This window comes from Rugamonas sp. FW305-51, from assembly GCF_058786935.1.
In genome coordinates this window covers 57672-114025 of the sequence record NZ_JBYSZG010000012.1, presented here as the reverse complement: position 1 = coordinate 114025, position 56354 = coordinate 57672, and the positions used below count along the sequence as shown (strand labels likewise).

48 protein-coding genes and 1 pseudogene (2 of these 49 cut by a window edge) are annotated in these 56354 nt (G+C 66.7%); 27 read left to right on the top strand and 22 right to left on the bottom strand.

The window, feature by feature from the left end:
- From deoA to xapA, 5 genes are all read right to left on the bottom strand, one after another.
- Nucleotides 1-893, bottom strand: partial view of a thymidine phosphorylase gene (gene deoA / locus AC3WOS_RS11125; protein WP_492715999.1) — the 5' portion only. 430 nt of this gene lie to the left of the window's left edge; 893 of the gene's 1323 nt are visible here — the first part of the coding sequence; it begins with the start codon at nucleotides 891-893; its stop codon lies off the left edge, out of view.
- A gap of 221 nt (nucleotides 894-1114) precedes the next feature.
- Entirely contained in the window at nucleotides 1115-3511 is a 2397-nt protein-coding gene (locus AC3WOS_RS11120; RefSeq protein ID WP_492715998.1) for an aldehyde dehydrogenase family protein, read from the bottom strand.
- Between the two features lie 18 nt (nucleotides 3512-3529).
- A complete protein-coding gene (gene deoC, locus AC3WOS_RS11115) occupies nucleotides 3530-4492 on the bottom strand; it encodes a deoxyribose-phosphate aldolase (protein ID WP_492715997.1) in 963 nt (320 codons plus the stop codon).
- The gene (locus tag AC3WOS_RS11110; protein WP_492715996.1) at nucleotides 4489-5682 is read right to left on the bottom strand and encodes a phosphopentomutase; all 1194 of its coding nucleotides are present in this window, start codon (nucleotides 5680-5682) and stop codon (nucleotides 4489-4491) included. Before AC3WOS_RS11110 ends, deoC begins: the two co-directional genes overlap by 4 nt.
- A gap of 83 nt (nucleotides 5683-5765) precedes the next feature.
- Nucleotides 5766-6605, bottom strand: a complete 840-nt coding sequence (xapA, locus tag AC3WOS_RS11105) for a xanthosine phosphorylase (RefSeq protein WP_492715995.1) — start codon at nucleotides 6603-6605, stop codon at nucleotides 5766-5768.
- Nucleotides 6606-6922: 317 nt separating this feature from the next.
- On the opposite strand from xapA, the gene AC3WOS_RS11100 reads away from it, so the two are divergent.
- Genes AC3WOS_RS11100 through AC3WOS_RS11090 form a run of 3 tightly spaced genes read left to right on the top strand, consistent with a single transcriptional unit; the run spans nucleotide 6923 to nucleotide 9945 of the window.
- Entirely contained in the window at nucleotides 6923-8071 is a 1149-nt protein-coding gene (locus tag AC3WOS_RS11100) for a carbohydrate kinase (protein ID WP_492715994.1), read from the top strand.
- A 4-nt stretch (nucleotides 8072-8075) separates the two neighbouring features.
- Entirely contained in the window at nucleotides 8076-9002 is a 927-nt protein-coding gene (locus tag AC3WOS_RS11095; protein WP_492715993.1) for a pseudouridine-5'-phosphate glycosidase, read from the top strand.
- 37 nt (nucleotides 9003-9039) lie between these two features.
- Nucleotides 9040-9945: a LysR family transcriptional regulator gene (locus tag AC3WOS_RS11090; protein ID WP_492716027.1), complete on the top strand. Its 906-nt coding sequence runs from the start codon at nucleotides 9040-9042 to the stop codon at nucleotides 9943-9945.
- Nucleotides 9946-9955: 10 nt separating this feature from the next.
- Here AC3WOS_RS11090 and AC3WOS_RS11085 read toward each other — a convergent pair whose 3' ends face one another.
- The 5 genes from AC3WOS_RS11085 to AC3WOS_RS11065 all read right to left on the bottom strand — a co-directional run bounded on the left by AC3WOS_RS11085 (nucleotide 9956) and on the right by AC3WOS_RS11065 (nucleotide 13903).
- Nucleotides 9956-10840, bottom strand: coding sequence for an RNA polymerase sigma-70 factor (locus AC3WOS_RS11085; RefSeq protein ID WP_492715992.1), 885 nt, complete (start codon nucleotides 10838-10840; stop codon nucleotides 9956-9958).
- A 105-nt stretch (nucleotides 10841-10945) separates the two neighbouring features.
- The gene (locus tag AC3WOS_RS11080) at nucleotides 10946-11413 is read right to left on the bottom strand and encodes a carboxymuconolactone decarboxylase family protein (RefSeq protein WP_492715991.1); all 468 of its coding nucleotides are present in this window, start codon (nucleotides 11411-11413) and stop codon (nucleotides 10946-10948) included.
- A gap of 128 nt (nucleotides 11414-11541) precedes the next feature.
- On the bottom strand, nucleotides 11542-12192 hold the full coding sequence (gene pcp / locus AC3WOS_RS11075; protein ID WP_492715990.1) for a pyroglutamyl-peptidase I: 651 nt from the start codon (nucleotides 12190-12192) through the stop codon (nucleotides 11542-11544).
- A 14-nt stretch (nucleotides 12193-12206) separates the two neighbouring features.
- Complete coding sequence (locus tag AC3WOS_RS11070; protein WP_492715989.1) at nucleotides 12207-13163, bottom strand: DUF979 domain-containing protein; 957 nt, start codon at nucleotides 13161-13163, stop codon at nucleotides 12207-12209.
- A complete protein-coding gene (locus AC3WOS_RS11065; RefSeq protein WP_492715988.1) occupies nucleotides 13160-13903 on the bottom strand; it encodes a DUF969 domain-containing protein in 744 nt (247 codons plus the stop codon). The genes AC3WOS_RS11070 and AC3WOS_RS11065 overlap by 4 nt, the downstream gene beginning before the upstream one ends.
- Before the next feature lie 195 nt (nucleotides 13904-14098).
- On the opposite strand from AC3WOS_RS11065, the gene AC3WOS_RS11060 reads away from it, so the two are divergent.
- The 10 genes from AC3WOS_RS11060 to AC3WOS_RS11015 all read left to right on the top strand — a co-directional run bounded on the left by AC3WOS_RS11060 (nucleotide 14099) and on the right by AC3WOS_RS11015 (nucleotide 23454).
- Complete coding sequence (locus AC3WOS_RS11060; RefSeq protein WP_492715987.1) at nucleotides 14099-14611, top strand: MarR family winged helix-turn-helix transcriptional regulator; 513 nt, start codon at nucleotides 14099-14101, stop codon at nucleotides 14609-14611.
- Between the two features lie 246 nt (nucleotides 14612-14857).
- Nucleotides 14858-16045, top strand: a complete 1188-nt coding sequence (locus tag AC3WOS_RS11055) for an MFS transporter (RefSeq protein WP_492715986.1) — start codon at nucleotides 14858-14860, stop codon at nucleotides 16043-16045.
- 32 nt (nucleotides 16046-16077) lie between these two features.
- Entirely contained in the window at nucleotides 16078-16668 is a 591-nt protein-coding gene (locus AC3WOS_RS11050) for a hypothetical protein (protein WP_492715985.1), read from the top strand.
- 55 nt (nucleotides 16669-16723) lie between these two features.
- A complete protein-coding gene (locus tag AC3WOS_RS11045; RefSeq protein WP_492715984.1) occupies nucleotides 16724-17536 on the top strand; it encodes an AfsA-related hotdog domain-containing protein in 813 nt (270 codons plus the stop codon).
- Nucleotides 17537-17594: 58 nt separating this feature from the next.
- Complete coding sequence (locus tag AC3WOS_RS11040; protein WP_492715983.1) at nucleotides 17595-18278, top strand: HAD family hydrolase; 684 nt, start codon at nucleotides 17595-17597, stop codon at nucleotides 18276-18278.
- Nucleotides 18279-18288: 10 nt separating this feature from the next.
- Complete coding sequence (locus tag AC3WOS_RS11035; protein ID WP_492715982.1) at nucleotides 18289-18810, top strand: DUF2165 family protein; 522 nt, start codon at nucleotides 18289-18291, stop codon at nucleotides 18808-18810.
- A 31-nt stretch (nucleotides 18811-18841) separates the two neighbouring features.
- A complete protein-coding gene (locus AC3WOS_RS11030) occupies nucleotides 18842-20275 on the top strand; it encodes an efflux transporter outer membrane subunit (protein WP_492715981.1) in 1434 nt (477 codons plus the stop codon).
- Between the two features lie 36 nt (nucleotides 20276-20311).
- The gene (locus AC3WOS_RS11025; RefSeq protein WP_492715980.1) at nucleotides 20312-21502 is read left to right on the top strand and encodes an HlyD family secretion protein; all 1191 of its coding nucleotides are present in this window, start codon (nucleotides 20312-20314) and stop codon (nucleotides 21500-21502) included.
- Between the two features lie 14 nt (nucleotides 21503-21516).
- The gene (locus AC3WOS_RS11020; protein WP_492715979.1) at nucleotides 21517-23100 is read left to right on the top strand and encodes a DHA2 family efflux MFS transporter permease subunit; all 1584 of its coding nucleotides are present in this window, start codon (nucleotides 21517-21519) and stop codon (nucleotides 23098-23100) included.
- A 93-nt stretch (nucleotides 23101-23193) separates the two neighbouring features.
- Nucleotides 23194-23454 carry a DUF4148 domain-containing protein gene (locus AC3WOS_RS11015; protein WP_492715978.1) on the top strand — a complete coding sequence of 87 codons (261 nt, stop codon included), beginning with the start codon at nucleotides 23194-23196 and terminating at the stop codon, nucleotides 23452-23454.
- 121 nt (nucleotides 23455-23575) lie between these two features.
- On the opposite strand, the gene AC3WOS_RS11010 is transcribed toward AC3WOS_RS11015, so the two are convergent.
- Together AC3WOS_RS11010 and AC3WOS_RS11005 are read right to left on the bottom strand one after the other, a co-directional pair.
- A complete protein-coding gene (locus AC3WOS_RS11010; RefSeq protein ID WP_492716026.1) occupies nucleotides 23576-23887 on the bottom strand; it encodes a helix-turn-helix domain-containing transcriptional regulator in 312 nt (103 codons plus the stop codon).
- A 314-nt stretch (nucleotides 23888-24201) separates the two neighbouring features.
- Nucleotides 24202-26511: a TonB-dependent receptor gene (locus AC3WOS_RS11005; RefSeq protein ID WP_492715977.1), complete on the bottom strand. Its 2310-nt coding sequence runs from the start codon at nucleotides 26509-26511 to the stop codon at nucleotides 24202-24204.
- 494 nt (nucleotides 26512-27005) lie between these two features.
- Here AC3WOS_RS11005 and tal point away from each other — a divergent pair, with 494 nt between their 5' ends.
- The 6 genes from tal to AC3WOS_RS10975 all read left to right on the top strand — a co-directional run bounded on the left by tal (nucleotide 27006) and on the right by AC3WOS_RS10975 (nucleotide 33305).
- Entirely contained in the window at nucleotides 27006-28124 is a 1119-nt protein-coding gene (tal, locus tag AC3WOS_RS11000; RefSeq protein ID WP_492715976.1) for a transaldolase, read from the top strand.
- 169 nt (nucleotides 28125-28293) lie between these two features.
- Complete coding sequence (locus AC3WOS_RS10995; protein ID WP_492715975.1) at nucleotides 28294-29298, top strand: BMP family lipoprotein; 1005 nt, start codon at nucleotides 28294-28296, stop codon at nucleotides 29296-29298.
- Between the two features lie 70 nt (nucleotides 29299-29368).
- Nucleotides 29369-30898: an ABC transporter ATP-binding protein gene (locus tag AC3WOS_RS10990; RefSeq protein WP_492715974.1), complete on the top strand. Its 1530-nt coding sequence runs from the start codon at nucleotides 29369-29371 to the stop codon at nucleotides 30896-30898.
- Nucleotides 30895-31977, top strand: a complete 1083-nt coding sequence (locus AC3WOS_RS10985; protein WP_492715973.1) for an ABC transporter permease — start codon at nucleotides 30895-30897, stop codon at nucleotides 31975-31977. The genes AC3WOS_RS10990 and AC3WOS_RS10985 overlap by 4 nt, the downstream gene beginning before the upstream one ends.
- 2 nt (nucleotides 31978-31979) lie before the next feature.
- Entirely contained in the window at nucleotides 31980-32951 is a 972-nt protein-coding gene (locus tag AC3WOS_RS10980; RefSeq protein WP_492715972.1) for an ABC transporter permease, read from the top strand.
- A 189-nt stretch (nucleotides 32952-33140) separates the two neighbouring features.
- Complete coding sequence (locus AC3WOS_RS10975; protein ID WP_492715971.1) at nucleotides 33141-33305, top strand: hypothetical protein; 165 nt, start codon at nucleotides 33141-33143, stop codon at nucleotides 33303-33305.
- A gap of 77 nt (nucleotides 33306-33382) precedes the next feature.
- Here AC3WOS_RS10975 and AC3WOS_RS10970 read toward each other — a convergent pair whose 3' ends face one another.
- Together AC3WOS_RS10970 and AC3WOS_RS10965 are read right to left on the bottom strand one after the other, a co-directional pair.
- On the bottom strand, nucleotides 33383-33742 hold the full coding sequence (locus AC3WOS_RS10970; RefSeq protein WP_492715970.1) for a c-type cytochrome: 360 nt from the start codon (nucleotides 33740-33742) through the stop codon (nucleotides 33383-33385).
- 459 nt (nucleotides 33743-34201) lie between these two features.
- Nucleotides 34202-34771: pseudogene (locus AC3WOS_RS10965) on the bottom strand (NUDIX domain-containing protein); the annotation flags it as partial.
- Between the two features lie 89 nt (nucleotides 34772-34860).
- On the opposite strand from AC3WOS_RS10965, the gene AC3WOS_RS10960 reads away from it, so the two are divergent.
- The 5 genes from AC3WOS_RS10960 (at nucleotide 34861) to AC3WOS_RS10940 (ending at nucleotide 38101) form a co-directional block, all read left to right on the top strand.
- A complete protein-coding gene (locus AC3WOS_RS10960) occupies nucleotides 34861-35628 on the top strand; it encodes a DeoR/GlpR family DNA-binding transcription regulator (RefSeq protein WP_492716025.1) in 768 nt (255 codons plus the stop codon).
- A gap of 72 nt (nucleotides 35629-35700) precedes the next feature.
- Nucleotides 35701-36606: a hypothetical protein gene (locus AC3WOS_RS10955; protein ID WP_492715969.1), complete on the top strand. Its 906-nt coding sequence runs from the start codon at nucleotides 35701-35703 to the stop codon at nucleotides 36604-36606.
- Between the two features lie 130 nt (nucleotides 36607-36736).
- The gene (locus AC3WOS_RS10950; protein ID WP_492715968.1) at nucleotides 36737-37372 is read left to right on the top strand and encodes a hypothetical protein; all 636 of its coding nucleotides are present in this window, start codon (nucleotides 36737-36739) and stop codon (nucleotides 37370-37372) included.
- A gap of 151 nt (nucleotides 37373-37523) precedes the next feature.
- A complete protein-coding gene (locus tag AC3WOS_RS10945; protein ID WP_492715967.1) occupies nucleotides 37524-37784 on the top strand; it encodes a type II toxin-antitoxin system CcdA family antitoxin in 261 nt (86 codons plus the stop codon).
- Nucleotides 37784-38101 (top strand): CcdB family protein, encoded by a 318-nt coding sequence (locus tag AC3WOS_RS10940; protein ID WP_492715966.1) that lies wholly within the window; start codon nucleotides 37784-37786, stop codon nucleotides 38099-38101. Before AC3WOS_RS10945 ends, AC3WOS_RS10940 begins: the two co-directional genes overlap by 1 nt.
- A gap of 73 nt (nucleotides 38102-38174) precedes the next feature.
- Here AC3WOS_RS10940 and AC3WOS_RS10935 read toward each other — a convergent pair whose 3' ends face one another.
- The 8 genes from AC3WOS_RS10935 to puuE all read right to left on the bottom strand — a co-directional run bounded on the left by AC3WOS_RS10935 (nucleotide 38175) and on the right by puuE (nucleotide 52660).
- Entirely contained in the window at nucleotides 38175-39251 is a 1077-nt protein-coding gene (locus AC3WOS_RS10935) for a S1/P1 nuclease (RefSeq protein ID WP_492715965.1), read from the bottom strand.
- Nucleotides 39248-40474, bottom strand: a complete 1227-nt coding sequence (locus tag AC3WOS_RS10930) for a phospholipase D-like domain-containing protein (RefSeq protein WP_492716024.1) — start codon at nucleotides 40472-40474, stop codon at nucleotides 39248-39250. The genes AC3WOS_RS10935 and AC3WOS_RS10930 overlap by 4 nt, the downstream gene beginning before the upstream one ends.
- A gap of 8 nt (nucleotides 40475-40482) precedes the next feature.
- Nucleotides 40483-42189 carry a bifunctional metallophosphatase/5'-nucleotidase gene (locus AC3WOS_RS10925; RefSeq protein WP_492715964.1) on the bottom strand — a complete coding sequence of 569 codons (1707 nt, stop codon included), beginning with the start codon at nucleotides 42187-42189 and terminating at the stop codon, nucleotides 40483-40485.
- 142 nt (nucleotides 42190-42331) lie between these two features.
- Entirely contained in the window at nucleotides 42332-45751 is a 3420-nt protein-coding gene (locus AC3WOS_RS10920; RefSeq protein WP_492715963.1) for a TonB-dependent receptor, read from the bottom strand.
- 669 nt (nucleotides 45752-46420) lie between these two features.
- Nucleotides 46421-47896: an adenosine deaminase family protein gene (locus AC3WOS_RS10915; RefSeq protein WP_492715962.1), complete on the bottom strand. Its 1476-nt coding sequence runs from the start codon at nucleotides 47894-47896 to the stop codon at nucleotides 46421-46423.
- A 32-nt stretch (nucleotides 47897-47928) separates the two neighbouring features.
- Nucleotides 47929-49224 (bottom strand): guanine deaminase, encoded by a 1296-nt coding sequence (guaD, locus tag AC3WOS_RS10910; RefSeq protein WP_492715961.1) that lies wholly within the window; start codon nucleotides 49222-49224, stop codon nucleotides 47929-47931.
- 12 nt (nucleotides 49225-49236) lie between these two features.
- A complete protein-coding gene (gene xdhB, locus AC3WOS_RS10905) occupies nucleotides 49237-51564 on the bottom strand; it encodes a xanthine dehydrogenase molybdopterin binding subunit (RefSeq protein WP_492715960.1) in 2328 nt (775 codons plus the stop codon).
- A gap of 142 nt (nucleotides 51565-51706) precedes the next feature.
- Nucleotides 51707-52660, bottom strand: a complete 954-nt coding sequence (puuE, locus tag AC3WOS_RS10900; RefSeq protein WP_492715959.1) for an allantoinase PuuE — start codon at nucleotides 52658-52660, stop codon at nucleotides 51707-51709.
- Between the two features lie 123 nt (nucleotides 52661-52783).
- Here puuE and uraH point away from each other — a divergent pair, with 123 nt between their 5' ends.
- The 3 genes from uraH to AC3WOS_RS10885 form a co-directional block, all read left to right on the top strand.
- On the top strand, nucleotides 52784-53134 hold the full coding sequence (uraH, locus tag AC3WOS_RS10895; RefSeq protein ID WP_492715958.1) for a hydroxyisourate hydrolase: 351 nt from the start codon (nucleotides 52784-52786) through the stop codon (nucleotides 53132-53134).
- A gap of 305 nt (nucleotides 53135-53439) precedes the next feature.
- Nucleotides 53440-54762, top strand: coding sequence for an HD-GYP domain-containing protein (locus AC3WOS_RS10890; protein ID WP_492715957.1), 1323 nt, complete (start codon nucleotides 53440-53442; stop codon nucleotides 54760-54762).
- A protein-coding gene (locus AC3WOS_RS10885; RefSeq protein ID WP_492715956.1) for an ATP-binding protein crosses the window boundary here: on the top strand, nucleotides 54759-56354 show its 5' portion. The gene runs 96 nt beyond the window's last position; 1596 of the gene's 1692 nt are visible here — the first part of the coding sequence; it begins with the start codon at nucleotides 54759-54761; its stop codon lies beyond the right edge, outside the window. Before AC3WOS_RS10890 ends, AC3WOS_RS10885 begins: the two co-directional genes overlap by 4 nt.

The following is a 56354-nucleotide window of genomic DNA, read 5'->3' as shown; positions in this document are numbered from 1 at the left end:
GCGCGCGCGCTCGTTTCACTGTCGGCCAGGCCGCCCAGCACCAGCATCTCGGCGCACAGGGCCATCGTCACTTCATGCAGGCGCGCGGGACGCGAACGGCCCGTCAGGTAGTCCATCGCGCCGCGCACTTCCAGCGCGTTGCCAGCGTAGGGCGCCAGCGATTCGTTCATGTCGGTCAGGATGGCCGAGGTGCGCATGCCGGCGCCGTTGCCGACCGTGGCGATGCTCTGCGCCAGTTCCAGCGATTTTTCGTAGGTGGGCATGAAGGCGCCGCTGCCGACCTTGACGTCCATCACCAACGCGTCCAGCCCGGCCGACAGTTTCTTCGACAGGATGGAACCGGTGATCATGGCCACCGATTCCACCGTGGCCGTCACGTCGCGGATCGAGTAGAAGCGCTTGTCCGACGGCGCCAGCGACGACGTCTGGCCGATGATGGCCACGCCCACGTCCTGCACCACCTTGCGGAACAGGGCGTTGTCGGGCACGGTGCAGTAGCCGGGGATGGCGTCGAACTTGTCGAGCGTGCCGCCGGTGTGACCGAGGCCGCGGCCGGAAATCATCGGCACGTAGCCGCCGCAGGCGGCGATCATGGGCCCCAGCAGCAGCGACACCACGTCGCCCACGCCGCCGGTGGAGTGCTTGTCGAGCACAGGGCCGGGCAGGTTCAGCGAGCGCCATTCCAGCACTTCGCCCGAATCGCGCATGGCCAGCGTGAAGGCCACGCGCTCGTCCATGTTCATGTCGTTGAAGAAGACGGCCATGGCCAGCGCGGCGATCTGCCCTTCGCTGACGCTGCCGTCGGTGATGCCGCGCACGAAGAACTGGATCTCCTCCGCGCTCAGGGCACCGCCGTCACGCTTCTTGCGTATGATCTCTTGGGTTAAAAACATGGTAGCTCCGCTAAAGATGTGAAAGTAATGCGGGCCGGATCCCTGCAACAGAGATCCGGCCCATGCCGTCGTCGCGCCCCGCCGCAACGGCTTGCGGTGCCGGCGGGACCCGGGCTACGCCAACTCAACACTTGGGGCAATTCAGGCAATGCCTGGATTCCCGCCGCCGAAGAAATGACGGCAGTTGGCCGCCCCGCCTGCGCGCAAACGACGGAGCTTGTTTAAACGCCGTACGGTATCCAGATGTTCTTCACCTGCGAGGCGTGCGCCAGCACGGCGCGGCCGCCCGCCTGGGCCGTGCTGTACCAGTCGCGGCCCTTGGCGCCGCCCACCCAGGTGCGCTTGAGCGTGCCGGCCGACAGGCGCTCCACTTCGGCGCAGCCTTCGGCCGAGCCGTCGTGGCGCCATACGGCGTCGATGTCGGCATGGGTGGCCAGCGTGCGCGCCAGTTCGTCGGCGCTACCGGTGACGATGTTGACCACGCCGCCCGGCAGGTCCGACGTATCGAACACCTGGTACAGGTCAGTGGCCGACAGCGGATGCGCTTCCGACGGCACCACCACCACGCGGTTGCCCAGCGCGATGGCCGGCGCCACCAGCGAAATAAAGCCCAGCAGCGGCGCCTCGTTCGGGCACACGATGCCGATCACGCCCACCGGTTCATTCAAGGCCACGGTAATGCCGTGCATCGGCGGCTGGTGCGCCAGGCCGTCGTACTTGTCGGCCCAGGCGGCGTAGTAGAACAGGCGTTCGATCGCGGCCTGCACTTCCTGCTCGGGGTTTTTGGCGCCCGTCATGGCACCGATGCGGGCGGCGAATTCCCCGGCCCGTGCCGCCAGGTTTTCGGCGATGTAGTACAGCACCTGGGCGCGGTTGTGCGAGGTGGCCTTGGTCCAGCCGCCGGCCTTGTGGGCCGCTTCCACGGCGTTGCGGATGTCCTTGCGGTTGCCCTCGCCCACTTCGGCGATGAATTCGCCGCCGGCGCCGTGGATGGCGCGGCTGTAGGCGCCGTCCGGGCGGGCCTGCTTGCCGCCGATGTACAGCTTGGCCGTGCGGTCGATGCCGAACGGGCTGTCGTGCGGCGCCGCTTTTGCTTTAACCTCGGCCTTGGCCTTGGCTTTCGCTTCGACCAGCGGCGCGGCCGGACGGGCGTCTTCCGACAGCGCCGTCAGGTATTCATACATGCCTTCGCGGCCGCCTTCACGGCCGAAGCCGGACTCGCGGTAGCCGCCGAAGCCGCAGGCGGCGTCGAACTGGTTGGCGGTGTTAATCCACACCACGCCGGCCTTGATCTGCGGCGCCACGTCCAGCGCCAGGCTGATGTTCTCGGTCCACACGCAGGAAGCGAGGCCGTACACGGTGTTGTTGGCCAGCTGGACCGCCTCGGGCGGGGTGCGGAAGCTCATCGCCACCAGCACCGGGCCGAAGATCTCGGCCTGGGCCACGGCGGCCGAGGTGGAGGCGCCCGTGATCAGCGTGGGCGGGAACCAGGAGCCGTCGGCCGGCAATTCGCAGGCCGGCTGGTACACGGTGCAGCCTTCGGCGCGGGCCGATTCCACCAGGCCGGCGATGCGCTGGCGCTGCACCGGGTCGACCAGGGCGCCGATGTCGATCGACTTGTCGAGCGGCGAGCCCAGGGTCAGCTTGTCCATGCGGGCGCGCAGCTTGGCCAGGAATTTCTGCTCGACCGATTCCTGCACCAGTAGGCGCGAACCGGCGCAGCACACCTGCCCCTGGTTGAACCAGATCGAATCGACCAGGCCTTCGACGGCCGCATCCAGGTCGGCATCCTCGAACACGATGAAGGGCGACTTGCCGCCCAGTTCCAGCGACAGCTTCTTGCCGCTGCCGGCGGTGGCGCTGCGGATCAGACGCCCCACTTCGGTCGAGCCGGTGAAGGCGATCTTGTCGATGCCGGGATGGTTGACGATGGCTTCGCCCACGCGGCCGTCGCCGGTGACGATGTTGACCACGCCGGCCGGCACGCCGGCCTGCACGCACAGTTCGGCGAACAGCATGGCCGTCAGCGAGGTGAATTCGGCCGGCTTGAAGACGATGGTGTTACCGGCCGCCATGGCGGGCGCGATTTTCCAGGACAGCATCAGCAGCGGGAAATTCCACGGCACGATCTGGCCCACCACGCCCACGGCGCGGTAGTCGGCGAATTCCTCGGCCTGCAGCTGGGCCCAGCCGGCGTGGTAGTAGAAGTGGCGCGCGGCCAGCGGCAGGTCGACGTCGCGCGTTTCGCGGATGGTCTTGCCGTTGTCCAGCGTCTCGAGCACGGCGAACAGGCGCGCATGCTTTTGCAGCAGGCGCGCCAGCGCGTACATCACGCGCGCGCGGCCATGGCCGCCCAGCGCCTGCCAGCCCGGCTGGGCGCGGCGGGCGGCGGCCACGGCGCGCTCCACGTCGGCGCCGGTGGCCTGGGTCAGGTCGGCCAGCTTGCTGGCGTCGGCCGGGTTGGCCGAGGCGAACAGCTCGCCCGGTTCGCTCCAGGCGTTGTCGATGAACAGGCCGAAGGTGCGGCCGCGCTGCTCCAGCCAGGCTTGCGCTTCCTTGGTGCTCTCGGGTGCTGGGCCGTATTCCATGGTGTTGAGAATCTCGTTAATTGTTGGCATGACGAATCCGTAGTGATCTTAAGGTTGCGCGTGGCGGTGGGCGGCCGAGTAGCTGCCCGTGACGTAGTGCTCGAGCTGGCGCTCGATGTCGGTCAGCAGGCTCGATGCGCCGATGCGGAACAGGTGCGGCTCCAGCCACTCGTTGCCCAGTTCTTCCTTCATCAGGGTCAGGTACTGCAGCGCGGCCTTGGCCGTGCTGACGCCGCCGGCTGGCTTGTAGCCGATCTTGAAGCCGGTCTGCTCATGGTATTCGCGGATCGCGCGCACCATCGTCAGCGAGACGGGGATGGTGGCGTTGACCGGCTCCTTGCCGGTCGAGGTCTTGATGAAATCGGCGCCCGCCATCATGCACACCCACGAAGCCTTGGCCACGTTTTCCAGCGTGACCAGTTCACCGGTGGCCAGGATGGCCTTGACGTGCGCTTCGCCGCAGGCCTTGCGGTAGGCCACCATCTCGTCGTACAGCGCTTGCCAGTTGCCCGTCAGGACGTGCTGGCGCGTGATGACGATGTCGATCTCGGAGGCGCCGGCGGCCACCGACAGTTCGATCTCGCGCACCTTGGTTTCCATGCTGGTCAGGCCGGCCGGGAAGCCGGTCGACACGGCGGCGATCGGCAGGCGGCCCTGCAGCACTTGCACCGCCGGCTTGATCATCTCGTGGTAGACGCACACGGCGCCCGTTGTCAGCGCATAGTCCTGCAAGCCCATGGCCTGCACCAGGTCGGCGCGCAGCGGACGCAGGGCCTTGCGGCACAGGCGCTCGACGCGGCCCGGCGTGTCGTCGCCCGACAGCGTGGTCAGGTCGATCAGGCCGATGGCCTTGACCAGCCAGGCGGCCTGGTATTCCTTCTTCACCGAGCGGCGGTTGGCCAGGCTGGCGGCGCGGCGGTCGGCGGCGGCCTTGTTGATGTGGATGTGGTTGATCCAGCCCAGGTCGAGGGGGACCGCTTCGTTGCGCTTGAAGCCGGGAATAATGCTCATAACAGGTTGGTTCCGTTCGAAAGAGGTTTGACGCCAAGGTGATGGGCCAGGGTCTGGCCGATGTCGGAGAAGGTTTCGGAGATGCCCAGCGCGCGCGGCTGCACGCCGGGGCCGAAGAAGATCATCGGAATGTGTTCGCGGGTGTGGTCGGAGCCGGTCCAGGTGGGGTCGCAGCCATGGTCGGCCGTGATGACCACCAGGTCGCCGTCCTGCAGTCTGGCCATGAATTCGGGCAGGCGCGCATCCATCTCGTGCAGCGCGTTCGAATAGCCGGTCACGTCGCGGCGGTGGCCGAAGGCCTGGTCGAAGTCGACGAAGTTGACGAACGTGAGCGAACCGTCGCCCGCCTCGCCCGTCACCTTGAGCAGTGCGTCGAACAGGGCCATGTTGTCGGCCCCCTTGACCACGCGCGACACGCCCTGGGTGGCGAAGATGTCGCTGATCTTGCCCAGCGCGATGACTTCGCCGCCGCCGTCCTTGACGTGGTCCAGCAGCGTGGGCGCGGGCGGCGCCACGGCGTAATCGTGACGGTTGGTGGTGCGGGTGTACTTGCCGTTGGCGCCCACGAACGGGCGGGCGATCACGCGGCCGATGTTGTACGGTTCGACCAGCTTGAAGGCGATCTCGCACAACGCATACAGGCGCTCCAGGCCGAACGATTCCTCGTGCGCGGCGATCTGCAGCACCGAGTCGGCCGAGGTGTAGATGATAGGTTTGCCGGTGGCCACATGCTCGTCGCCGTGCTTGTTGATGATCTCCGTGCCGGAGGCGTGGCAGTCGCCCAGGAAGCCGGGCACGGCGCCCAGTTCCTGCAGGCGCGCCGTCAGCTCGGCCGGGAACGAGGGCACGGTGCGGGGGAAGTAGCCCCAGTCGAATTCCACCGGCACGCCGGCGATTTCCCAGTGGCCGCTCTGGGTATCCTTGCCGGTCGAGCGCTCGCGGGCGGCGCCGTAGGCGGCCGTGAAGCCGTCGCGCAGGGCGAAGCCGTCGGCCCACTGGCCGCAGGCGGCGTGGGCGGCGGCGGCCAGGCCCAGTTTTTCCATGGTCGGCAAACTCATGGGAGTGCCGGCCCTGGCGGCCCAGGCGGCGATGTGGCCGAAGGTGTTGGCGCCGGAATCGTTGTACTTGGGGGCGTCCGGCGTGGCGCCGAGGCCGAAGGAATCCAGCAGGAGGATAAATGCGCGTTTCATGATGTGCTCCGGGACGGGCTGGCCTTACAGTGTAGGCCCTGCGCCCAAAAAACAAAGGGGCGGACCAGGCCGCCCCACAGGGATTATGCTTGCGGCGTTTTCGCCACGTTGGCCAGGAAGCCCAGTATCAGCTCGACCAGCGACTTGGCGCCCACGGCCGCGTATTTCAGCGTCTGCTCGTGCGACAGCGGGAACGGCGACAGGCCCTCGGCCAGGTTGGTGATGACGGACACGCCCACCACCTTCAGGCCGCAATGGCGGGCCGACACCACTTCCGGCACCACCGACATGCCCACCATGTCGGCGCCCAGCGTCTTGAAGGCGCGGATTTCGGCCGGGGTTTCGAAGTTGGGGCCGGCGTAGGCGATGTACACGCCTTCATGCAGGATGACGCTCTTCTCGGCGGCCGCGGCCTGCAGCAGCTGGCGCAGGTCGGCGTCGTAGGCGTTGGCCATGCTGAAGAAGCGGGGACCGAAACGCTCGTCGTTCGGGCCTATCATCGGCGTGCCGGGCAGGTAGTTGATATGGTCGGTCAGCGCCACCAGCGAACCGGCGTCCACTTCCGTGCGCAGCGAACCGGCCGCGTTGGTCACGAACAGCATCTCGCAACCGAGCAGCTTCATGGTGCGCACGGCCGACGTCATCACGCCCAGGCCATAGCCTTCGTACACGTGGCCGCGGCCCTTCATGCACACCACCGACACACCCGACAGGGTGCCGATCACCAGTTCGCCGGCGTGGCCGTGCACGGTGCTGATGGGGAAGCCGGGCAGCTCGTCGTAGCTGATGGTCACCGCGTCCGTCATCTGTTCGGCCAGCACGCCGAGGCCGGAACCGAGGATCAGCGCGATGCGCGGCTTGAAGTCGGCCGGGATGCGGGCGCGGACGATGGCGGCGGCCTGGAATGGGGAATTGTTAGACATGGTTATCCTCGTTTTTATAGGTGAGTATCTGGTATGGCGGTGCCGTGCTGCTGTGCTGTTTCTGCCCTGCGCGCTTGGCGCAGTCCGGCCGGGCGCCGGGCGCCGCTACAACAACTGCTGGTGGTGCGGGGGTGCTGCAGATCAAACTTTCTTTTATTGATCGTCACTATGCCTGATCGCTATATGTATGGCAAATACCATTTTTCTTCGCAATTTATACAAATATCGAATAAATCCACGGTATTATGAGGATGCTCGTTTGACAGGCAGCAAACATATGTCTAGCATTGTAAACAAATGTTTATATGGACGTGGCCGTGACGGAAATCTCCAAGAAGGAACAGCTGTACCAGCTGATCCGCGCCAACCCCTTCATCTCCCAGCAGGACCTGGCCATCGAATTGCGCCTGTCGCGCTCGGCCGTGGCCGGCCACATCGCCGGCCTGATCCGTGAACGCCGGCTGCTGGGCCGGGCCTATGTGCTGCCCGACAAGCGCCCCGTGGTCTGCATAGGCGCGGCCAACCTGGACCGCAAGTTGCGCACGCTGGCGCCGCTGCAGCTGGGCACCTCCAACCCGGCCAGCGCCGAGGAAGTGTTCGGCGGCGTGGCCCGCAACATCGCGGAAAACCTGACCCGGCTGGCCCTTCCGGCCGCCCTGCTGACGGCGCTCGGCACGGATGCGGCCGGGCGCGCCCTGGCCGACCACGCCGAAGCGGCGGGCATCGACATGCGCGGCAGCCTGCACGTGACCGACTGCGCCACCGGCACCTACACGGCGGTGCTGGACGACCGCGGTGAAATGACGGTGGCGCTGGCCGACATGGCGCTGTACGACCGCCTCACGCCCGCCTTCCTGGCCAGCCGCCAGCCGCAGCGCACGGCCGCCGCCATGACGGTGGCCGACCTGAACCTGCCGCGCGACGCCATCTCCCTGCTGCTGGCCGACGCCCGGCGCGAAGCGGTGCCGCTCATTATCGTGGCCGTGTCGCAGCCGAAGATGGCGCGCCTGCCGGCCGACCTGCACGGCCTGCGGCTGCTGATCCTCAACCGCGGCGAACTGGAAACGCGGGTCGGCCATGCCCTGCCCACGGAAGATGACGTGGCCGCCGCCTGCCGCGCAGTGCAGGCCCAGGGCGCGCGCGACGTGATCGTCACCTGCGGCGGCCAGGGCGTGTTCCACACGGGCGCCGGCAAGCTGGCGTGGCTGCCGGCCCAGCAGGTCGAGGTGGTGGACGTGACGGGCGCCGGCGATGCCTTCGCCGCCGCCGTCTGCTGGTCGCTGTACCAGGGCAGCGACGACCTGGGGCTGGCCTGCCGGCGCGGCCTGAAGGTGGCCGCCATGACGCTGGAAAGCCCGGACACCGTTTCGCCCGTACTGGCGGCCGACGTGCTGGACGAAATCAACGATTTCGACCTGGACGCGCCGCCCTTCCCCCTCCATGACCATCCTCCGATTCAGGACTGACACCATGCACCAATTCCTCTCCTTCTCGCCCGAAGTGGCGGCCGCCCGCGCCGCCGGCACACCCATCGTGGCGCTGGAATCGACCATCATCTCGCACGGCATGCCCTATCCGCAGAACGTGCAGATGGCGCGCGAAGTGGAACAGATCATCCGCGACGGCGGCGCAGTTCCGGCCACCATCGCCATCATCGGCGGCAAGATCTGCATCGGCCTGTCGCCCGAGCAGCTGGAACTGCTGGGCACCGCGCCCGACGCCATGAAGGTCAGCCGGCGCGACCTGCCCTACGTGCTGTCGCAGGCCAAACTGGGCGCCACCACCGTGGCCGCCACCATGATCTGCGCCGAACTGGCGGGCATCGAAGTGTTCGTCACGGGCGGCATCGGCGGCGTGCACTGCGGCGCCGAGACCAGTTTCGACATCTCGGCCGACCTGCAGGAACTGGCCCGCACCTCGGTGGCCGTGGTGTGCGCCGGCGTCAAGTCCATCCTCGACATCGGCCTCACGCTGGAATACCTGGAGACGTACGGCGTGCCCGTGGTCAGCGTGGGCCAGCACGGCTTCCCCGCCTTCTTCACGCGCGAGAGCGGCTACGACGCCGACTTCCAGCTCGACACGCCGGCCGAGCAGGCGGCCTTCATCCGCACCAAGTGGCAACTGGGCCTGGACGGCGGCGTGGTGGTCAGCAACCCGGTACCGGAGGCCGACGCCATGCCCAAGGAAGAAATCGACGCCATCACGGAACAGGCCCTGCGCGAGGCGGCCCACCGCGGCATCACGGGCAAGCAGGTCACGCCCTTCCTGCTGGGCCGCATCAAGGACCTGACAGCGGGCCGCAGCCTGGCCACCAACATCGCGCTGGTGAAGAACAACGCCCGCGCCGGCGCCGCGCTGGCGCGCGCCATGCACGCGCACCCCGCCACCGCCAAGTAATCCGGAACACCGCGCCATGCCCAGACCGACCAACGCCATGTCCATCGACCTGAAACAGTTACGCTACTTCCTGGCCGTGGCCGAGGAAAAGAGCTTCAGCCGGGCGGCCGAACGGCTGCACATCTCGCAGCCGCCCTTGAGCCAACAGATCATGAAGCTGGAGGCGGAACTGGGCGTGCGCCTGTTCGCCCGCACCACCCGCACCTTCGAGCTGACGGTGGCGGGCAAGGCGCTGATGCAGGAAGCGTCCGAACTGCTGGCCAGGATGCGCATGACCATCGACACCATCCGCCAGATCGACCGCGGCGAGGTGGGACGGCTGCGGGTGGGCATCGTCGGTTCGGCCATGTGGGGGCCCATCCCCAGCCTGCTGGAGGAATTCCAGACCAAGTACCCGCGCGTGACGTGGACCCTGCACGAGCTGGGCCCCACCGTGCAGTACGAGGCGCTGCGCGCCAAGCAGGTGGACGTGGGCTTCTGGCGCGAGCCGAAACTGGACGAGGACGACCTCAGGCACGACAACCTGCGCCAGGAACTGTGCTACCGCGAGAACGTGTGCGTGGCCATCAACGAGCACCATCCGCTGGCCGCGCGCGGCGAAATCGACCTGATGGACATCGCCCAGGAGCCGATGCTGACGCTGGCGCTCGACAAGTCCTCCTTCCCCCGCTACCTGATCGAATGCTGCGTCAAGGCCGGTTTCCAGCCCACCATCTTCCAGGAGGCGAACGAGCCGCAGACGCTGCTGGCCATGGTGGGCGCGGGCCTGGGCGTGACGCTGCTGCCCGAGACCACCAGCCGCATCGGCTGGCCCGGCGTGGTGTTCCTGCCGCTGCGCGATCCGCCGTCGGCCAACCTGTACATCACTTACCCGGCACTGGACGACGCGCCCGTGGTGCGCGCCTTCCTCAACATCATCAATCCGCCGGCGCGCAGCGAGTAAAGGCCGCGGTTCAGATGAACTGCGGCAGCGCCGCCAGCTTGTCCGGATTGCGGATCACGAACACGGCGGCGATGCGGTCCCCGTCGACGATGAACGACTGGGCCGACTCTATCTTGCCGCCGACGTAGCGCAACAAGCCCGGTTCGCCATTGATGCGCGCCGCCCGGTAGACCACCTGCGCCGGAAACTGGTGTTCCAGCGACCAGTACAGGCCGGCCACGCGGCCGGCGCCGTACAGCACCTTGAGGAAGGCCGTGGCCTTGCCGCCGCCGTCGGACACCAGCTTCACGTCCTCCGCCATCATCGCCTTCATGGCGGCGCGGTCGCCGCTGGCCGCCGCCTGCATGAAACTGGCCAGCAGCGTGCGGTGGGTATCGCGGGGCACGGCAAAGCGCGGGCGCTCCTGCTGCACACGCTCCTGTGCCCGGTGCACCATCTGGCGGCACGACGCTTCCGATTTGCCCAGCATCGCGGCGATGTCCGCGTAGTCATGGTCAAACACCTGGCGCATCAGGAAGGCGGCGCGTTCGTCCGGCGCCAGCCGCTCCAGCACCCACATGAAGGCGACCGATACCTCGCTGGCCAGTTCGGCGGCGCTCTCCGGCGTGTTGTCGTCCAGTTCCACCAGCGGTTCGGGCAACCACCAGCCGATGTAGTTTTCGCGCTCGGCCTTGCGGCTGCGCAGGCGGTCGATGGCCAGCCGGGTGGTGATGGTCACCAGCCAGGCCTCCTCCGACTGCACGCCGTCGCGCGCGCTGCCGTGCCAGCGCAGCCATGCATCCTGCACCACGTCCTCGGCATCGGCCCGTATCCCCGTCATGCGGTAGGCGATGGAAAACAGCCGCGGCCGAAGCGCGGCAAAGGTCTGCTCGTTGGTGGGGGCGGAGGCTGTCATGGCGCGTCGATTCGAATGCTGGAACAAGGTGCGGGCGGTGCCGGTACGGGACATTGTAGTCCGCCCGGGCACCGCCCGCGCGGCGGGAGACGTGGCGTGCGGCGCTCAGAAACCTGGCGGCGGCACTTCCGGGATCGGGTTGCGCAGCGCCAGGTTGAGCATGTTCCAGCCCCGGATGGCGGCCACGGTGAAACTGAGCTCGGCGATCTCGGTCTGGCTGAAGTGCTGCGCCACCTCGGCGAAGGCGGCGTCCGTGTCGTCGCGCTGCGGCAGCGCGTTGACGGCTTCGGCCCAGCCCAGGGCGGCCCGTTCGCGGGGGCTGAAGAACGGCGCCTCGCGCCAGCCGGCGACGGCGTTCAGGTGGCGCGGGTTGACGTCCTGGCCGATCAGGTCGCGCCAGTGCATGTCGATGCACACGCCGCAGCCGTTGATCTGCGAAATGCGCAGCTGCACCAGCTCCACCAGGCGGGCGCCCAGCGAGCTCAGTTTGACGGAAACGGACAGGTTGATCAGCGCCTTCATGTTGGCGGGGGCCAGCGTGAAGAATGGAATACGGGGGGCGGCGTGAGACATGAATGACCTTTCGCGGGGTGGCGGAAGGCGCCCATTGCGCCTTCCATGTCCATAAGACGGGCCGGCCCGGCGTTCTGTGACAGCGCCGCGAAATATTTTTTCGCCGCCGTTGCTTAAATCATAGCCTCTCAGTGCGTCACGCCGCCCGCCTCGCGCATGTCGACGTCGTAGGCCAGCACGGTGCGCACGGCGATGCGCAAGCCTTCGATCATGTCGGCCAGCCGCATGCTGGGCGTGCCAGGATGGCGCGCCGCCTGCTGCGGCAGATAGGGCACGTGGATCAGGCCCGCGCGCATGGTGGTGCCCCATTCGGCCGCCTGGTGCATCAGGCCGTAGAACACGTGGTTGCAGACGAAGGTGCCGGCCGACTGCGACACCGAGGCCGGCAACCCGGCCTCGCGCAGCTGGTGCACGATGGCCTTGATCGGCAGCGTGGAAAAATAGGCCGCCGGGCCGCCCGCCACCACCGGCATATCGACCAGCTGGCGCTTGCGGTTGTCCGGGATGGGCGCGTCGTCGATGTTGATGGCGATGCGCTCGACCGTCATGTCGACCCGGCCGCCGGCCTGGCCCACCATGATCACCACGCTCGGCTGCACCTCCTCGATAATCTGGTGCAGCATCTTGCGGGCCACGCCGAAGGCGCATGGCAGCTGCCGCGCCACCACCGTGAAATCGCCCTCGTGCCAGTCGCCCAGCACCCGCACGGCTTCCCACGACGGGTTGATGTCTTCCTTGTCGAACGGCTCAAAGCCGGTCAGCAATATGATCTTGTTCATGCAATTTGCTCCAGTTACCGGTACATCAAAAAATACAACAGGCCGACATTGGCGGCCAGCAGCGGCAAGGCGGTGGCGATCTGCGCCTTGATCACGCCATGCTTGTCGCGCAGCTCCAGCAGGGCCGCCGGCACGATGTTGAAGTTGGCCGCCATCGGTGTCATCAGGGTGCCGCAGTAGGCGCTGAACATGCCGATGGCCGCCATCACGGCCGGATCGGCATGGTACACCCCCACCAGCACGGGAATGCCGACCCCGCCCGTCATCACGGGAAAGGCGGCAAAGCCGTTGCCCATGACGATGGTAAACAGGGCCATGCCCACGCAATACACGGCCACCGCCGCCAGCCGGGTGTCGAGCGCAATCCACTGCGTGACGACCTGGGACACGGCCTTGCCCACGCCCGCCTCCGTAAACAACAGCCCCAGCACCGCCAGCATGTGCGGCAGCACCACGGCCCAGCCCATGCTGTCGACCAGCCGGCGCGCCTCGCGCAGCGCCTGCAGCGGCGTGGCGCGGGTCAGCCGGCAGGCCGCCGCCACGGCCAGCAACGAGCCGCAGCCCAGGCAAACCAGGGTCAGGTTCTTCGTCTCGAGCAGCAGCTGGCCGCCCACATGTACGTCCTTGAGCAAGGTGGCGCCGACTATGGTGGTGGCCGGGATCAGCAGCGCCGGCAGCAGCAGCCGGTGTCCCAGGCGCTGCGCGCTGGCGCGGCGCTCGCCGGCCGTGCGCTCGCCGTGGCGCGCCGGCAGCACCCCGCCAAAGCCGGCCAGCAGCGCCATGACCACCATCGCCAGCCCCACCGCTTCCGGCGCCAGCCGTTCGCCGGCCAGGTAGACCAGCGCATACAGGGCCCAGAACAGGGCGCCCGCGTGGCGCCGCGGGTGCTGCCGGTCGCGCAGCGTCATGACGGCGATCGCCAGCAGCATGGCGCCGATCACCAGGTAGAAATAGTCGAGCGTGATGGTCATGCGCCATCCCCGGCATCGCCCGCGGCCGGCCCATGGGCCTGCGCCGCCAGCGCCTGCGCGCCCTCGCGCGCGATGCGCGCATCGAGCCGGTGCAGCCGCCAGGCGTGGATCACGAACGCGGTGACGGCGGTCGGCACGCCCCACAGCGCCATGCGCAGCGGATCGACTTCCAGCCCTTCGCCGCGCAGGATGGTCTGCATCAGCACGATGGCGCCGAAGGCGACGAAGATGTCCTCGCCGAAGAACAGGCCGACGTTGTCGGTGGCCGCCGCCATGGCACGGATGCGCTGGCGCAGCGCCTCGCTCAGGCCCGGATAGTGTGCCGCGGCCACCCCTTCGGCCATGGGCGCCACCAGCGGGCGCACCATGGTGGGATGGCCGCCCAGGCTGGTCAGGCCGAAGGCGGCGCTCAGCTCGCGCACCAGCAGATAGACGATCAGCAGCCGGCCCGTGGTGGCCGAGCGGATGCGGGCCACCACGGCCTGGGCATGTTCGCGCAGGCCGTAGCGTTCCAGCAGGCCGATGGCGGCCAGCGGCAGCAGCAGGATCAGGGGCAGGTTGCGGGTCTTGACGAAGGCCGTGCCGAGCGCCGCCAGCAGGTGGGCCGGTGGCATGGCCGCCGCCGCGCCGGTGGCGGCGCAGGCGGCCACCACCACCAGCACCGGGTGCACCCGCAGCGCAAAGCCGGCCACGATGACGGCCACCCCGATCAGCGGCCACAGATTGACGGCTGCATGCATGCTCGCTCCTCCCCCGGAAAATTGCTGGCATGATCTTACCCCAGCCCGCCTCGCGGCGCGCGGCAAAAATGTTCTGAAAAGCAATAAAATGGCTGACGGTCGCCGCCGCGCGACACTGGTTGAAGATTTTCTTTGACAGGCACAATTTAGCACGCTAATATTTACCCAACTACTAATCATTACGAAATCACCATCATGTTGGAACTCAAAGACTTACCCAGCTTCGATACCTTGTCGCAGTTCGCCAAGCTCTATCCGAACCCCGATATCGACGGCGTGCAGACCTGGCTGTTGCTGTCGCGCAGCTGCAGCGACATGATGGCCGAGTTCGAGGTCAACCTGGCCCGCCATGGCTTGTCACAGACCAAGTTCTTCGTGCTGCTGCTGCTCAAGCGCAGCCCGGGCGGACTGGGCGTGGGACGGCTGGCCGAGGGCGTGAGCGTGTCCTCGCCCACCATGACGGGCATCGTCGACCGCCTCGAGCAGGCCAAGCTGTGCCGCCGCGAGCAGGACGTGGGCGACCGCCGGGCCTGGGTGGTGCGGCTGCTGCCGGCCGGCGAGGCGCTGCTGGCCGAAGCCCTGCCCGAACATTACAACTGGGTAGCGCAGCTGATGAGCGTGTTCAGCCCCCAGGAGCGGGAACAGTTGCGCGGCTTGATGCGCAAGCTCAACGCCAGCATGGCCGATATCAAGGCCGTGCCCGCCTAGGGTCACGCCGGTGGCCGGGCGGCTGACGCCGCGTGGCCAGGACCGGCATTTTTTTATAAAAAATAGTTAGCCAGCTATATAGTTAATGGCTACTCTTGTGCTAATATTGAAACCATGCTTGATTAATAACTGATTGAGCCCGGCTGGCAACCCCAGTTTTTTTTGCAGTAAATAGTTAGCTAGCTACATAGTGCCTAACTAAATAGAAGCCACCGTATTAATAGCTGACGAAATGAAAGGATCAACATGAAACACCCCGTTGCCGTCTTGACCCTGCTGGCCCTGTGCGGCCTGGCCGCCGTCTCCCAGCTTTACCTGCCGCTGCCGCTGCTGGGCCAGATCGGCCGCCAGTTCGGGCTCGATGCGGCCGGTGCCGGCGCCGCGCTGGGCGCGTTCAGCCTGGCCTACGCCAGCGGCTTCCTGCTGTTCGGTCCGCTGTCGGACCGCATCGGCCGCAAGCCCGTCATGGTGGGCGGCCTGCTGGCCCTGACGGTGTGCACCCTGCTGCTGAGCCAGGCCAGCACGCCGGCCCAGCTGTATGCGGGCCGCGCCCTGCAAGGCCTGGCCACGGCCGCCTTCCCGCCGGCCGCGCTGGCCTTCCTGGCCGAGTCGCTGCCGGGCCGGCTGCGGCTGTGGGGCCTGGCTTGGCTGAGCACGGCCTTCCTGCTGGCCGGCCTGGTGGGCCAGATCTACGGCGGCCTGGCCGGCGCGGCCTACGGCTTCGGCTGGGCCGTGGCCCTGCCCTGCCCTATCTACCTGGCCACGGCCTGGATGCTGGCCCGCCTGCCGCAGGAACTGCGCACCCCGGTCCGCACGCCACTGCTGGCCAGCTACAGCGGGCTGTTCCGTGTCCTGCGCCAGCCTGCCCTGCGCACCGTGTACGGCGCCGCCCTGCCCCTGATGATGAGCTTCGTGGCCTTTTACCTGGGGCTGGACCGCCACCTGGGCGCCGCCCTGCGGGCCGCCCATCTGAGCCCGCTGGCCGTGCGTGCCGTGGCCATCCCCGGCTTCCTCATGCCGCTGGCCGTGGCCGTGCTGCTGCCCCGCTTCGGCGCCCAGCGCATGGTCAGCGTGGGCCTGGCGACGGCCGCCGCCGGGCTGGCCATGGCCGCCCTGGCCGGTGCAGTAGCCACCACCTTGGCCGCCACCCTGGCCGCCAGCGTGCTGTTCGTGGCCGGCGTGGGCATCAGCGTACCGAGCCTGATTGCCCGCACCAGTGCCCTGGCCGAGGCCAGCTGGCGTGGCCAGGCCGTGTCGCTGTACACCTTCGTGCTGTTCAGCGGCGCCAGCCTGGGCCCATGGCTGGCCGGCGTGGCCGCCCCGCTGCCGGCCGGCCAGTACTTCGGCTGCCTGGCCCTGCTGGTGAGCGGCGCCCTGTTACTGAGTTTGCCAACCGGCCGGCAGGCCGCCGCCGCCGCCGTGGCGGCGCGCTGACCGCCCGCCACCCTACAACGAGGAGAACCGCTATGAACGATCACAACAACATGCCGCTGCCCGTACGCCTCGACACCCGGCTGCGCCCGCCGGCCGGCTTCGAGCACCTGGCCAGCGTGAACCCGGTGGCACTGGACGGCGTGCCCGCCTGGCACCTGCGCTACGAGCGCAACGATGGCCAGAACGGCGGCCTTGGCGGCGAACACTACAGCATGGTGCTGTCGCCGGCCGGCCAGCTGCTGGGCAAGACCTGGTTCAGCGCGGCCCAATGCCAGGGCGAGCAGCCTTCGGCGGCCCAGGCCCAGCGCATCGCCCACTCCTACCTGGAACAGCATGCGCCGGACCTGCTGCCGGGGATGGCGCTGCAGTGGGTGCAGCCGCACGAGGAAACCTTGCGCACCACCGGCGCCGATGGCCAGCGCCGCCGCCACACGCTGACCGGCATGAAGGTCAAGTGCCGCAACGAGGCGGACGGGCGCTACTTCTGGGTCATCGTCGGCGCCGGCGGCGTGGTGCTCACGTTTGAACGCAACATCGTCTGGGACTTCGCACGCAGCCTGCGCCAGACGGAAAAATGGCTGCACGACAGTTGGTTGACAGGGCAGTTGCCAGCCCTGGCCTGAGCATGGTGCTCGGGACCGAAGGCTCTTTTATTCACTTTTTTAAACAGGAGGATTTATGAATCTGCAACTCGTTATCGCTGAGGAATTCAACAAGTTCGTACAAAAACCGGGCGTGCTGGCCTACAACGCCCTGCTGGAGCAACTGCGCCACAACCGGGTCGAGGCCCTGCGCGGCAAGACCCTGGTGGCGGGCCAAGGCCTGAGCAGCATGCAGATCGACCATGCCTACTGCCTGGCCATCAGCCTGGGCCTGAGCCAGGAGTTTGCCTGCTGGAATGAACTGAACCGCCACAGCCGCGCCGGCCATGCCCTGTCGCACAAGCACCAGGACCAGAACGTGCTGATCTCCGTGCCACGCAAGATCGACGACAGCCACTTCGAGGCCGACCTGCTGATCGACGCCCGCGGCGAACTGATGCTCGACCACCTGACGGGCCTGCACGTGCAGGGCATGGTGCTGACGGAGGCTTGCCGCCAGATGTTCATCGCCACCACGGAAGCGCACTGCATGGGCGAAGATGCCCCGGCCAAGCGCTACTTCGTCATCAACGAGATGAACATGCGCTTCCTGCAGTTCGCCTTCCCGCTGCCGGCCACCATCCGCTACCAGCTGATCGACCTGCAACGCCCCCGTCCGGACCGCGTCAGCGTGGTGGCCGACATGGAAGTGTGGCAGAACGGGCGCGCCGTGGCCGGCATGGCCGTCAAGTTCGGGGTGTTCGACGACGCCTACCTGGGCCCGCGCGAGAACCAGCTGGCCGACCAGGCCCTGTCGCACAGCCTGGACCTGGTGATGGCCGACCTAATTTCCCGTGGTCTGGGCCAGCCCGCCGCCACCCCGGCCTCCGCCGTGGCCGTGCCAGTCTGACCGGATCACCGCAACCGGCCGGCGCGCGCTACGGCGTGCCGGTCCTCAGGAGAATTTTATGTCTAGCAAACGATACGCCTTCTTCGACGTCGACGAGACCCTGATCGACCAGAAGAGCATGTTCAGCTTCCGCGCCTTCTACTACCGCGAGCGGCTGGGCGCCTGGCGCGGCGCGGCGGCCGACTGGCTGGCCCAGCGCCACCTGCGCGCCCTGCTGCGCCAGGGTTGCGAACGGTCGGAGGTGAACCGCGCCTACTACCGCGCCTTCCGCGGCCACACCCAGAGCGCGCTGGCGGCCAGCGCCCGGCGCTGGTTCGCCCAGGCCTCGGGCCAGCCCGGCTTCTACATCGCGCCCGTGCTGCGCGCCCTGCAGCGCCACCGGGCCGACGGCATCGAGCCGGTGTTCGTGTCCGGCTCGGCGCTGGAAATCATCGAGCCGCTGGCCGACGCGCTGGGCGTGCAGCACCTGCTGGTGAACCGCATGGCCGTCGAACAGGGCCGCTACACGGGCGAACTGCTGGCGCCGCAGACCATCGGCGCCGGCAAGCGGGTGGCGGTGGACGCCTTCCTGGCCGCGCACGGCGCCGACGGCGCCCAGTGCTACGGCTATGGCGACCACTATTCCGACCTGCCGCTGCTGGAAGCCGTGGGCCACCCCACCGTCGTCGCGCATGAACTGGAGATGCTGGCCCTGGCCAATGAACGCGGCTGGCCGGTACTGATCCCCCACCCCACCATGTAAGGAGAGCACCATGTCTGTCCGCATTTCCGCCCTGAGCCGCCTGGTGCTGCTGACCGGCCTGGCCGCCTGGCTCAGCATCGCCGTCTTCAACAACCTGACCGACCCCGGCACCAACCGCCTGCTGCTGGGCCACATGCTGTCGATGGACTTGCTGCGCAGCGAACCGGTGCTGGGCAGCGGCCTGGCCTGGCACGCCTGGCCCACCGAGCACGTACCGACCCTGCTGTACGCGGTGGCGGCGGTGCAGGTGACGGTGGCCGCGGCCCTGTGGCTGGCGGCCGCCCTGTTCGCCCGCGCCGGCTGGAGCGGCAAGCTGCGCCAGCTGCGCCAGGCCCGCAGCGCCGGCGTGCTGGCCCTGTCCGGCTTCCTGCTGCTGTGGCTGTGGTTCGCCTGCGGCGGCCTGTGGTTCGGCTACTGGATCAAGCAGGGCGCCGTGCAGTCGGTGCACCTGACCATGATCCTGATCGCCCTGGGCGCCCTGCTGTATGTGCAAAGCGCGCCCGTGTCCGAACCGCAGCTGCACAGCGCCTGAACCTGAACATACGCATAAACGGAGAACCAAGATGAAACCGTCCCCTACCCTGGCCCTGCTGCCGGCCCTGCTGGCCACCCTGCTGCTGGCCGGCTGCGCCAGCCCCGGCACGCAGCGCCCGCTGGCCACGCCCCTGGCCGCCGGCGCCGTGACCACCGGCACCAGCGCCGCGCTGGGCGACTGGCCCGCCAGCGACTGGTGGCGCGCCTTTCACGACGCCCAGCTCGACCGTCTGATCGAACAAGCCCGCGCCGGCGCCCCCGGCCTGGCCGAAGCGCGCGCCCGGTTGGCGCGGGCCGACGCCCTGCTGCAGGCGCGCCGCGCCGACGGCGGCCCGGAACTGAGCGCCGACGCGGCCGCGGCCCGCCTGCGCTACAGCGGCAACGGCGCCGTGCCGCCGGCCCTGGCCGGCACCAACCACACCTCGGCCGCGCTGACGCTGGGCTTCCGCTACGAGTTCGACTTCTGGGGCCAGAACGGGGAACGGGTGGCGGCCGAACTGTCGCGGGCCGACGCGGCCCGCATCGAAACGCGCTCCGCCGAGGCCACGCTGGCCGGCGCCATCGCCCACAGCTATGTGGAACTGGCCCGCACCGAACAGCAGCTGGCCCTGGCCCGGCGCCAGGTGGAACTGCGCCAGCGCGAAGTGACGCTGCGCCAGGCCCGCATCCGCACCGGCCTCGATACGGAAGTGGAATGGCGCCAAGCGGCGGCCGAGGTGCCGATGGCGCAGGCAGCCGTGGCCCAGCTGGCCAACGAGGCCGTGCTGCTGCGCCACCAGCTGGCCGCCCTGGCCGGCGCCGGCCCCGCGTTCGGCGAAGCGCTGGCCACGCCCACGCTGCAGCTGAACCAGGCGCTGACCCTGCCGGCGAAGCTGGACGCCGACCTGGTGGGCCGCCGCCCCGAGATCGTGGCCCAGCGCCTGCGGCTGGACGCGGCCGGCCACGACATCGGCGCCGCCCGCGCCGACTTCTATCCCAACATCGACCTGACCGGCAGCGCCGGCCTGGCCGCGCTCGACGCGGGCAGCCTGCTGCAGGCCGGCAGCCGCCTGTTCGGCGTCGGTCCCGCCCTGCACCTGCCCCTGTTCGACGCCGGCCGCCTGCGCACCGGGCTGGCCGTGCGCCACGCCGCCTACGACCTGGAAGTGGCGCGCTACAACCAGCTGGTGCTGGACGCCATGCGCGACGTGGCCGACCAGGTGGCCACCTGGCGCATGCTCGACAGCCGCCTGGCCGCGCACGGCAGCGCCCTGCGCGAACTGGACGCGGCCGAGAAAGCGGCCGGCCAGCGCTACCAGCAAGGCCTGTCGAGCTACCTGGTGGTGCTGGGCGCGCAGCAGCGCCAGCTGAGCCAGGCCCAGGCCGACGCCGACCTGCAGGCGCGCCGCCTGCAGACGGCCATCCGTCTCAATCACGCACTGGGTGACGGTGTGGCGCTGGGCGCCGCGCCGGCCCAATCCTGACCCCCGCCATCACTGGATTTTTTACCGGAGCACGACATGACTACCCAAGCCCCCGCAGTTCCCAACCAGGCCATCGCCCCCCAGCCGGCCGCCACGCCGCCGGCCGCGCGCCGCAAGACCATGCTGGTGGCGCTGGCCGCCGCGCTGGCCGTGGCCGGCGTCGGCTACGGCAGCTACTGGTACACGAGCGCCCGCTTCCAGGTGTCGACCGACGACGCCTATGTGGCCGGCAACGTGATCCAGCTCACGCCCCAGGTGGCCGGCACCGTGGTGGCCATCCACGCCGACGACACCAACTTCGTCCAGGCCGGCACCGTGCTGGCCCAGCTCGACCCCAGCGACGCCAAGCTGGCGCTGGAGCGGGCCAAGACCCAGCTGGCCCAGGCCGTGCGCCAGACGGAGGCGCTGTACCTGAACCAGGCCGCCCAGGCGGCCGCCGTCGACCTGCGCGAGGCGGAACTGCGCCGGGCCCGGGCCGACCTGGCCCAGCGCACGGTGCTCAAAGGCAGCGGCGCCGTGTCGGAAGAGGAAATCCGCCACGCCGAGGACACGGCCCGCACCGCCAGCGCCGCGCTCGAAGCGAGCCGCCAGCAGTATGCAGCCAGCCGCGCCCTGGCCGGCGCCGGCGCCGTGCGTGAACACCCGGCCGTGGCCCAGGCCGTGGCCGCCCTGCAGGAAGCCCAGCTGACGCTGGACCGCACGGCCATCATCGCGCCCCAGAGCGGCTACGTGGCCCGGCGCAGCGTGCAGATCGGCCAGCGGGTGGCCGTGGGCGCGCCGCTGCTGGCCGTGGTGCCGCTGGACCAGCTGTGGGTGGACGCCAACTTCAAGGAAAGCCAGCTGCGCAACATGCGCATCGGCCAGCCTGTCACGCTGACGGCCGACCTGTTCGGCCACAACGTGGTGTACCACGGCCGCGTGGCCGGGCTGGGCGCCGGCACCGGCAGCGCGTTCTCGCTGCTGCCGGCCCAGAACGCGACGGGCAACTGGATCAAGGTGGTGCAGCGCCTGCCGGTGCGGGTGGCGCTGGAGCCGTCCGAAGTGGCGGCCCATCCGCTGCGGGTGGGGCTGTCGATGGTGGCCGAGGTGGACGTGTCGCAGCAGGGCGGCGCCCAGCTGGCCGGCGCCGTCAGCGGCGCGCCCGTGGCCCAGACCAGCGTCTACCAGGCCCGCACCGGCGCGGCCGACCTGGCCAACGACATCGTGCGCGCCAACCTGGTGCGCTGAACGGAGCCATTGCCATGACCACTGCCACCGCCAACGCAGCCCCCGCCGCGCCGGCTGCTCCGACTGTTCCGCCGCCGCTGACGGGCATGCGCCTCGTCTTCGCCTCCATCGCGCTGGCGCTCGCCACGTTCATGAACGTGCTCGATATCACGATCGCCAACGTCTCCATCCCGTCCATCGCGGGCGACATCGGCGTCTCGGCCAGCCAGGGCACGTGGATCATCACCTCGTTCGCCGTGGCCAACGCCATCGCCGTGCCGCTCACGGGCTGGCTGACCCAGCGTTACGGCCAGGTGCGCCTGTTCGTGACGGCCGTGCTGCTGTTCGTACTGGCCTCGCTGCTGTGCGGCCTGGCCACCAACCTGGAAAGCATGATCGTGTTCCGCATCATGCAGGGCGCCGTGGCCGGCCCCATGATCCCGCTGTCGCAGGCGCTGCTGCTGCAAAGCTATCCGAAGGAAAAATCCGGCATGGCGCTGGCCATGTGGGCCATGACCACCATGATCGCACCCGTGATGGGCCCCATCCTGGGCGGCTGGATCTCGGACAATATCTCGTGGCCGTGGATCTTCTACATCAACATCCCCACCGGCCTGTTCGCCGCCTGGCTCACCTGGCTGCTGCTGCGCGACCGCGAATCGGTGCGCGTGAAAAAGCCGATCGACGGCGTGGGCCTGGGCCTGCTGATCGTGTGGGTCGGCTGCCTGCAGGTGATGCTCGACAAGGGCAAGGAACTGGACTGGTTCAGCTCCACGGAAACGGTGGTGCTGGCACTGACGTCGGCCATCGCCTTCGCCCTGTTCGTGATCTGGGAGACCACGCATGAACACCCGATCGTGGACCTGAGCCTGTTCAAGCGCCGCAATTTCTCGATCGGTACGCTGGCGCTGTCGCTGGGCTACGGCGTGTTCTTCGCCAACCTGGTGCTGCTGCCCCTGTGGCTGCAGCAGTTCGCCGGCTATACGGCCACCTGGGCCGGCATCGTCAGCGCGCCGGTGGGCATCCTGGCGCTGCTGCTGTCGCCGCTGGTGGGCAAGCATATCGGCCGCTTCGACGTGCGCTGGCTGGCCAGCTTCGCCTTCTTCGTGTTCGCCATCGTGTGCTGGCTGCGCTCGCAGTTCAACATGCAGGCCGACGTGGCCACCATCATGCTGCCGCAGCTGATCCAGGGCGCCGCCATGGCCACCTTCTTCGTGCCGCTGACGGCGCTCACGCTGTCCGGCCTGCCGCCGATGCGGCTGGCGGCCGCCTCCGGCCTGTGCAACTTCGCCCGCATCACGGCCGGCGCGTTCGGCGCCTCGGCCGCCGGCACCCTGTGGGACGACCGCGCCAGCCTGCACCACGTACGCCTGGCCGAAGCCGTGTCGCCCTACGCACAAGCGACCCAGGACACGCTCGACAAGCTGGGCCAACTGGGCTATTCGGCGGCCCAGTCGTGGCAGCTGCTGGAACGCCAGATCAACACCCAGGCCTACATGCTGGCCGCCAACGACCTGTTCTGGGGCTCGGCCCTGCTGTTCGTGCTGCTGATCGGCGTGGTGTGGCTGGCCCGGCCCGTGGCCGCCGCCGGCAAGGTCGATGCGGGCGGTGCCCACTGAACGATTTACCCCGTTTTCGATTTACCCCGTTTTTTGACTGACGACGTTTTTTTTCAACCGCTGTACTCATTCACTCACGACAGGAGCTATATCATGAAAACCACTGCATGGATTGCCACTCTGATCATCGTTGCCGCCAGCGCCACCGCTTCCGCCGCCGATGCGCCCGACGCCACGCGCGCGGACGCCGCCGCATCGTCCTCCACCTCCGTCCGGTCCCAGCCGGCCGCTGAAGGCCTGACCCGCGAACAGGTGCGGGCCGCCCTGTTCACGGCCCGCAGCAAGGGCGAGGTGCCGGAGACGGAAGTGGATATGGATGTGGCGCAGACCCGCAAGCACCAACCGCAGCGCTGATGTCCTGCGCAAGTGAAAAAGCCCGCGCACCTTGCGGTGCGCGGGCTTTTTCATGGGCAGTTAAAACTCAGTAGTAACCTTGAATGTGGTGGCCAGGCCCCGACACGGAACATTCAAAAAGTCATTTGACCGGGGCCGACGAAGTCAATGGCTGCACCGCCAGCCGCAGCCCCATCGCCTTGAGGATCGCAAGTAAGCTGTTAAGCGCCGGATTGCCCTTCGGTGAGAGCGTGCGATAGAGCTGGGTTGGGTTCAGCTTCGCCTGTTCGGCGATTGCCTGAACACCGCCGAATGCCTGTACCATCTGGCGCAACACGATCAGCAGTTCGGCCTGATCGCCGTCTTCCAGAATGCCGTTGATCACCTCCAGCGCGAGCGCGGAATCAGTGCGATACATCTCGGCCATTACGGCGTGATGGGGGACGCTTCTCATCATCGGTACTCCATGCGGTCAAATCAGTCTATAAGTTGGACAATGGAATCAAACATTGGTTCGCTTTGGACTTTCTCGACGAAAGAAACGATCGATTTCGACTTTAGCTCCGATTTCATCGACCGTATTAGATTGGCGCTTGCAAAATCCCGACCGTTTTAGCCTCATTCGGCTGCAACTGGGCCGGATTAGACCGTAGAGGAGATCTGGAACACCGGGGCCTACCCCGTACGTGGGCGTTCCCATCGATTCGCTTAGAAGTGAAAAAGCCCGCGCACTTGCGGTGCGCGGGCTTTTGATGAAACAGCTACGGCTTAGAAATTGACCTTGAACGTGCCGCCCCAGGTGCGCGGTTCGTTCAGCATGCCGGTCAGGTTGTCGAAGTCGATGGCGCCGATCAGTACCTGCTTGTTGGTGATGTTGCGGCCAAAGGCAGCCACTTCATACTTGCCGTTGCCCCACTTGTAGCCGGCGCGCAGGCCGCCTTCGGTCAGCGGCTTGGCCTTGTACTCGGGCGCTTCGTACAGGAAGAAGTTGTAGCTGCTGCGGTAGGTCCAGTCGGTGTAGGCATAGAACTCGCCGTCGCCGATTTCCTTGCTGTACTTGAGGGTGAAGTTCAGCTGGGTCTTGGGCGCGCGCGGCAGCGGGTTGCCGTCGATCTTGGAGGTGCCGGCGAACGGACCGGGCGCGTTGGTCGGCGTACAGCCGCTGGCGGCGTTGTTGTTGACGTTACCGCAGTACTGCACGAACAGGTTCTTGTCCTTGATCTCCGTGTCATTGTAGCTGCCGCCCAGGGTCATGCTGAAAGCGTCGCTCAGGTTGGCCTGGAAGTCCACTTCCACGCCCTGGCCCGTCACCTTCTCGGCGTTGATCAGCTGGTTCATGTTGACGGAACCGCTGCCGGCCGTCAGCTGCTTGTCCTTGACGCGGTACTGGAACAGGCTGGCCGACAGGCGTGCGCGCTTGTTGAACAGGTCCTGCTTGATGCCGGCTTCGTACGACAGCGCTTTTTCCGCGCCGGCGAACGATGGCTGGTCCGTCAGCCCGAACAGGCGACCCTGCATACTGGGCGCGCGGTAGCCGGTGGCGACGCGGCCGAACAGGTTGGTGGTCTTGTCCAGCTCATAGGTGCCGCTGAAGTCCCAGCTCACGTTATGCGAGGTGTTGTCGATTTCGTGGAACGAGGACTGGGGCGGTTCCACCCGGCTGGCCGAGAAGTTCTTCTTGTCGTTCGTGTAGCGCAGGCCGCCGCGCAGTTTCAGCTGGTCGGTGACGGTGTAGTTGAGCGAACCGAACGCGGCCCACGACTTGGCGTCCTGGGTCTGGGTGGCGTAGTTCGGCGACAGCGGGTTGCCCGGCGTGAGCGAATCGAAGGCGATACTGTCGATGCGGATATGCTCGTCGAAGTAGAACAGGCCGCCGATCCACTGCAGCGGGCCCTTGTAGTTGGACTCGGCACGCAGCTCTTGCGAGAACTGGCGGTGGCTAGGCAGCAGGTCGGCCGTCTCGACCGGGAACGGAATCACGCCCGGGCCGCTCGGCAGCGCGCCTTGCACCGGACCGCAGAACAGCGTGCAGCCAAAACCGCCATCGACGTCGCCGCGGCTGTAGAAGTCCAGCTTCTCGTAGCCCGTGATCGAGTGCAGCGTGATGTCGCCCGCGTTGTACTTCAGGCGGATGTTGCTGCCCTTGGTCTGCAGGTGCTGGTAGTTCTGGCCGTCGGTCGGGTAGGAACCGTAGTCGAAGCCGTCCACCAGGTCATTGGTGCCCTTCTTGATGATGTTGGCGCGGAACAGGGTGGCGCTGCCGTGGTAGTCGCGCTCATGGTAGTTGAACAGGGCGCTGAAATCCTTGTTCGGCTGGACCAGCGCCTGCAGGCGGAACGCCTGGTCGCCGTAGCCTTCGAAGTCCTGGGTGCCCGTGTTGGGGTTGGGATTGGTGTTGTGCACGCGGTTGCCGCGGTGCTGGCTGGTGCCGGAGAAGCGCAGCGCCACCGTGTCGTTGACGGGAATGTTGAACATGCCTTCGGCCGTCTTGGACGAGTAATTGCCGATGCCCAGCGTGACATAGCCTTCCTGGCGGAACACGGGCTTGGCCGAGTCGAACTTGATCACGCCGGCCGGCGAGTTGCGGCCGAACAGGGTGCCCTGCGGGCCGCGCAGCACTTCGATCTGGTCCACGTCGAACACGGGGAAGCCCTTGAGCATCGCGTTTTCCTGCACGATGTCGTCCATCACCAGGCCCACGGGCTGGGAAGCGTTCAAGTCAAAGTCGGTATTGCCCAGGCCACGGATGTAGAAACGGGGGAAGGTGCGGCCATAGTCCGATTCCACGTTCACGCTGGGCGAGCGGCCGGCCAGGAAGCGAACGTCGGCGGCGCCGGAGGTGAGCACGTCGAGCTTGTCGCCTTTCAGCGTGGCGATCGACATCGGCACGTCCTTGATGTTCTCGGCGCGGCGCTGGGCCGTCACGATCACCGTTTCCAGCTGGCCCGGCACGGCCTTGTCGGCGGCGGGCGCGTCCTGCCCCGCTTCGTCCGCCATGGCCGCGTGCAGCGGGAAGGCGCTGGCCACGGCCAGCGCGATCAGCGTACGGGCGGCAAAAACCTTGTTTTTTCTTATCATGAGTGCAACTCCCTTTGGTAGAACACCAGTTTAAAAATCCACGCCGGCCGGGTGGGCCGGGCAGGACATCTGTCATCGCGCCCGCAACGGTCCGCGGGCGTTGGAAACATGTGAAATTCCCCACATTTGCCTTTGCATTCTGCAAAGTAACGGCCATGCTAGCATGAAAAAAAATGAGGGAAAATTCCTAAGTGCACGCAAATATTCATATCTTATTCATATAAATAGCGAACAAAAATCGTATTTGTCGAACATATCGCCCCTGTAGCATAGTAGGGGACCGCCCTTGCATGGGGATGGCCAGTGCGGCCCCGGGGCCGCACCATGAAGCAGGCCAATTCCTGGCTTTTCCGACCGGACTAATTTTTTCCAAACGGACAAAAAAGCAACAGCCATTTAAAAATCTTGACATGCACCAACTGTTGTCGCCGAGCGACATGCAATTTGCAAGCTTTAGCAAAGAATAACTTTTGATGCCTCACCGGAGCCCGGGTATGGATATGATCGAAAGCAGCATCCTGCAGCACAGCCGCCTGCGCGCCGTTCGCGCGCTGGGGCAGCAAATCTGGCTCGACAACCTGAGCCACAACCTGGTCGCTTCCGGCCAGCTGGCCGAACTGATCGCCGTGGACGGCATCGCCGGCGTCACCTCCAATCCCGCCATCTTCCACCAGGCCATCCGCCACGATCCGGCCTACCGGGCCGCCCTGCCCGGCCTGCGCCGCGCCGTGGCCGAGCCGGAAGCGCGCTACGAGGCGCTGGTGCTGCCGGACGTGCAGCGCGCCTGCGACCTGCTGGCCGCCACCTACGCCGACAGCGACGGGCGCGCCGGCTTCGTCAGCTTTGAAGTGTCGCCCCGGCTGGCGCACGACGCGGCCGCCACCGTGGCCGCCGCGCGCCGCTTGTGGCAAGCCATCAACCGGCCCAACGCCATGATCAAGATCCCGGCCACGCCGGCGGGCATCGCCGCGCTGGAGGAAGTGATCTTCGCCGGCATCAACGTCAACATGACCCTGATCTTCACGGCCAGCCAGACGGCCGCCGTGCGCGCCGCCCACCGCCGCGGCCTAGCGCGCCGGCTGGAAGCGAAACTGTCGGTGCAGCGCATCGCCAGCGTGGCCAGCGTATTCATCAGCCGCATCGACGTGGCCGTGGACGCCCTGCTGCTGGCGGGCAGCGCGCCGGACGCGGCCGCCCTGTGCGGCCGGGCCGCCGTGGCCGCCGCCCGCCTGGCCTACCGCGACTGGCAGCGCGACAGCGGCTTTGCCGTGTTCGCCGCCTTCGGCGCCACCCCGCAATGGCTGCTGTGGGCCAGCACGGGCGCCAAGAGCGCGGCCCTGCGCGACGTCCATTACGTGGAAGCGCTGATCGGCCCCGACACCATCAACACCGTGCCCGACGCCACCCTGGCCGCCTTCCGCGACCATGGCGAGGCGGCCGCCACGCTGGCCGGCGCGCCGGGAACGGAACCGAAAGAACAGGCCGAACAGGCTGTATTGGCCCAGCTGGCCCGCCACGGCATCGACCTGGAAACCGTGGGCCAGCAATTGCTGCAGGCCGGCCTGGCCCAGTTCGAACAGGCGTTCGACGAGTTGCTGTCCCTGGTCGGCTAGCGGGGACGGTACGGGGCGGCACGGCGGCGGCACGGGACTTCCGCCCTTTTGCCAGAGGAAAGCCTCTAAAAGCGCGCCCTGCGGGGCGTCCGGGGCCAGATTAAGTGTTGCCAAATTAGATGTTTCGACCAATAAAAATATACAATATCGATCTTCCAGGAGCCTATTCATGAAACTTTTACAATTTAGTTTGACGATTGCAGCCATGGCTGCAGCTGGCGCCTGCGCCAGCGCGTCCGCGGCTGACCCCAAGCTGGGCATCGTGTATGACGCAGGCGGCAAGTTCGACAAATCGTTCAACCAGTCCGCCTTTGAAGGCGCTTCGCGCTTCAAGAAGGAAACCAACATCAATTTCATCGAGGTGCAGGCCTCCAGCGATACCCAGGCCGAGCAAGTGCTGCGCGGCCTGGCCCGCAAGAACCTGGACCTGATCGCCTCGATCGGCTTCGCCCAGACCCAGGCCGTGCAGAAGGTGGCCAAGGAATTCCCGAAAGTGCACTTCGTGCTGATCGACGGCGTGGCGCAGGGCGCCAACGTCAATTCCGTCACCTTCAAGGAAGAGGAAGGCTCCTACCTGGTGGGCGTGGCCGCGGCCATGGCTTCCAAGTCCAAGAAGCTGGGCTTCGTGGGCGGCATCGACATTCCCCTGATCCGCGCCTTCGCCTGCGGCTATGAGCAGGGCGCCAAGGCCACCTATCCGAAAGTGGAAGTGGTGCAGAACATGGTGGGCACCACCGCCAGCGCCTGGAACGACCCGGCCAAGGGCGGCGAGCTGGCCCGCTCGCAGTTCGACCGCGGCGTGGACGTGGTGTTCGCCGTGGCCGGCGGCAGCGGCATGGGTACGCTGCAGACGGCCAAGGAAAAAGGCAAGCTGGCCATCGGCGTGGACTCCAACCAGAACCATCTCTATCCCGGCTCCATCCTGACTTCGATGGTCAAGCGGGTCGACAACGCCGTCTACGATTCCTTCATGCAGATGAAGAACGGCAGCTGGAAGGCCGGCGTCACCGCCAAGGGCCTGAAGGAAGGCGGCGTGGACTGGGCGCTCGACGAGAACAATCGCAAGCTGATCACCCCCGAGATCGAAAAGCGCGTACTGGGTGCGCGCAAGGACATCATCGACGGCAAAGTCAAAGTCATCGACTACCGCGCCGGCAACCACTGCCCGGTTTAATTCCCTGCTTCAGAACATAGCGCGCCGCCGGGGTTCGTCCCCGCGCGGCGCGTTTTAACTACTTACTCCTATGCAGCCAGCAGTTGAATTTCGCGCCATCTCCAAGCAGTTTGGAGCTGTGAAGGCGAACTCGGACGTCTCTTTCTCCATCGCCAAGGGTTCCATCCATGGCCTGGTGGGGGAAAACGGCGCCGGCAAATCGACCCTGATGAGCATCCTGTACGGATACTACCGCGCCGACGGCGGCGAGATCCTGCTCGATGGCCAGGCCCAGCCCATCCGCAACAGCCAGGAAGCGATCCGCCTCGGCATCGGCATGGTGCACCAGCACTTCATGCTGGTCGAGAACATGAGCGTGCTCGACAACGTGATGCTGGGCGCCGAAGGGGGCTTCCGGCTGGCCGCCCAGCGCGCCGCCGTGGAAGCGCAGCTGCGCGAGATCTGCAGCCGCTACCGGCTCGACGTCGATCCGCTGGCCACCATCGCCGACCTGTCCGTGGGCGCCCAGCAGCGGGTCGAGATCCTCAAGCAGATTTACCGCAGCGCCAACATCCTGATCCTGGACGAGCCCACGGCCGTGCTGACGGCGCAGGAAACGGCGTCCCTGTTCGACATCCTGCGGCTGTTCAAGGAACAAGGCAAGACCATCATCCTGATCACCCACAAGCTGCAGGAAATCCTCGACATCACCGACACCGTCACCGTGATGCGGGGCGGGCGCGTGATCGGCGCCGTGCCCACGGCCGGCACCACCAAGGAAGAACTGGCCAACATGATGGTGGGCCGCCCGATCGAGAACAACCTGCCCCGTGCACCCTACAACCCCGGCGCGCCCGTGCTGACGGTGGACAACCTGCAGCTGCAGGACGCCCAGCACGTCAAGCTGCTGGCCGACATCGGCTTCACGCTGCGGGCCGGCGAGATCGTGGCCATCGCCGGCGTGTCCGGCAACGGCCAGAGCGAGCTGATGGAAATCCTGGCCGGCATGCGCCTGCCCAGTTCCGGCAAGCTCACCTACCTGGGCCAGGAACTGCCCTACGCCAGACGGCACGACGCCGACGGCCTGCCGCTCGCGTTCCGCGAACTGGGCATCGCCCACGTGCCGGAAGACCGGCTGCGCGACGGCGTGGTGAAAAGCTTCTCCGTCATGCACAACACCATCCTCGGCTACCAGGACAAGCTCAAGAACCGCTGGGGTCTGTTCGACTTCAAGGCCATCGCGGCCCGCTGCGCCGACCTGATGAAGAAGTTCGACGTGCGCCCGGCCAACAGCGACCTGCGTATCGGCCTGCTCTCGGGCGGCAACCAGCAAAAGGTGGTGATCGCGCGCGAAGTGCTGGCCCAGCCCAAGCTGATGCTGGTGGGCCAGCCCACGCGCGGCGTGGACATCGGCACCATCGAAAGCATCCACACCCAACTGCTGGCCCTGCGCGACGCCGGCGTCGCCATCCTGCTGGTGTCCGTCGAGCTGGAGGAAGTGCGGGCGCTGGCCGACCGCATCCTCGTCATGTGCGGCGGCCGCATCACGGGCGAACTGAAAATTGAAGAATTCGATACCACCCGCATCGGCCTGCTGATGGGGGGAATGCACAAATCATGAACAACAATGACCTGCCACGCTGGGCAACCGCGTTTGTCCTGCCCGTCCTGAACCTGCTGTCGGCCTTGCTGGTCGCGGCCGGCGTCATCTACCTGCTGGGCGAAAGCCCCACCGAATCGCTGGGCATCCTGATCAACAGCGCCATCATCAATCCGGAAGGGCTGAGCTACACGCTGTTCTACGCCTCCACCTTCATCTTCACCGGACTGTCCGTGTCGATCGCCATGCAGGCCGGCCTGTTCAACATCGGCTCCGAGGGCCAGATGTATTTCGGCGGCCTGGGGCTGACCCTGGCCATGCTGGCCTTCGACAGCACGCTGCCCACCTGGGCCCTGATTCCAGCCGCCATGCTGGGCGCCGCCCTGTTCGGCGCCCTGTGGGCCTTCCTGCCCGGCTACCTGCAGGCCAAGCGGGGCAGCCACATCGTGGTCACCACCATCATGTTCAACTTCATCTGCGCTTCGCTGATGAACTTCATCATCGTCAAGTACCTGATCCCGGTCGGCGAGCAGAACACGGCCAGCCGCGTGTTCGCGGCCGCGGCCGAAATGCCGCGCCTGAACAGCTGGTTCCCCGGCCTGGGCGACACCCCGCTCAACATCAGCTTCCTGCTGGCCATCGTGGCGCTGGCCGTGTACGGCGTCGTCGTCAGCCGTTCGGCCTGGGGCTTCAAGCTGCGCGCCACGGGCCAGAACCCGCACGCGGCCCATTACGCCGGCATCCGCCTGAGCAAGATGATCATCACCGTGATGCTGATCTCGGGCGCGCTGGCCGGCCTCGGTTCGGTCAACTCCATCCTCGGCTCGACCCACTACCTGAGCCTGAACTTCGTGGGCGGCGCCGGCTTCGTCGGCATCGCCATCGCCCTGATGGGACGCCAGCACCCGGTCGGCATCTTCCTGTCGGCCGTGCTGTTCGGCGCGCTGATCCAGGGCGGCTTCGACCTGTCGCTGGAAAAGCCGAACATCCCGACCGAAACCTTCATCTTCATCCAGGGCTTGATCATTCTGTTCTGCGGCGCGATGGAAAACTTCTACGCGCCGGCCCTCGCCGCCGTGCTCAAGCGTAAGAAAGGATAAGCATGACTTTTGAAGACCTCCACCTGGCCAGCATCCTGGTCTCGACCGTGCGCAACGCGCCGGTGCTTATCTTCGCCGCCATGGCCGGCCTGTTCGCGGAACGCTCGGGCGTGATCGACATCGGCCTGGAAGGCAAGATCCTGGCCTCGGCCTTCGTTTCGGCCGCCGTCGCCTTCGCCACCCAGAACCCCTGGTACGGCGTGGCGGCCGGCATGGCCGTTTCGGTCGCGCTGGCCATGCTGCAAGGCTATGTGGCCATCACCCAGAAGGGCAACCAGCTGGTGGGCGGCATCGCCATCAACATCGCCATGAGCGGCCTGACCTTCGTGGTGGCCCAGTACTTCTTCCAGCAGGGCGGCCGCACGCCGGACCTGGGCCAGGCCCGGTTGTTCGACGTGGTGCTGCCCGGTTCGGCGGCGGTGGAAGCCATTCCCTTCCTGGGCTGGCTGTACGCGCACCTGATCGGCGGCCACTCGGTGCTGGTGTACCTGGCCTTCGCCCTGGTGCCGCTGGTGCACTGGGTGCTGTACCACAGCCGCTTCGGCCTGCGCCTGCGGGCCTGCGGCGAAAACCCGCACGCAGCCGACGCGGCCGGCGTCAGCGTCGGGCGCCAGCGCTACCTGGCCATGCTGGTGGCCGGCGTGCTGTGCTCGTTCTCGGGTGCCTACCTGGCCATCGTGCAGAGCGGCTTCTTCCTGCGCGACATGTCGGCCGGCGCCGGCTACCTGGCCCTGACGGCCATGGTGTTCGGTAACTGGCGTCCGCTCTACACCTTCCTCGGCTGCCTCATGTTCGGCTTCTTCGGCGCCGTGCAGATCCAGATCGAAGGGGTGGAACTGCCCGTGGTGGGCCGCATTCCCGGCTCGCTGATCCAGATGGTGCCATATGTGGTCACCGTCGTCGTGCTGGCCGGCCTGATGGCCAAGTCGGTGGCGCCCAAGGCGCTGGGCACGCCGTTCGTCAAATCGCGCTGAGCCGCCGGCTCAGCCAAGCGGGTAGCGCGCCGTTGCGCGTGCTGCCCCTCTCCCTGCTTCACTTCCCTTCACTGCCGCCGTACAGGTCAACTTGATTTGACGTGCGGTGCCGTGCCCTGCTTGGGCGTATGATGGACTTTCCGCGATGCCCGCTCGGGCTGTCGCGTTCCCACCGCACAGGAGGAAATCATGCCCAAGTCCAACCAAGGCCACCAACCCCGGCCCATGCACGCACCACCATCGAAGATCGACACCGTCAGCAAGCAGAAACAGCAGGCCGAGCAAGCCGAAGTGGCGGGCCGCCACAAAAACGTGGGCCGCAACGACAACGCCGGCCACAAGACGTCCAAATGACGGCGTCGTTCTTTAGTGTCGTCGCTTAGTAGCGTCCCTTAGTGTCGCCGCTTGGTGTCGTTATCTGGTATCGCTGCTTAGCGTAACGTGCGCAGATACGCCAGCAGGTTGGCGATCTGCTGCTCGTCGCTGATGCCCCAGAAGCGCATGCGCGTGCCGGGCACCACGTCGCTGGGCCCATGCAGGAAGGCGGCCAGGGTTTTGTCGTCCCATACGATGCGGGATTGCTTCATCGCGTCCGAATATTTGTAGTCCGTAGTCGATGCCGCCGGACGGCCGACGATACCGTTCAGCTGCGGCCCAAAGCCGCCGCGCGCCGACGGCCCCACCTGGTGGCACGATGCGCATTTGCGAAACGCGGCCTTGCCCGCTTCCACGTCGCCGGCGGCCATGGCCGGCCCTGACGCGGCGCCGGCCAGCAGCACCGGCAGTAACATAAACTTTCGTCCTATCTTCATCATTCGTTCCAAATACAGCGCACTTCGCGCTGCCCGGCATTATGCCTCGGCCGTGGCCACTGTCGCCGCGGGAATATCCTCCAGCGCATGGAACACCGGCAAACCAAGATCACGCGCCGTGTCGGCCATCAGGTCGGCGCCGGCCGAGGGGCCGCCGATGCGCAGCACGGCGTCGCAGCGGGCCAGCAGGCGCTGCGCGTGCTGGTGGAACAGCGCGTCGTACACGGCGTCGCCCGCGCGGCGCGAGCCGGCCAGCGCCAGCATCGGCAGCGCCAGCCATTCGCCCAACACGGGCAGGTGGCCCGCCTCATACAAGGGCAGCGCGTATGCTTCCATCGCCGCCACGTTGCGGGCGATCAGGGCCGGATCGTCGCCCGTGCCGGAGCGATAGGGACCGGCGATCAGTATCATCATGCCGCGCGGCGGCGGCGCTGGCAGCAGGTGGCGCTGCGCATACTGCAGCAGCATGATGGTCTTGCCGTCCGCGATCTGGCCCTGCTCCACCATGCGCATGGCCTGCTCCAGCGGCAGTTCCAGCACTTCGATGTCCTCGCCCTCGTGGGCGATGCCGCCGCCCTCGCCCACGCGCGCATGGGCTTCGTATTCGGCCACGAAAAAATGCAGCCGCTCGGTGACCGAGCCGGGACTCATGTAAGCCTCGTACACCTTGCGCACCTGCTGCACGCGGTAACCCGTTTCCTCCTCCACCTCGGCCCGGATGCGTTCTTCGGGACTGGCGCTGTCGAGCAGGCCGGCCGCCGTCTCGATCAAAAAGCCGTCGTGGCCGTCGCGGTAGGCGGGAAAGCGGAACTGGCGTATCAGCACCACGCTGCGCCTGGCACGGTTATACAGCAGGATGGTGGCGCCGTCGCCGCGGTCGTAGGTCTCGCGCGTCATGGTCTGCCAGCTGCCGTCGCGGCGGCGGTAGTCGAAGGTGGTCTTTTGCAGCAGATACCAGTCATGCGACAGGGTGTCGACGCGCTGGATGCGGATGTGGTCGTGGGACATGGCGAGACTCCTGCTGAGGTAAACGCAAACTTGCTTTTTTCTACATTATCATGCAATATCGTGCAATATCAAGAAAATTCATGCACATCATGCTGACCCGCCACCGCAAGGAACTGCTGCTGCAACGCCTGAAACAGGATGGCCAGATCGTGGCCCGTACCCTCAGCGCGGAGCTGGGCCTGTCGGAAGACACGATACGGCGCGACCTGCGCGAACTGGCGCGCGACGGCTTGCTGCAGCGGGTGCACGGCGGCGCGCTGCCGCTGGCCCTGCCGCCCTCGCCCGCACTGGGCACCTTCGCCCAGCGCCAGCACATTTCCACCGAAGCCAAGCCGGCCATCGCGCGCGCGGCGGCGGCCATGATCGAACCGGGCCAGGTGGTGTTCATCGACGGCGGCACGACGGCCGTGCAGCTGGCCCGCCAGCTGCCGCCTGACCTGCGCGCCACCGTCGTCACCCACAGCCCGTCGGTGGCGGTGGAACTGGCCGAGCATCCGCTGGTGGAGGTCATCATGGTGGGTGGCCGCCTGTTCAAGCACTCCATCGTCGCCATGGGGCCGGCCGCGCTGGCCGCCATCGCCGGCATCCATACCGACCTGTATTTCATGGGCGTGTGCAGCCTGCATCCGGACCTGGGCCTGAGCACGGGCGACTATGACGAGGCGGGCATCAAGCGCGCCATCAGCCACGCGGCGCGGCGCACGGTGGTGCTGGCCTCGCCGGAAAAACTGGACACGGCCGCGCCTTACCAGATCGCGCCGCTGTCCCAGGTGGACACCATCGTGGTGCAGGCCGGCACGCCGGAAGCGCTGCTGGCGCCCTACCGCCGGCGCGGCATCGCACTGGTGCTGGCTTGACGGGGGCCGCTTGCCAGACACCAACATGACATGCCACACTGGCGTTGACTTTCACCGTGGACACGGCGCAGCATGAAACACTTCGAGAAATGGCGCATCCCGGCCCGGCAGCTGGCGCTGCTGGCGGCCTTGTGCCTGCCCGGCGCCTGGGCCCAGGCCTTCGACCGCCTGGTCTATCCGCTGTCGGTGGGCGTGGACAGCCGCTACCAGTACGACTGGGCCGTGCTGCGCATGGCGCTCGACAAGAGCCGGGGCCGCTATGGCGCCTACAGCCTGCACCAGGCCACCACCTCCATGTCGCCGGCCCGCATCACCCAGGAAATGCTCATGCCCACCGGCCACATCAATATCCTGGTGCGGGCCACGGCGCCCGAACTGGAGCGCGAATTCCTGCCCGTGCGCATCCCCGTCGATCGCGGCCTGCTGGGCTACCGGGTCTTCCTCGTGCGCCAGGACGACCTGCCCCGCTTCGCGGCCGTGCGCACGCTGGGCGACCTGCGCCGGCTGCGCGCCGGCCTGGGCAAGGACTGGGTCGACGTGCATGTGCTGCGCGCGGCCGGCTTGCCGACCGAGGAGGGATCGGCCTACGAAGGCTTGTTCTCCATGCTGGAAGCGGGCCGCTTCGACTATTTCTCGCGCGGGGCCGACGAAGCGCTGCGCGAATACGATGAACGCCGCGCCAGCCATCCCAAGCTGGCCATCGAACCGACCGTGCTGTTGCACTATCCGCTGCCGCGCTACTTCTTCCTGCGGCGCGACGCCGAGGGCAAGCAGCTGGCCGCCCGCATCGAGGCGGGGCTGGAAACCATGGTGCGCGACGGCTCGCTCAACACCCTGTTCCAGCATTACAAGGGCGCCACCATCGCCCGCGCCAACCTGCGCCAACGGCGCGTGCTGACCATCCCCAATCCCACCCTGTCGCCCCAGACGCCGCTGTCGCGCAGCGAGCTGTGGTACGACCCGCTGAATGGCAAGTGAACGGCGCCGCCGCCAGCCTTTGCGCTTGCACAAAATTGCGTTAGACGAACTATTGTATTTTTGATACAGTCAGCGCTTTTTGCGCGACGCACCTCCGTCGTCCCACTACATTCGATCAGGAGTTCCGACCATGACAGGTAACCGCAGCGCTATCCAATACACCATTGCCCTGTTACTCGCCAGCGCCCTGGGCGCCTGCGGCGGCGGGGGCAGCGCCACGCCAGCCGCCGCTCCCGTCACCACGCCCGTCGCAGCCTATCAGCTGGCCGCCAGCCCGACCCTGCTGCAAGCGGGCATCACGGTCGGCACGCCCAACTGGCCGGACGGCTCCACCGCCAGTGGCGGCAACGGCGCGCCGGTGGCGGGCGTCAACTGCCTGGTCACCGAGGACTACCACATCCACGCCCACCTGACGATACTGCGCGACGGCAATGCGCTGGCCATCCCCGCCCATATCGGCCTGCAAGGCTGCGCCTACGAGCTGCACACCCACGACCAGTCGGGCGTGATCCACATCGAAACGTCGGCTGCCCGCAAGTTCACGTTGGGGCAGTTGTTCGCCGTCTGGGGCCAACCGCTCAGCCGCAGCAACGTGGCCGGCATCAGCGGCCAGGCCGTCAACGTGTTCTACAACGATGGCGACGCGGTGCTGGAATGGACCGGCGAAATCGGCGACCTGGAATTGACCAGCCACCGCTCCATCGTCATCCAGCTCGGCACCGTCCAGCACACGCTGCCCGCGTACCGCTGGGATGCCGGGCTGTAAGTGATCTCGGCGTTCGATCCGGGTCGCCCGCAACAGCGCGGCCATTTGACGGCCGCGCTTGACCCATCCGATTTGGCACACAGCCACGTTGATCGGACGTGCGTATAATGCGCATTAGCGATCCACATTTTCGATGCGCACAATACCAAACATGAAACCGGCAAACGCCACGGCACCAGTGAAGAAAGTCCCGTCCAAAAAGGCGACCAATATCAGCCTGGCCATGGATGTGTACCTTGATGCCAAAGCGTTGGGCATCAACATTTCTCAAGTCTGCGAGGAACGATTGCGCGAGGAAATACAGACGCGCAAGGAACAACAGTGGAATGCGCAACATGCCGACTTCATCGCAGCCTACAACGGTCTGGTGGAAGAGGAAGGCGTCGCACTGCAGGAATGGCGCGCCTTCTGATGGCGCGCTTCGACATCTACAGCAATCCTGGCAAGAACAGGAAAAGCGTACCGTTTCTAGTTGATATACAAAGCAATGTAATTAGTGGATTGGCCACCAGGGTAGTGGTCCCCTTACGTCCCCTGGCAAAGTTTGCATCGCTGTCTTTGCCTGGCGACTTGTTCCCGCTGATCGCGATTGACGGGGTAGACCATTTTCTGGACATGCCGCAAATGGGTGCCATCCCGTCGACTGAACTAAAAAGCAAAGTGGGCTCCGCTCAAGCCCACCAATTCGCCATCCAGTCTGCATTAGACCGGGTGTTTGGCGCCTACTAACGGAACGACGCCTGTCATCCCGGCGGCATGCGTTCGAAATGCCGCACGGCCGGGGCGGCCCGCCCCGCCCGTCTCAGGGCCAGATCGCCTGCAGCAGCGCGGCCAGGTGGTAGCCGCCCTTGGTCAGCTGGGTGCGGGCGATGGCCGAACTGGGCACCGGATAGTCGTCCGGCACCGTCAATCCCCACACGTAATAAACCTCGCCGTTGCGGCCCACCTGCCGGGCGATGGCGCCCGGGGTGGCGTCCGCGTAGGCCAGCTTGGCCACGGCCAGCCCGTCGTCGGCCCATTGGCAGGGCCAGCTGACCGGGTCGCCCGTGTTGGCCGTGATGGCCGGCCGCGCCGCGATCATGGCCTGCGCGAATTGCAGCGGCGTGCGCACGCCGCTGCGGCGGAAGGCGTAATCGACCACCGTCGTGTCCCAGTAGCTGTGGAACGGCTTGGTGGCCGACTTGGGCGGCACCCAGGCCGGCGCCTCGTCGGCCGGGCGCGGCAGCGGCGGCGGGATCAGGCGCGCGCTGGCTTCGCCCAGGCGCGCGTCGTCCAGCAGCAGGTTGTTGCCGCCGCGGGCGTCGAACATGTTGACGGCATCGACCTGGCCGCGCCGTTCCGGCAGCACGAAGCCGCCATCCTTGCCCACATAGGCCGCGCCCACGTGCAGCGGCTGGTGGATGTCGCCCACCAGGTGGGTCACCAGCAGCAGCGCCTGGCGCTGGGTGAAGCGTTGCGGATTATCGGCCGCCCCATCCCTGCCCTGCAGCACGGCGATGGCCTGCTTCAAGGTCTGGACGATGTCGTCGTCGGCCGTGCCGACCGCGTGGTCGCGGTAGTGCTCGAGCTGGAACGGCACGTCCGTGTAGTGAAACTCGCTGTGCTGGGGATGGGCGGCCGTGTAGGCTTGCATTTCCGCCGTCTGCGGCCCGCAGAACGTGCCCTTGACGCAGTCGGCCCAATTGGCCGCCTGTTCCAGGGTTTCGCCCGGCAGCAGCAGGGCCGCCACGTGCTGTTCGGCGTGGCTGCCGCGGATCAGCTGGCCGGCCATGGCGGCCACGGCCCGGTGGCCGTCGCTGCCCCAGGCCAGGACGTCGCCGGACAGGCAAGCGCCGGCCAGCGCGGCGGCCATGGCGAGCTGCTGCACGCTGCGCTTCATTGCGGGCTCCCCTTGGCCGGCTTGGCATAGGCCTTGTTGATGTCGAGCGGCTGGGCGTAGGCCGAGCTCCACGTCTGCTCATGCAGGGCGGCCAGGCGCTGCGCCATCTTCTCGTTGCGCATCACCACTTCCAGGTTGCGCGACAGGTCCATGTAGCCGCCCGTCCAGTTGCTGGTGCCGACCCAGGCCAGCTTGTTGTCGATCACCATGGTCTTGCTGTGGATCACGCGCGCGAACGGGATGAAGCCGCTCGAGGCCACGGGCAGGGTCACCACCCGCACTTCCACGTTGGGCAGCAGGGCCAGGCTTTTCAGGTAGACCTGCTCCGGTTCTTCCAGGTTCCAGTTCGACACCATCAGCTTGATCTTCACGCCCCGGTTGGCGGCGCTGCGCACGGCGTTGTCGATCACGGCGTAATAGGGCCGGGTGCCCTTGGGACCGTAGCTGAGCGGGGCATAATCGAGCAGCTGGATGCGCACCTCGCTCTGGGCCGCCGCCAGCAGCGCCGGCAAGCCCGTCTCGGAGTCGCCCACCCCGGCCGGGTTGTAGCGGTTGGGACTGGCCAGCAGGAAGGCGTCCTGGCGGTAGTCGGCCGCCACCGGCTGCTGGTTCAGCGCCGGTACTTCCAGGCCCTGGGTGGCGAGCGCCTGGGCCCGCCAGTCCTGGTCGAACACGGCCTGCACCTGGCCGACGATGCGCGGCTCGGTGATACGCAAGCCCGTCTCGTGGATATGCTCGAACGAGCGCCAGTCGAAGTTCTGGCTGCCCACGTAGGCCGTGGCGCGGTCCACCACCAGGTACTTGGCGTGCAGGATGCCGTTGCCGGTCAGCTTATTGAAATCGATGATACGCAGGTCCAGGTTGGGAATCGCCTTCAGGCGGGCGATGGTGGCCGCGTCGGACAGGCGCACGCCCTTCTGGTCCAGCAGGAAACGGATATGCACGCCGCGCCGGCCGGCCGCCTCCAGCCGCGCCAGCACGCGCTCGAAGGCGCTGCCGGCCTGGCCGACGACGTAGAACTGGCCCAGCACGATTTCCTTGCGGGCCTGGTCGAACAGTTCGCTCCAGACGGTGGCCGGGTCGCGCAGGTCGGCGTTCGACAGGGTGGTTTCGCGCGGCGCGGTCTGCACCAGCTCGAAGCCGGGAATCGCGAACTCCGCGTGGGCCAGGCCGGCCGTGCCCAGCAGGGCGGAAACAAACAGGGTGGAAGACAAACGACGCATCATGGTCCTTATGGTTGCGGGGCGCGCGCGATGCGGCCCAGGGATTGCGTGGCGCCGGCCGGCTTGCCCAGCTGGTCGCGGCTGGCCAGGTAGGCCGCCACGGCGTCGCTCAGGTAGATGCCGGTGTCGGCGCGGCTGCGGCCGTTGGTGAACATGGGGAAGAAGTCACCCCCTTCGGCCAGGAAATTGGTCAGCGCCACGCGGTACGGGCTGTCCGGCTCCAGCGGCACGCCGTTCAGGGTGACGCTGCCGGGCACCACGCGGGCGCCTTCGGGCAGCTTGGGATTCCACTGGTAGCGGAAGCCTTGCGACACTTGCAGCAAGCCCCGCGCGTCCGTGGCGGCGCCCTGCCACTGCTGCTCCAGCAAGGTGACGATCTGGGCGCCCGTCAGGTTCATCACCACCACCGTATTGACGAACGGCAGCACGGTCTGCACGTGGCCCACGGTGACGCGGCCATCCTTGCCCGTTTCCAGGTCATGGCGGATGCCGCCGATGTTCATGAACGCGATCTGGGCGCCGAACGGCAGGCCCGCGTGCAGCGTGGCGTCGGCCACCAGGTCGCCCAGCGGCGACTCGTCCACGTCATCCTTGTCCAGCGGGACGACCGGCACGGCCAGGCGCGCCACGGGGCGGGCCAGCGCGGCCGTGCCGCGGGCGCGGGCGCGCGCCAGGTAGGCGTCCAGCGCCGGATCGGCCGGATAGCGGCCTGGCAGCATGATCTCGTTGCTGGCGCTGACTTCGCGCACGCTGTTGCTGGCCGTGTCCACCGTCAACCGGATGCGCGACAGCACGTGGCCGGCCGTCTCGGCCTGGGTCACCGTGCGCCCGTCCACCTGGCACAGATAGCCCTTGTGCGAGTGGCCGCTGACGACCAGGCGGATGGCTGGGTCGAGCCGCTTGACGACGTCCACGATGGGCCCCGTCAGGTGGCTGCAGCCGGGTTCGTCGAAATCGTCGGTGGTACGCCCGCCCTGGTGGATCAGCACCACGAACACGCCCACGCCCTGCTGGCGCAATGCCGGCAGCTGGCGGTTGATGGCGTCGGCCTCGTCGCCGAACTCCAGTCCGCTCACGCTGGAGGGCAGCGACAGCGCCGCCGTGTCCTTGAGCACGGCGCCGATGAAGGCCACGCGCACGCCATGGGCCGTCTCGATCTTGTAGGCCGGCATGATGGGCTTGCGGGTGACCATGTCGATGACGTTGGCGGCCAGGTAGCTGAAACGGGCGCCGCCATAGTTGGGCGCGTACTGGCACGCCTTGGCAGCGCGCGGCGAGGCGCAGCCGCCCTTCTGCTGGCGCAGCAGTTCGGCGCGGCCGAGGTCGAACTCGTGGTTGCCCAGCGCGCTCGCGCGCAGGCCCAGCAGGTCGAGCGCGCCGAGGGTGGGCTCGTCGGCCCACATGGCCGAGATCGACGGGCTGGCGCCCACCAGGTCGCCCGCGCCCACCAGCAGCAGTTCGCTGTCCTGCTTGCGCCAGGCTTGCAGGGCCGCGCCCAGCGCGTCGATGCCGCCGGCCTGCACCGTCGTCTCGCGCCGGTCGCGCGCGCCGGTGTAGCTGAAGGCGCTCGGCTCCAGGTTGCCGTGGAAATCGTTGAGGGCCACCAGGTTGATGACGGCCGTATTGGACGGCAGCGGCGGCGGCGCGCTGGCGCAGCCGGCCAGCAGCGAGGCGGCCAGCGCGCCGGCGGCCGGGAAACGGAGCAAGGAATTCATCGCATCGTGGGTCGGTGAGAAGCGGATATTGTACAGGCGGCGCGGCCCTGCTTGCGGCCCGCGCCGCGGAGAAAACAGCGCAAAAAAAACGGCTGATGTCGCCATCAGCCGTCTGGTTCTACCTAGCTATGCATCAGTGCCATCAGAACTCGTACTTGACGGTAGCCTGGATGGCCCACTGCGATTCGCCCTTGACCTGGCGGGTGTCCAGCGTTTCCACGTCACGCACCTTGTAGATGTAGCGGCCCTGTGCATCCAGACCGACGTAGTCGACAAAGCTGCGCGCCTGGCCGCCGGCAGGCTGGAAGCCCACTTCGTTGATACGGCCCCATTTCTTGTTCAGCAGGTTGCCGAAGTTGAAGATGTCGAAGGTGAGCGAGCCCTTGTGATCCTTGAAGAAGCCAGGGATCTCTTGCTTGATGCGCAGGTCGATCGAGTTGGTCCATGGCGAGAAGTCCGAGTTGCGGCTCACGATACCGCCGGCGGCCTTCTTCAGCACCGGATTGGCGTTGACGATGGACCAGAACTTGTCTTCGTTGGCGTGGCTGGTGGCCGTGTCGCCGGCGAACACCACCTGGCCCGAACCGGGCGCGGACGGGATGTACATCAGGTCGTTGCCGCCCTGGCTGTCGCCGTTCAAGTCGTTGTTGACGGTCCAGCTGTATGGCTTACCGCTGCGGCCTTCATAGAACATGCCGAAGGTGGTCTTGTAGGAGCCGAAGAAACGCTTCTGGAAGTTGACCAGGGCGTTGATGCGGTTCTTGACCAGGTAGCCCGAGTTGGCGGCCACTTCTTCGTTCGGGTTGAACACGGAACGGCTGTTGAAGTTCGAGCCCGAGGTCGACGAGGTCAGCGGCGACACTTCCGTCGCATCCGAGTAGGTGTACGACACCGACCAGTTCAGGCCGTTGGTCATCGGACGGCTCAGCGAGACGGTGGCCAGGTTGCTGCGGCCCTTGTCAGTACCGGTGGCCACCATCACGGTGCCGTAGTCCTTGTTGCTCAGCGCCTTGTTGCGGGCGCCGGTGCAAGTTGCGCCGTTGCTGATCATCACGCCGGCGGTGGTCCAGCAAGCGGGGTTGTAGGCTTGCTGGGTGTAGTACAGCTCGCGGCCATCGGTACCGATCTTGGTCGGCGCGCCCAGGTTCATGCTCTGGTAGTAGATGCCGTCATGCACCTTGGTGTTCAGGTACTCGGCGCTGAACACCAGGCCAAACCATGGCAGTTCCGTGTCGAACGCGATATTGGACTTCCACACGGAAGGCTGCTTCAGGCCGGGCGCCAGGGCGTCCACGTTGGCCACGTTGTTCACGCCAGGCAGGCTGGTCAGCTGCTTGTTGATGTCGGGGCTGAAGTTGCCATCCGTCGTAGGGCAAGCGCCGGAACCGCCGCACACCACGTTGTGGGTAGCCACGCCGGGGTTGGAGAACGGATTGGACAGCCAGACCGTGGCCGCCGCGCCCTGGAACAGGCCGGTGCCGCCGCGGATCTGCATCTGACGCGCGCTGTCGAAGGTGTAGTTGAAGCCCACACGCGGCTGCCACAGGGTCTGGCCGTCGAAGGTGGTGGTGTTGTCCAGACCGAAGCCGCCGGTCTGGCGCGCGCCGGTAGCCGGGTTGCCGGCCACCATAGGCGCGGCCACTGCCACGTTGCGCAGCGGATGGCCGTCGACGTGGGCCGAATCGAAGCGCACGCCGTAGCTTACCGTCAGGCGCGACGTGGCGCTCCAGGTATCCTGGGCGAACAGGCCGTAGTTCTTCATGCTGAAGCGGGCCACGGCGTCGTCCAGGGTCAGGCCCGTGTTAGGCACTTGCAGCGTGTACGACGAGGGACGGCCACGGCTGAAGTTTTCCAGCACGGCCTGCTCGATCTGGGCGTTGCTGGCCTTGCCGCAATCGAGGGTGTTGGCGGCCGCGAACGAATACGCCAGGTTGTTGATGCACGAGAAGGTGTAGTTGCCCCAGATGTTCTGCAGGAAGGCGTTGTACACATCGTTCTTCTGGTAGTCGCCGCCGAACTTGACTTCGTGGTCGCCCAGCGACCAGTTGGCGCCCAGGTAACCGTCCTTGGTCTTGGTGCCCAGGATGTTGCGGTGACGGCTGTTGTCGGTACCGAAGGACAGCGTACGGCTGGCCGTGGACACCCCGGCCGGCGTACCGGCCGGGGTGGGACCGGTGAACGACAGGTTGATCAGCGGCAGTTCCGAGTTCAGGGACGGTACGCTGTCATAGTCGCGCGAGGACAGTTTGAGTTCGGTCGAGAAGGTCGGGGTCCAGTCGGCGGTCCACTGGGCCACCTTGGTCTCAATGGTCTTGCCCTGGTTAAACCAGCGCGAGTTGAGCGAGATGCTCGACGCGTCCAGGCCGGAGAAGTTAGGCTCGTCCTGCTTGGTCTTGGCCCAGCGGAACATGGCGCGGTGGTTGTCGTTGATGTTCCAGTCCAGCTTGACCAGGCTGTCATCGACGTTCAGGGCGGCGTTGCTCGGAGTGACCGAAGTACCCACGTCGAAGCCATACTTGTCCTTGGCGATGGCGGTGGCGCCGGCGATGGCCGAGTTGGTGATGCCGACGTTGGTCAGCGGGCTGCCGATGGGACCGAAGGCCGGTGCGGCGCGGGTCGATTCCAGCTTCTCATAGGCCGCGAAGATGAACAGCTTGTCCTTGATCAGCGGGCCGCCCACGGTGGCGCCCTTGGTGGTTTCCTTGAACGGGGCCGGTGCGTAGTAGCTGTCGGTGCTGGCGTTGTAGCGGTCGCCGGCCAGTCGGTCGTTGCGGAACACATAGTAGGCGCTGCCGTGCACGGTGTTGGTGCCGGATTTGGTGACGGCGTTGATGTTGCCGCCCGTGTAGCCCTTCTGGGTCACGTCGTAGTTGGCCACGTTGACCTGCACCGACTGGATCGCTTCGATCGAGATCGGCTGCTTGGCCGTCGGGCTGCCGTTCGACTCCAGGCCGAAGGTGTCGTTGACGGCCACGCCGTCGATGGTCAGCGAGTTGTAGCGCGAGTTCTGGCCGGCCACGGACATTTCGCCGCGTTCCTTGTCGGTTTGCGACACGCGCGGATCGGCGCGGGCATAGTCCTGCAGGTTGCGGTTGATGGAACCCTGGATGTCCAGTTCGGTACGGCCGATGCTGGTGCCGGTACCCATGGTGGTCTTGGAGAATTTTTCGGAACGACCGCCGGCCACGCCGGCGATGGTCACAGTCTGCATGGCGGGCGCGCCCAGGGTGGCATCGACGTTGGCCGTTTCAGCCAGCTGGATGAACACGTTTTCGCGCTTTTCCGTCACGCCGTCCTTGGTGATGGTGATCGTGTACGGACCGCCGGTGCGCAGACCGCGCGCCACGTAGCGGCCTTCCGCGTCCGTCACCACATTGTTGACCGTACCGGATTCGGTATGGACGATGGAGACGACGGCACCACCGGCCGGCTTGCCGTCGGCCGCCGAAATGCGGCCACCGATGGCCGAGGTGGTGTTTTGCGAGAAGGCCGGAGCTGCCGCGAGCGCGATAGACAGACTAAGCGCAATCTGCGTTAGCCGGAGCCGTTTGTGATTGATCATTGTATAACCCCAAAAAAGACTAATAGTTATATGGAATCCGCGCGGATAACGGGTATTCCTCTCTACTGTGCTGCAACTGGTAAGCCGCGTGGCCGCGTGGCCGGACTTCTGCCTCCGCACGCCATGCCTGGCGTTGGCCCGCTGGGCGCAACGCATAAGTGTATCGGTTCAATATTTCAGGGTGATGACGTCTTTATGGCAATGTTGCCTTATAAAGAAAATGGCGCCGTAAGCGCCGCCTGACTGCCCATAACCCTGTGTGAGCCCATCTTTATTTCTGTGGAAAAGGCAAAAATATTGCCTTTTTGGATCATTTCGTCCCACTATGCATGATTGCAAAAAGTATGACAAATACGATTTATTTTAGGAATTAAGACGAAGAACAAATAAATAAGACCGCAAATTGCATGACGTTGGTGAAGCAGAGCGTGTAGCCGGGCTGCCGGCCGCGATTATAGTTCAGGCCATAGGAACATGAAATTGTTTCATGACAAAAATGCAGCGGAAGAACTAGAGGAAGCCCACCAATTTATGTCGCGGGAAGGCAACGCGGAACGGGAGCAAACAGGGAGATGGGGAAGATGAGCAGTTGAGCGGCGCCCCGGCGGGACACCACCCCGTGCCCCATCCCGGCATGGCGTGCCGGGATGGGGCGGGAAAGGGACGGGCTTACTTCTTTTTCGGCTCCGCCCCAGCGATGGCCGCCTCGAAACGGGCGAACTTGCCGTCCAGCGCCTTGAGCAGGCGCTGCTTGTCGCCGTCGGCCAGGAAGGCATAGCGCAGGCTGTCGTAGGACAGCTTCTTCATTTCCGCGTAATCGGGCCGGTAGCGGGCCGCGTACAACACGTATTCGCCCGACAAGTTGTTGCGCGACACGCCAGCATCGTCCGTGGCCAGCACGAACGGCACGCCATACTTGCGGTACAGGGTGACGGGGTGGGCCGCGCCCTTGATGCCGAGGATGAAGTCGTTGCTGCTCAGGTTGACCTCGACGGCGATGCCCTTGTCATGCATGGTTTTCATGATGCCCAGCGCATCGGTCTCGTGGGCGATGTCCATGCCGTGGCCGATGCGGCTGGCGCCAGCCACCTCGACCGCATCCTTGATGTGGAAGGTCAGGCCTTCCGGCGGCACCATGCCCAGCGCCAGCTCGCCCGCGTGCAGGGCCAGCTTGACGCCGGGATACTTGGCCTTGAGGAAGCGGAACATCTGCATGTGCATCGCATAGTCGCGCATGGAGACGTTGACGCTCTCCTGGCCGACGATGTTAACGCCCACGATCTGCGGGCTCAGCGCGGCCAGCTTGAAGCTGGCCACCATGGACGCGAACACCTGCGACGGCGACAGGAAGCGCAGCACGAAGGGCTGGTAACGCATGGTGAACTGCGCGTCGTCGATGCCGGCGCTGCCCGTCTTGAGGTTCTCCAGGTAGGAGGCGATCCACTGCTGGTAGCCCTGCTCCTGCTCCAGCCTGGCGCTGTAGTCGGCCAGCGCCGCATCGGTGACGCCATGGGCCAGCGCTTCGCGGTCGAAGTCGTCGTTGTGGGTGAACGGGGCCAGCTCGAAGATGGTCTCGATGTAGCTCAGGTTTTCCTGGATGGCGCGCTGCTTGAGGCGCTGCAGGCCGTCATGCGCGTTGGTCGAGGCGACGGGATTGAAATAGGCGAAGGTGTCGAAGAACTGGCGGTCCGGCGCCGGCTGCGGGCCGCTGTGGTTGTAGAAATCCTTGTCCGACCAGTGCTGCAGCAGCTGGGCCAGCAGCGTGTTGTCGCCCATCACCTGCTGCCCCGTCACGCAGCTGCGCTCGGCGGCCGGCTTGGCCAGCTCGGCGGCGATGGCGGCCTGGTCGGTCTCTATCATGTAGTTGGCGCGCTTGACGCAGTAGTGCTGCTGGTCCACCCACTCCAGGTACTGCTCGGCGTAGATCGCGCCCGAATAGTGGTGGTGCAGGTCGCCGCCCTTGGGCATCATGGTGAAGAACATCGTCAGCTCGGCCAGCCTGGGCTCGCTGCCGGCCACCAGGGCGGCAAAGTGGCGCCTGGTGATCTCTTCGTTGCTGGCAGCGGTGGCCGCATGGGCCGCGTGCGGCAAGGCGCAGGCGGCAAGGGTGGCGGATACCATCAGGCTGGCGATCGTTTTATGCATGCAGTGTACTCGCTAAGGTTGAACGGCTATCTTCAGGCAGCGTCGCGCACGTGGACCGGACGCCCGGCCGCAAAGGTGGCGGCCACGGCGCGGTCGTCGCCCAGCAGCGCCAGCGCGAACAGCAATTCCTCCAGGCTGTCGCAACGGCTGGTGCGGCGCTGCAGCAGCGGCGTGGCTTGCGGGTCGAGCACAATGAAGTCCGCTTCCGCGCCGGGCGCGAAACTGCCTATCGTGCCCTCCAGTTGCATGGCGCGGGCCGCGCCCAGCGTGGCCAGGTAGAACATGCGCAGGGCCGGCAGGTAGCTGCCTGTCAAGCGCGCTACTTTATAGGCTTCATTCATGGTTTGCAACATCGAGCACGAGGTGCCGCCGCCCACATCCGTGGCCAGCGCCAGCCGCATGCCGGCCGCGTCAGCCCGGGCGAAGTCGAACAGGCCGCTGCCCAGGAACAGGTTGGAGGTGGGACAGACGGCGGCGGCGGCGCCCGATTCGGCCATGCGGGCGCGGTCGGCTTCGGTTAGCCAGATGCAGTGGCCGTACACGGCGCGCGGGCGCAGCAGGCCGCAGCGGTCGTACACGTCGAGGTAGCTGCGGGCGGCGGGGAACAGCTCGCGCACCCAGCGGCATTCATCCTCGTTTTCCGACACGTGGCTTTGCACGAAGGTGTCCGGCCAGGCGGCGGCCAGTTCGCCGGCCAGGCGCAGCTGGGCCTCGCTGGAGGTGGGCGCGAAACGGGGCGTGATGGCGTACAGGGCGCGGCCCCGCTTGTGCCAGCGCCGTATCAGCGCCTCGCTGTCGCGCGCGCCCGATTCGGCCGTGTCGCGCAAGAATTCCGGGCAGTGGCGGTCCATCAGCACCTTGCCGGCCACCATGCGCAGCTGGCGCTGTTCGCTGGCGGCGAAGAAGGCGTCGACCGAGGCCGCGTGCACGGTGCAGTACACCATGGCGGTGGTGGTGCCGCAGCGCAGCAGCTCGTCGAGGAAGAACTCGGCCACCTGGGCCGCGTGCTGCGGGTCGCCGAACAGGCGCTCGGTGGGGAAGGTATAGGTTTCCAGCCACGGCAGCAGGCCCGGGGCCGGCGAGGCGATCATGTCCGTCTGCGGATAGTGGACGTGGGTGTCGATGAAACCGGGCGTGATCAGCTTGCCGCTGTAGTCGTGCAGCTCGGTGCCGGGGGCCAGCGTGGCGTGCAGCGCGGCGTAGTCGCCGGCCGCCACCACTTTGCCCTCGTCCACCAGCAGCAGGCCATCGTCGTGCCAGGCGTGGGCCTGCTCGCTGAAGGCGGGATCGGCGTGGAAGTGGAGCAGGCTGGCGCGGTAGGCTTGCATCGGCGTCCCCGATCAGACGGCCGTCTGCACGGCCGCGATGGCGCGCAGGATGGCTTCGCTGGTGGCCGGCGCATCGAGCGGCGGCCGCACCCGGTGCTGGCCCACGCTGGAAATGGCGTCGCGGATGGCGAAGAACACGGAGAACGGCAGCAGCAGCGGCGGTTCGCCCACGGCCTTGGAGCGGTGGATGCTGTCTTCCACGTTGGCGTTGGCGTACAGGCGCACGCGGAAGGCGTCCGGACAGTCGGAGACGGCGGGGATCTTGTAGGTCGACGGCGCATGCGTCATCAGCTTGCCGTCCCCGTTCCACCACAATTCCTCCGTCGTCAGCCAGCCCATGCCCTGGATGAAGGCGCCCTCCACCTGGCCGATGTCGATGGCAGGATTGAGTGAACGGCCCGCGTCGTACAGCACATCGGCCTGCAGCAGCTTCCATTCGCCCGTCAACGTATCGACCACCACTTCGGCCACCGCCGCGCCGTAGGCGAAATAGGAAAACGGGTGGCCCTGCATGGTGACAGGGTCCCAGTGCAGGCCGGGCGTGGCGTAGAAGCCGTCCGACCACAGCTGGACCCGCGCCAGGTAGGCTTGCCGCACCAGTTCCGCGAACGGCACGGCCTGGCCATGCACGTGTACCTGGTTGCCGCAGAAGCGCACGGCGGCGGCCGTGCCGCCATACACGCAGGCGGCCAGCACGGCCAGCCGCTCGCGGATGTGGCGCGCCGCGTCCTGGGCCGCCTTGCCGTTCAGGTCCGCGCCGGTGGAGGCGGCCGTGGCCGAGGTGTTGGCCACCTTGGCCGTGTCGGTGGCCGTCACCCGCACCCGGTCCAGGTCCAGCCCCAGTTCATGCGCCACCACCTGCATCACCTTGGTGTTGATGCCCTGCCCCATCTCCGTGCCGCCGTGGTTGACCAGCACCGAGCCGTCGGCATAGACGTGCACCAGGGCGCCGGCCTGGTTCAAATGGGTGACGTTGAAGGCGATGCCGAACTTGACGGGCGTGAGCGCAATGCCCTTCTTCAGCACGGGACTGCGCTCGTTGAACCGGGCGATGGCGGCCCGGCGCAGCCGGTAGTCGCTGCCCTGCTCCAGGTCGGCCACCAGTTCCGCGATCACGTTGTCGACGATGGGCTGGCCGTAGGGCGTGACGTTACGCTCCGTGATGCCGTAGAAGTTACGGCGCCGTACGTCGAGCGGATCGCAACCGAGGTGGCGGGCAATGTCGTCGATGATGTATTCGATGGCGATGGCGCCCTGCGGTCCGCCAAAGCCGCGGAACGCCGTGTTGGACTGGGTGTTGGTCTTGCCGCAGGCGGCCCGGATCTCCACGTCCGACAGATAGTAGGCATTGTCGAAGTGGCACACGGCGCGCGTGGCGACGGGGCCGGACAGGTCGGCCGAGTAGCCGGCCCGCAGCGTCATGTCCACCCGCGCGGCCAGGATGCGGCCGTCCGCATCGTAGCCGGCCTCGTATTCGTAGTAGAAGCAGTGGCGCTTGCCGGTGACGAGCATGTCGTCGTCGCGGTCGGCGCGCAGCTTGACGGGACGCTGCAGCCGGTGGGCGGCCAGCCCGGCCACGGCCGCCCACAGGGCCGACTGCGATTCCTTGCCGCCGAAACCGCCACCCATGCGCCGGCATTCCACCTGCACCTGGTGCGCCGGCAGGGCCAGCGCGTGGGCCAGCACATGCTGCATCTCGCTCGGGTGCTGGGTCGAGCACAGCACCTGCAGGCACTGGTCTTCACGCGGGATGGCGTAGGCCACCTGGCCTTCCAGGTAGAAGTGCTCCTGGCCGCCCACGAACAGCCGGCCCCGCACCTTGTGCAAGGCCTGGTCCAGCGCCGCCTGGCAGTCGCCCCGCTGCAGCAGCATGGGCGGCAGCACGTGGGCGCGCGCGTCCCTGGCCTGCTGCGGGGTGAAGATGGCGGGCAAATCGGCATAGCCGACGACGGCGCGGCGGGCCGCGCGGCGGGCGTTGTCGTGGGTGTCTGCCACCACGACGAAGATGGGCTGGCCCACGTACAGCACTTCGCCGTCGGCCAGGATGGGATCGTCGTGCAGGATGGGACCGCATTCGTTCACGCCGGGGAAGTCCTGCGCCGTGTAGACGGCCGCCACGCCGGGCGCGGCCAGCACGGGCGCCAGGCCCAGCGCCGTGATGCGGGCGTGGGCCCGCGACGACAGTCCCAGCGCCGCGTGCAGCGTGCCCTGGATTTCCGGCACGTCGTCGGCGTAGGTGGCCTTGCCCAGCACATGCAGGCGGGCCGATTCATGGGGGCTGGGCAGGCCGACGGCGGCCCATGCCGTGACCTGGCGTTCCGTTGCGCCGGCGTAGTTCATGGCGACATCCTTTCAGGCGCGGTGAGCGTGAAAGCGGCTGGCGCCGGCCACGGCCTGTATTGGCGCGGCACCTCGGGAGACTACGCCATCATACGCCCGAATCTGCCCGCCCGGCCGCGCCGGCCGTCAGCCCATGCTGCCGTTACGCCACAAACGGATGGTGCGTGTGCCAGTGTTCGGCGATGTCGATGCGGCGCGTGATCCACACCTGGTCGTGGCTTTGCACGTAGTCGAGGAAGCGCGCCAGCGCGGCGGCCCGGGCCGGACGGCCCACCAGCCGGCAATGCAGGCCGATGGACAGCATCTTCGGCTGGTTCAGGCCATCCGGGTCGCCTTCCGCGTACAGCACGTCGAAGGCATCCTTCAGGTAGTCGAAGAACTGGGTGCCCGAATTGAAGCCCTGCATGGCGGCGAAGCGCATGTCGTTGGTGTCGAGCGTGTAGGGCACGATCAGCTGCGGCGCCACGGCGGCCTGGCCGTTGGCGTCCGTGTAGTCCACCTGCTGCCAGAACGGCAGGTCGTCGCCATAGTGGTCGGCGTCGTAGCGGAAGCCGCCATGCTCGACCACCAGCTTGCGCGTGTTGGGCGAATCGCGGCCCGTGTACCAGCCTTGCGGCGTGGTGCCCGTCAGGTCCTTGATGATGGCCACCGCTTCCTGCATGTGGGCCCGCTCGGTCGCCTCGTCCATGTTCTGGTAGGAGATCCAGCGCAGGCCGTGGCAGGCGATTTCATGGCCCAGCTGCTGGAAGGCGGCCACCGCCTCCGGGTTGCGCTTGAGCGCCATGGCCACGCCGAACACGGTCAGCGGCAGCTTGCGCTCCTCGAACATGCGCAGCAGACGCCACAGGCCGGCCCGCGAGCCGTACTCGTAGATCGATTCCATGCTCAGATGGCGGCTGGGGAAGGCGGCCGCGCCGATGATCTCCGACAGGAACGTTTCCGAGGCCGGGTCGCCGTGCAGCACGTTGTTTTCGCCGCCTTCCTCGTAATTGAGCACGAACTGCAGCGCCACCCGGGCCCGCTTGGGCCAGTTGGCGTGCGGTGGGTTGCGGCCGTAGCCGATCATGTCGCGCGGGTAGTTGTCGTAAGTTGTCATCGTCAGTCAGTCGGAAAGGGGGGGCAATGAAGGATATATGGCGCATCATATATTGCTCCACTTGCGCCGGTATATGATTTGTTGCATAGACAGTTATACCCAAACATATACAAAGGACAGATCATGGGAAAGCTTAGTACGCACGTGCTCGATATCACCGTGGGCAAACCTGGCGCCGGCGTCAAGGTGGCGCTGTATGCCGTCGGGCCGGCCGGCAAGACCTTGCTGAAAACGGATGTCACCAACGCCGACGGCCGCTGCGCGCCCCTGCTGGAAGGCGACACCATGCAGGCCGGCAAATACGAGCTGGTGTTCGATGCGGGCGACTATTTCGCGGCGCAGGGCGTGCAACAACCGTCGCCCCGCTTCATCGACCAGGTAACGCTGGCCTTCGGCATCGCCAGCGTGGAGCAGAATTACCACGTGCCGCTGGTGGTATCGCCATGGGCTTACTCCACCTACCGCGGCAGCTGATTTCCCCCTCCTCCAACGCGCGGTCGCCCGCCTGCCCGTGCGACCTGCGCGCAACGCTAGCAATTTGATAGTCAATATCGGACACGGGCATCCCGGTCGCCCGCGTCGCCGGTAACCGACTTCCGCTCAAGAATGCGCCGATTCCTTGGTGCATAACGGCTAAATCCGTAGCATGATGACGCTTGCGGCCGGGGCCAACCGGCGGCAGCAGGCTTGCATCGGGATAGTCGCGGGCGCCGCCACGCGCCTTCCCCGCCTGCACTGTGCAAGGGCAATCGCGCCGGCTACCAGGGACAACCGAAATCATGCAAGACCACGCCGAAGTCTCCATCGAGCAATTGCGGGTAGGCCTGTACGTCCACCTGGACTTGAAGTGGTTCGAGCATCCGTTCGCCTTCAGCCACTTCAAGATCAAGGATGAGGAGCAGATCCAGGTGCTGCGCGGACTGGGCTTGCGCACGGTGCGCATCAGCCCGGCCCTGAGCGATCCGGGCGCCGCCACGGCGGCGGCCACTGGCGCCGCCGCATCTGCACCTGCACCTGCACCTACATCGGCAACGGCATCGGCACCCGCGCCGGCGCCGGCCGACGCGCCCGCCCTGTCGACCATGCAGCAGGCCAAGCGAGCCATGATGGCACGCATCAACCAGCAGCGCGAGCAGGCCGGCCTTATCGAAAAAGCGTTTCTCGACGCGGCCCGCACCATCCGCACCATCGAAACCAATCTGTTCAGCAACCCGGCCGCCAGCGTGGAAAAGGCCAGCCAGCTGGTGACGCAGATCGTCGATTCCATCCTGTGCGCGCCGGAACTGGCGATCCACGTGATGGGCGACAAGGTGGGCGGCGAGGAACTGTATCTGCACTCGCTCAACGTGACCATGCTGTCGATGATGATCGCGCGCGACATCGAACTGCCGCACGCCGTCATCTCCATGCTGGGCATGGGCGCGCTGCTGCACGACATCGGCCTCAAGAACGTGCCCGACAAGATCATCAACAAGCCCGACGCCCTCACCCGCGCCGAACAGAACGTCTACCAGCTGCACTGCCAGTACGGGGCCGACATGGCCAAGCAGCTGGGCCTGGCACCGGCCGTGGCGGCCATCATCCGCGACCACCACGAGCTGTACGACGGCAGCGGCTATCCGCGTGCGCTCAAGGGCGACGCCATCGGCCTGCTGACCCGCATCGTCTCCATCGCCGACCATTACGACGAACTGTGCAACCCGGCCCACCTGGCGGCCGCCCTCACGCCGCACGACGCCCTGTCGCAGATGTTCGCCCGCCAGCGCGACAAGTTCGATCCCAAGCTGCTGCAGATCTTCATCCGCTGCCTGGGCGTCTACCCGCCCGGCACCGTGGTGCAACTGTCGAACGGCGTGCTGGGCATGGTGGCCACCGTCAACACCAGCAAGCCCATGAAGCCCATCGTCGTCATCTACGATGCGGCCGTGCCCAAGCACGAGGCCATCCTGGTCGACATGGAGCGCGAGTCTAGCCTGAACATCGTCAAGTCGCTCAAGCCGGCCCAGGTGCCGCAGGACGTGCTGCTCTACCTCAGTCCGCGCAAACGGGTCAGCTACTACTTCGACGCCAACACCGGCGGCCAGGGGGCGTCGGCCTCATGAGCAGCCGCAGCCTCCAGCAGCTGATGCTCGACCACAGCCCCCACATGATGCTGCTGGTCGAGCCGCACAGCCTGCGCATCATCGGCGCCAACCGCGGCGTGGCGCTGGCCTTGGGCTATCGCGAGGAACAGCTGGACGGCATGGCCATCACGGAAATCGAAAGCTCGTTACCCGACGTGTTCTACTGGGAGGACGTGCGCAACGGCGTGTACCAGGACATCGAAGCGCAGGAAGGCGAATACCGCTGCGCCGACGCCACCATGCTGACGGTGGCCAAGTCGGTGCGCGTGATCGAGCACGAAGGAGCCCCGCTGCTGCTGGTGCAGGCACGCGACATCCGCCACGAGCGCCAGGTGGAGGACCTGCTGGAACAGACCCTGTCGCAGCTGCGCGCCACGCTCGAATCGACAGGCAACGGCATCCTGGTGCTGGACTGGCAGGGCAAGATCGTCAGCATGAATCGCCTGTTCAGCAATATGTGGGGGGTGCCGGCCGGCTTGCTGGACGCGCGCGACGACGACGCCATCCTCAGCTTCCTGTCGGCCCGGGTGACGCAAAGCGCGTTGTGCCACACGCTGCTGCGCGAAGTGGTGAGCGAAGAAGAAACAGAGGACCTGCTGCAGCTGCTGGACGGGCGCGTGTTCGAATGCCGCTCGCGCCCCCAGTACCTGGGCGAGCGCATCGTCGGCCGGGTGTTCAGCTACACCGACATCACGGAGCGCCAGCGGGCCGAGGTGGCGTTGCGCGAATCGAGAGACCAGCTGGAGGCGCGCGTGCTGAGCCGCACGGCCGACCTGCAACGCGCCAATGCCACGCTGGAGACGGAAAAGGCCCGCCAGCAGGAACTGATCCACAAGCTCAACGAAGCCCAGAACCAGCTGCTGCAGTCGGAAAAGATGGCCTCGATCGGCGTGCTGGCGGCCGGGGTGGCGCACGAGATCAACAACCCCATCAGCTTCGTCAATTCCAACCTGAACGCCTTGCAGCAATATGCGCGCGACATGCTGCGCCTGCTCGACGAATACGAGGCGGGCGAAGCGGCATTGGCGCCCGAACGGCTGGCCACCATCGCCCGCCTCAAGCAGGAAATCGATGCCGACTTCCTGCGCGAAGACCTGGGCAGCCTGCTCGACGAATCGCGCGAGGGGCTGGAGCGGGTGATGCGCATCGTCCAGGACCTGAAGTATTTCTCGCACGTGGACAGCAGCGGGCTGGTAATGGCCAACCTGGAACAGGGGCTGGACAGCACGCTCAACGTGGTGTGGAACGAGATCAAGTACAAGGCCGAGGTGGTCAAGGAATATGGCGGCATCGCCCAGATCACCTGCTTCCCGTCGCAGCTGAACCAAGTGTTCATGAACCTGCTGGTCAACGCCGCCCACGCCATCGAAGACAAGGGCCGCATCACGGTGCGCACCGGCAGCGACGATACCCATGTGTGGGTCGAGATCGAGGACAGCGGCAAGGGCATACCGCCCGAGCACCGCGACCGCATCTTCGAGCCCTTCTTCACCACCAAGCCGGTCGGCAAGGGCACGGGGCTGGGCCTGTCGCTATCGTACGGCATCGTGCAAAAGCATGGCGGCCACATC

What these genes read in the sequence shown, in the direction of transcription:
- AC3WOS_RS11030 (WP_492715981.1), top strand. Translation starts at nt 18,842, where the DNA reads ATGAAACCGTCCCCTACCCTGGCCCTGCTGCCGGCCCTGCTGGCCACC.
- AC3WOS_RS11005 (WP_492715977.1), bottom strand. Translation starts at nt 26,511, where the DNA reads ATGATAAGAAAAAACAAGGTTTTTGCCGCCCGTACGCTGATCGCGCTG.
- AC3WOS_RS10940 (WP_492715966.1), top strand. Translation starts at nt 37,784, where the DNA reads ATGGCGCGCTTCGACATCTACAGCAATCCTGGCAAGAACAGGAAAAGC.
- AC3WOS_RS10930 (WP_492716024.1), bottom strand. Translation starts at nt 40,474, where the DNA reads ATGCGTCGTTTGTCTTCCACCCTGTTTGTTTCCGCCCTGCTGGGCACG.
- AC3WOS_RS10920 (WP_492715963.1), bottom strand. Translation starts at nt 45,751, where the DNA reads ATGATCAATCACAAACGGCTCCGGCTAACGCAGATTGCGCTTAGTCTG.
- AC3WOS_RS10980 (WP_492715972.1), top strand. Translation starts at nt 31,980, where the DNA reads ATGACTTTTGAAGACCTCCACCTGGCCAGCATCCTGGTCTCGACCGTG.
- tal (WP_492715976.1), top strand. Translation starts at nt 27,006, where the DNA reads ATGGATATGATCGAAAGCAGCATCCTGCAGCACAGCCGCCTGCGCGCC.
- AC3WOS_RS10990 (WP_492715974.1), top strand. Translation starts at nt 29,369, where the DNA reads ATGCAGCCAGCAGTTGAATTTCGCGCCATCTCCAAGCAGTTTGGAGCT.
- AC3WOS_RS10935 (WP_492715965.1), bottom strand. Translation starts at nt 39,251, where the DNA reads ATGAAGCGCAGCGTGCAGCAGCTCGCCATGGCCGCCGCGCTGGCCGGC.
- deoC (WP_492715997.1), bottom strand. Translation starts at nt 4,492, where the DNA reads ATGAGCATTATTCCCGGCTTCAAGCGCAACGAAGCGGTCCCCCTCGAC.
- AC3WOS_RS11090 (WP_492716027.1), top strand. Translation starts at nt 9,040, where the DNA reads ATGTCCATCGACCTGAAACAGTTACGCTACTTCCTGGCCGTGGCCGAG.
- AC3WOS_RS10995 (WP_492715975.1), top strand. Translation starts at nt 28,294, where the DNA reads ATGAAACTTTTACAATTTAGTTTGACGATTGCAGCCATGGCTGCAGCT.
- AC3WOS_RS11020 (WP_492715979.1), top strand. Translation starts at nt 21,517, where the DNA reads ATGACCACTGCCACCGCCAACGCAGCCCCCGCCGCGCCGGCTGCTCCG.
- AC3WOS_RS10925 (WP_492715964.1), bottom strand. Translation starts at nt 42,189, where the DNA reads ATGAATTCCTTGCTCCGTTTCCCGGCCGCCGGCGCGCTGGCCGCCTCG.
- AC3WOS_RS10915 (WP_492715962.1), bottom strand. Translation starts at nt 47,896, where the DNA reads ATGCATAAAACGATCGCCAGCCTGATGGTATCCGCCACCCTTGCCGCC.
- AC3WOS_RS11065 (WP_492715988.1), bottom strand. Translation starts at nt 13,903, where the DNA reads ATGCATGCAGCCGTCAATCTGTGGCCGCTGATCGGGGTGGCCGTCATC.
- AC3WOS_RS10960 (WP_492716025.1), top strand. Translation starts at nt 34,861, where the DNA reads ATGCTGACCCGCCACCGCAAGGAACTGCTGCTGCAACGCCTGAAACAG.
- AC3WOS_RS11080 (WP_492715991.1), bottom strand. Translation starts at nt 11,413, where the DNA reads ATGTCTCACGCCGCCCCCCGTATTCCATTCTTCACGCTGGCCCCCGCC.
- pcp (WP_492715990.1), bottom strand. Translation starts at nt 12,192, where the DNA reads ATGAACAAGATCATATTGCTGACCGGCTTTGAGCCGTTCGACAAGGAA.
- AC3WOS_RS11015 (WP_492715978.1), top strand. Translation starts at nt 23,194, where the DNA reads ATGAAAACCACTGCATGGATTGCCACTCTGATCATCGTTGCCGCCAGC.
- uraH (WP_492715958.1), top strand. Translation starts at nt 52,784, where the DNA reads ATGGGAAAGCTTAGTACGCACGTGCTCGATATCACCGTGGGCAAACCT.
- AC3WOS_RS11095 (WP_492715993.1), top strand. Translation starts at nt 8,076, where the DNA reads ATGCACCAATTCCTCTCCTTCTCGCCCGAAGTGGCGGCCGCCCGCGCC.
- AC3WOS_RS11035 (WP_492715982.1), top strand. Translation starts at nt 18,289, where the DNA reads ATGTCTGTCCGCATTTCCGCCCTGAGCCGCCTGGTGCTGCTGACCGGC.
- AC3WOS_RS10970 (WP_492715970.1), bottom strand. Translation starts at nt 33,742, where the DNA reads ATGTTACTGCCGGTGCTGCTGGCCGGCGCCGCGTCAGGGCCGGCCATG.
- AC3WOS_RS11060 (WP_492715987.1), top strand. Translation starts at nt 14,099, where the DNA reads ATGTTGGAACTCAAAGACTTACCCAGCTTCGATACCTTGTCGCAGTTC.
- AC3WOS_RS10950 (WP_492715968.1), top strand. Translation starts at nt 36,737, where the DNA reads ATGACAGGTAACCGCAGCGCTATCCAATACACCATTGCCCTGTTACTC.
- xapA (WP_492715995.1), bottom strand. Translation starts at nt 6,605, where the DNA reads ATGTCTAACAATTCCCCATTCCAGGCCGCCGCCATCGTCCGCGCCCGC.
- AC3WOS_RS11050 (WP_492715985.1), top strand. Translation starts at nt 16,078, where the DNA reads ATGAACGATCACAACAACATGCCGCTGCCCGTACGCCTCGACACCCGG.
- AC3WOS_RS11010 (WP_492716026.1), bottom strand. Translation starts at nt 23,887, where the DNA reads ATGAGAAGCGTCCCCCATCACGCCGTAATGGCCGAGATGTATCGCACT.
- AC3WOS_RS11120 (WP_492715998.1), bottom strand. Translation starts at nt 3,511, where the DNA reads ATGCCAACAATTAACGAGATTCTCAACACCATGGAATACGGCCCAGCA.
- guaD (WP_492715961.1), bottom strand. Translation starts at nt 49,224, where the DNA reads ATGCAAGCCTACCGCGCCAGCCTGCTCCACTTCCACGCCGATCCCGCC.
- AC3WOS_RS10890 (WP_492715957.1), top strand. Translation starts at nt 53,440, where the DNA reads ATGCAAGACCACGCCGAAGTCTCCATCGAGCAATTGCGGGTAGGCCTG.
- AC3WOS_RS10945 (WP_492715967.1), top strand. Translation starts at nt 37,524, where the DNA reads ATGAAACCGGCAAACGCCACGGCACCAGTGAAGAAAGTCCCGTCCAAA.
- AC3WOS_RS11040 (WP_492715983.1), top strand. Translation starts at nt 17,595, where the DNA reads ATGTCTAGCAAACGATACGCCTTCTTCGACGTCGACGAGACCCTGATC.
- xdhB (WP_492715960.1), bottom strand. Translation starts at nt 51,564, where the DNA reads ATGAACTACGCCGGCGCAACGGAACGCCAGGTCACGGCATGGGCCGCC.
- AC3WOS_RS10955 (WP_492715969.1), top strand. Translation starts at nt 35,701, where the DNA reads ATGAAACACTTCGAGAAATGGCGCATCCCGGCCCGGCAGCTGGCGCTG.
- puuE (WP_492715959.1), bottom strand. Translation starts at nt 52,660, where the DNA reads ATGACAACTTACGACAACTACCCGCGCGACATGATCGGCTACGGCCGC.
- AC3WOS_RS11025 (WP_492715980.1), top strand. Translation starts at nt 20,312, where the DNA reads ATGACTACCCAAGCCCCCGCAGTTCCCAACCAGGCCATCGCCCCCCAG.
- AC3WOS_RS11070 (WP_492715989.1), bottom strand. Translation starts at nt 13,163, where the DNA reads ATGACCATCACGCTCGACTATTTCTACCTGGTGATCGGCGCCATGCTG.
- AC3WOS_RS11085 (WP_492715992.1), bottom strand. Translation starts at nt 10,840, where the DNA reads ATGACAGCCTCCGCCCCCACCAACGAGCAGACCTTTGCCGCGCTTCGG.
- AC3WOS_RS11110 (WP_492715996.1), bottom strand. Translation starts at nt 5,682, where the DNA reads ATGAAACGCGCATTTATCCTCCTGCTGGATTCCTTCGGCCTCGGCGCC.
- AC3WOS_RS10975 (WP_492715971.1), top strand. Translation starts at nt 33,141, where the DNA reads ATGCCCAAGTCCAACCAAGGCCACCAACCCCGGCCCATGCACGCACCA.
- AC3WOS_RS10985 (WP_492715973.1), top strand. Translation starts at nt 30,895, where the DNA reads ATGAACAACAATGACCTGCCACGCTGGGCAACCGCGTTTGTCCTGCCC.
- AC3WOS_RS11045 (WP_492715984.1), top strand. Translation starts at nt 16,724, where the DNA reads ATGAATCTGCAACTCGTTATCGCTGAGGAATTCAACAAGTTCGTACAA.
- AC3WOS_RS11055 (WP_492715986.1), top strand. Translation starts at nt 14,858, where the DNA reads ATGAAACACCCCGTTGCCGTCTTGACCCTGCTGGCCCTGTGCGGCCTG.